The organism is Streptomyces sp. GESEQ-35, from assembly GCF_017948485.1.
Taxonomy (GTDB): domain Bacteria; phylum Actinomycetota; class Actinomycetes; order Streptomycetales; family Streptomycetaceae; genus Streptomyces.
Window position 1 is genome coordinate 286,492 of the sequence record NZ_JAFFSX010000006.1, and the last position, 56,948, is coordinate 343,439.

The 56,948-nt window shown below is 70.9% G+C and carries 51 protein-coding genes and 1 pseudogene (2 of these 52 only partly in view); 34 read left to right on the forward strand and 18 right to left on the reverse strand.

What is annotated here, in order from left to right; genetic code table 11:
- From atzF to KCH87_RS14960, 4 genes are all read right to left on the reverse strand, one after another.
- A protein-coding gene (atzF, locus tag KCH87_RS14945; protein WP_247196211.1) for an allophanate hydrolase crosses the window boundary here: on the reverse strand, window positions 1-1,131 show its 5' portion. Its footprint begins 627 nt before the window's first position; 1,131 of the gene's 1,758 nt are visible here — the first part of the coding sequence; its start codon is at window positions 1,129-1,131; the stop codon falls past the left edge of the window.
- A 101-nt stretch (window positions 1,132-1,232) separates the two neighbouring features.
- The gene (locus KCH87_RS14950; protein ID WP_210586552.1) at window positions 1,233-4,733 is read right to left on the reverse strand and encodes a 5-oxoprolinase/urea amidolyase family protein; all 3,501 of its coding nucleotides are present in this window, start codon (window positions 4,731-4,733) and stop codon (window positions 1,233-1,235) included.
- On the reverse strand, window positions 4,730-5,335 hold the full coding sequence (locus KCH87_RS14955; protein ID WP_210586553.1) for an urea amidolyase associated protein UAAP2: 606 nt from the start codon (window positions 5,333-5,335) through the stop codon (window positions 4,730-4,732). The genes KCH87_RS14950 and KCH87_RS14955 overlap by 4 nt, the downstream gene beginning before the upstream one ends.
- Window positions 5,332-6,168, reverse strand: coding sequence for an urea amidolyase associated protein UAAP1 (locus tag KCH87_RS14960; RefSeq protein WP_210586554.1), 837 nt, complete (start codon window positions 6,166-6,168; stop codon window positions 5,332-5,334). Before KCH87_RS14960 ends, KCH87_RS14955 begins: the two co-directional genes overlap by 4 nt.
- Before the next feature lie 164 nt (window positions 6,169-6,332).
- Between KCH87_RS14960 and KCH87_RS14965 the strand changes: the two genes are divergently transcribed.
- The 6 genes from KCH87_RS14965 to KCH87_RS14990 all read left to right on the forward strand — a co-directional run bounded on the left by KCH87_RS14965 (window position 6,333) and on the right by KCH87_RS14990 (window position 11,848).
- Window positions 6,333-6,968 (forward strand): TetR/AcrR family transcriptional regulator, encoded by a 636-nt coding sequence (locus tag KCH87_RS14965; protein WP_210586555.1) that lies wholly within the window; start codon window positions 6,333-6,335, stop codon window positions 6,966-6,968.
- Window positions 6,969-7,282: 314 nt separating this feature from the next.
- Window positions 7,283-8,905: an ATP-binding protein gene (locus KCH87_RS14970; protein WP_210586556.1), complete on the forward strand. Its 1,623-nt coding sequence runs from the start codon at window positions 7,283-7,285 to the stop codon at window positions 8,903-8,905.
- Window positions 8,902-9,309, forward strand: a complete 408-nt coding sequence (locus KCH87_RS14975) for a roadblock/LC7 domain-containing protein (protein WP_210586557.1) — start codon at window positions 8,902-8,904, stop codon at window positions 9,307-9,309. Before KCH87_RS14970 ends, KCH87_RS14975 begins: the two co-directional genes overlap by 4 nt.
- Window positions 9,306-9,716, forward strand: a complete 411-nt coding sequence (locus tag KCH87_RS14980) for a DUF742 domain-containing protein (RefSeq protein WP_210586558.1) — start codon at window positions 9,306-9,308, stop codon at window positions 9,714-9,716. Before KCH87_RS14975 ends, KCH87_RS14980 begins: the two co-directional genes overlap by 4 nt.
- Window positions 9,697-10,317, forward strand: coding sequence for an ATP/GTP-binding protein (locus tag KCH87_RS14985; protein ID WP_210586559.1), 621 nt, complete (start codon window positions 9,697-9,699; stop codon window positions 10,315-10,317). Before KCH87_RS14980 ends, KCH87_RS14985 begins: the two co-directional genes overlap by 20 nt.
- Window positions 10,318-10,369: 52 nt before the next feature.
- Window positions 10,370-11,848, forward strand: a complete 1,479-nt coding sequence (locus KCH87_RS14990) for a cytochrome P450 (RefSeq protein WP_210586560.1) — start codon at window positions 10,370-10,372, stop codon at window positions 11,846-11,848.
- Between the two features lie 63 nt (window positions 11,849-11,911).
- On the opposite strand, the gene KCH87_RS14995 is transcribed toward KCH87_RS14990, so the two are convergent.
- Both KCH87_RS14995 and KCH87_RS15000 read right to left on the reverse strand, forming a co-directional pair.
- Entirely contained in the window at window positions 11,912-12,862 is a 951-nt protein-coding gene (locus tag KCH87_RS14995; RefSeq protein WP_210586561.1) for an RluA family pseudouridine synthase, read from the reverse strand.
- Window positions 12,863-12,872: 10 nt separating this feature from the next.
- Window positions 12,873-14,396 (reverse strand): APC family permease, encoded by a 1,524-nt coding sequence (locus tag KCH87_RS15000; protein WP_210586562.1) that lies wholly within the window; start codon window positions 14,394-14,396, stop codon window positions 12,873-12,875.
- A 222-nt stretch (window positions 14,397-14,618) separates the two neighbouring features.
- Between KCH87_RS15000 and KCH87_RS15005 the strand changes: the two genes are divergently transcribed.
- The 3 genes from KCH87_RS15005 (at window position 14,619) to KCH87_RS15015 (ending at window position 17,208) form a co-directional block, all read left to right on the forward strand.
- The gene (locus KCH87_RS15005) at window positions 14,619-15,239 is read left to right on the forward strand and encodes a PadR family transcriptional regulator (protein WP_210586563.1); all 621 of its coding nucleotides are present in this window, start codon (window positions 14,619-14,621) and stop codon (window positions 15,237-15,239) included.
- A gap of 173 nt (window positions 15,240-15,412) precedes the next feature.
- Window positions 15,413-16,435: an ATP-binding cassette domain-containing protein gene (locus KCH87_RS15010; RefSeq protein ID WP_308298833.1), complete on the forward strand. Its 1,023-nt coding sequence runs from the start codon at window positions 15,413-15,415 to the stop codon at window positions 16,433-16,435.
- The gene (locus KCH87_RS15015) at window positions 16,432-17,208 is read left to right on the forward strand and encodes an ABC transporter permease (RefSeq protein WP_210586564.1); all 777 of its coding nucleotides are present in this window, start codon (window positions 16,432-16,434) and stop codon (window positions 17,206-17,208) included. Before KCH87_RS15010 ends, KCH87_RS15015 begins: the two co-directional genes overlap by 4 nt.
- 84 nt (window positions 17,209-17,292) lie before the next feature.
- On the opposite strand, the gene KCH87_RS15020 is transcribed toward KCH87_RS15015, so the two are convergent.
- Complete coding sequence (locus tag KCH87_RS15020) at window positions 17,293-18,138, reverse strand: siderophore-interacting protein (protein WP_210586565.1); 846 nt, start codon at window positions 18,136-18,138, stop codon at window positions 17,293-17,295.
- 102 nt (window positions 18,139-18,240) lie between these two features.
- The gene (locus KCH87_RS15025) at window positions 18,241-19,146 is read right to left on the reverse strand and encodes a 5'-3' exonuclease (RefSeq protein ID WP_210586666.1); all 906 of its coding nucleotides are present in this window, start codon (window positions 19,144-19,146) and stop codon (window positions 18,241-18,243) included.
- 242 nt (window positions 19,147-19,388) lie between these two features.
- Between KCH87_RS15025 and KCH87_RS15030 the strand changes: the two genes are divergently transcribed.
- From KCH87_RS15030 to KCH87_RS15045, 4 genes are all read left to right on the forward strand, one after another.
- A complete protein-coding gene (locus KCH87_RS15030; RefSeq protein ID WP_210586566.1) occupies window positions 19,389-20,477 on the forward strand; it encodes a glycine betaine/L-proline ABC transporter ATP-binding protein in 1,089 nt (362 codons plus the stop codon).
- Entirely contained in the window at window positions 20,470-23,079 is a 2,610-nt protein-coding gene (locus tag KCH87_RS15035) for an ABC transporter permease/substrate binding protein (protein ID WP_210586567.1), read from the forward strand. The genes KCH87_RS15030 and KCH87_RS15035 overlap by 8 nt, the downstream gene beginning before the upstream one ends.
- A gap of 452 nt (window positions 23,080-23,531) precedes the next feature.
- Window positions 23,532-24,098: a helix-turn-helix domain-containing protein gene (locus tag KCH87_RS15040; protein WP_210586568.1), complete on the forward strand. Its 567-nt coding sequence runs from the start codon at window positions 23,532-23,534 to the stop codon at window positions 24,096-24,098.
- A complete protein-coding gene (locus KCH87_RS15045) occupies window positions 24,095-24,814 on the forward strand; it encodes a helical backbone metal receptor (protein WP_210586569.1) in 720 nt (239 codons plus the stop codon). Before KCH87_RS15040 ends, KCH87_RS15045 begins: the two co-directional genes overlap by 4 nt.
- On the opposite strand, the gene KCH87_RS15050 is transcribed toward KCH87_RS15045, so the two are convergent.
- The gene (locus KCH87_RS15050; protein WP_210586570.1) at window positions 24,741-25,907 is read right to left on the reverse strand and encodes a TDT family transporter; all 1,167 of its coding nucleotides are present in this window, start codon (window positions 25,905-25,907) and stop codon (window positions 24,741-24,743) included. The two genes, KCH87_RS15045 and KCH87_RS15050, sit on opposite strands and share 74 nt — an antisense overlap.
- A 70-nt stretch (window positions 25,908-25,977) precedes the next feature.
- On the opposite strand from KCH87_RS15050, the gene KCH87_RS15055 reads away from it, so the two are divergent.
- On the forward strand, window positions 25,978-26,904 hold the full coding sequence (locus tag KCH87_RS15055; RefSeq protein WP_210586571.1) for a LysR family transcriptional regulator: 927 nt from the start codon (window positions 25,978-25,980) through the stop codon (window positions 26,902-26,904).
- Window positions 26,905-27,035: 131 nt separating this feature from the next.
- On the opposite strand, the gene KCH87_RS15060 is transcribed toward KCH87_RS15055, so the two are convergent.
- Together KCH87_RS15060 and KCH87_RS15065 are read right to left on the reverse strand one after the other, a co-directional pair.
- Window positions 27,036-27,719: a gamma-glutamyl-gamma-aminobutyrate hydrolase family protein gene (locus tag KCH87_RS15060; protein WP_210586572.1), complete on the reverse strand. Its 684-nt coding sequence runs from the start codon at window positions 27,717-27,719 to the stop codon at window positions 27,036-27,038.
- Window positions 27,720-27,794: 75 nt separating this feature from the next.
- Complete coding sequence (locus KCH87_RS15065) at window positions 27,795-28,556, reverse strand: FadR/GntR family transcriptional regulator (protein WP_210586573.1); 762 nt, start codon at window positions 28,554-28,556, stop codon at window positions 27,795-27,797.
- A 114-nt stretch (window positions 28,557-28,670) separates the two neighbouring features.
- On the opposite strand from KCH87_RS15065, the gene KCH87_RS15070 reads away from it, so the two are divergent.
- The 3 genes from KCH87_RS15070 to KCH87_RS15080 are packed head-to-tail and all read left to right on the forward strand — an operon-like array spanning window position 28,671 to window position 32,190.
- Window positions 28,671-30,035, forward strand: coding sequence for a glutamine synthetase family protein (locus KCH87_RS15070; protein WP_210586574.1), 1,365 nt, complete (start codon window positions 28,671-28,673; stop codon window positions 30,033-30,035).
- A gap of 8 nt (window positions 30,036-30,043) precedes the next feature.
- On the forward strand, window positions 30,044-31,411 hold the full coding sequence (locus KCH87_RS15075; protein ID WP_210586575.1) for an aldehyde dehydrogenase: 1,368 nt from the start codon (window positions 30,044-30,046) through the stop codon (window positions 31,409-31,411).
- Window positions 31,408-32,190: a 3-oxoacyl-ACP reductase gene (locus KCH87_RS15080; protein WP_210586576.1), complete on the forward strand. Its 783-nt coding sequence runs from the start codon at window positions 31,408-31,410 to the stop codon at window positions 32,188-32,190. Before KCH87_RS15075 ends, KCH87_RS15080 begins: the two co-directional genes overlap by 4 nt.
- 9 nt (window positions 32,191-32,199) lie before the next feature.
- On the opposite strand, the gene KCH87_RS15085 is transcribed toward KCH87_RS15080, so the two are convergent.
- Window positions 32,200-33,402 carry an amino acid deaminase/aldolase gene (locus KCH87_RS15085; RefSeq protein WP_210586577.1) on the reverse strand — a complete coding sequence of 401 codons (1,203 nt, stop codon included), beginning with the start codon at window positions 33,400-33,402 and terminating at the stop codon, window positions 32,200-32,202.
- A 1,222-nt stretch (window positions 33,403-34,624) separates the two neighbouring features.
- Between KCH87_RS15085 and KCH87_RS15090 the strand changes: the two genes are divergently transcribed.
- Both KCH87_RS15090 and mycP read left to right on the forward strand, forming a co-directional pair.
- Window positions 34,625-35,563, forward strand: coding sequence for a hypothetical protein (locus KCH87_RS15090; RefSeq protein ID WP_247196212.1), 939 nt, complete (start codon window positions 34,625-34,627; stop codon window positions 35,561-35,563).
- On the forward strand, window positions 35,560-36,729 hold the full coding sequence (gene mycP, locus KCH87_RS15095; RefSeq protein WP_210586578.1) for a type VII secretion-associated serine protease mycosin: 1,170 nt from the start codon (window positions 35,560-35,562) through the stop codon (window positions 36,727-36,729). The genes KCH87_RS15090 and mycP overlap by 4 nt, the downstream gene beginning before the upstream one ends.
- On the opposite strand, the gene KCH87_RS15100 is transcribed toward mycP, so the two are convergent.
- On the reverse strand, window positions 36,726-37,724 hold the full coding sequence (locus KCH87_RS15100) for a serine hydrolase (protein WP_210586579.1): 999 nt from the start codon (window positions 37,722-37,724) through the stop codon (window positions 36,726-36,728). The genes mycP and KCH87_RS15100 overlap by 4 nt on opposite strands.
- Window positions 37,725-37,872: 148 nt before the next feature.
- Between KCH87_RS15100 and KCH87_RS15105 the strand changes: the two genes are divergently transcribed.
- Window positions 37,873-38,604, forward strand: a complete 732-nt coding sequence (locus tag KCH87_RS15105; RefSeq protein ID WP_210586580.1) for an SseB family protein — start codon at window positions 37,873-37,875, stop codon at window positions 38,602-38,604.
- A 1-nt stretch (window position 38,605) separates the two neighbouring features.
- Here the strand turns inward: KCH87_RS15105 and KCH87_RS15110 are convergent, their stop codons facing one another.
- Complete coding sequence (locus tag KCH87_RS15110; RefSeq protein WP_210586581.1) at window positions 38,606-38,962, reverse strand: DUF1844 domain-containing protein; 357 nt, start codon at window positions 38,960-38,962, stop codon at window positions 38,606-38,608.
- A 337-nt stretch (window positions 38,963-39,299) separates the two neighbouring features.
- Between KCH87_RS15110 and infC the strand changes: the two are divergent.
- The 10 genes and pseudogenes from infC to KCH87_RS15160 all read left to right on the forward strand — a co-directional run bounded on the left by infC (window position 39,300) and on the right by KCH87_RS15160 (window position 50,180).
- Window positions 39,300-39,990 (forward strand): annotated as a pseudogene (infC, locus tag KCH87_RS15115) (translation initiation factor IF-3).
- Between the two features lie 112 nt (window positions 39,991-40,102).
- A complete protein-coding gene (rpmI, locus tag KCH87_RS15120; RefSeq protein WP_003947156.1) occupies window positions 40,103-40,297 on the forward strand; it encodes a 50S ribosomal protein L35 in 195 nt (64 codons plus the stop codon).
- A 97-nt stretch (window positions 40,298-40,394) separates the two neighbouring features.
- Window positions 40,395-40,778, forward strand: coding sequence for a 50S ribosomal protein L20 (rplT, locus tag KCH87_RS15125; protein ID WP_067429306.1), 384 nt, complete (start codon window positions 40,395-40,397; stop codon window positions 40,776-40,778).
- A gap of 103 nt (window positions 40,779-40,881) precedes the next feature.
- On the forward strand, window positions 40,882-41,730 hold the full coding sequence (locus KCH87_RS15130; RefSeq protein ID WP_210586582.1) for an RNA methyltransferase: 849 nt from the start codon (window positions 40,882-40,884) through the stop codon (window positions 41,728-41,730).
- Window positions 41,731-41,780: 50 nt separating this feature from the next.
- A complete protein-coding gene (locus KCH87_RS15135; protein ID WP_210586583.1) occupies window positions 41,781-42,920 on the forward strand; it encodes an ATP-binding protein in 1,140 nt (379 codons plus the stop codon).
- Between the two features lie 163 nt (window positions 42,921-43,083).
- Entirely contained in the window at window positions 43,084-44,205 is a 1,122-nt protein-coding gene (gene pheS, locus KCH87_RS15140; RefSeq protein WP_210586584.1) for a phenylalanine--tRNA ligase subunit alpha, read from the forward strand.
- Entirely contained in the window at window positions 44,205-46,715 is a 2,511-nt protein-coding gene (pheT, locus tag KCH87_RS15145) for a phenylalanine--tRNA ligase subunit beta (RefSeq protein ID WP_210586585.1), read from the forward strand. Before pheS ends, pheT begins: the two co-directional genes overlap by 1 nt.
- Before the next feature lie 215 nt (window positions 46,716-46,930).
- On the forward strand, window positions 46,931-48,001 hold the full coding sequence (locus KCH87_RS15150) for a PP2C family protein-serine/threonine phosphatase (protein ID WP_210586586.1): 1,071 nt from the start codon (window positions 46,931-46,933) through the stop codon (window positions 47,999-48,001).
- Window positions 48,002-48,218: 217 nt separating this feature from the next.
- Window positions 48,219-49,559 (forward strand): transcriptional regulator, encoded by a 1,341-nt coding sequence (locus KCH87_RS15155; protein WP_210586587.1) that lies wholly within the window; start codon window positions 48,219-48,221, stop codon window positions 49,557-49,559.
- A gap of 75 nt (window positions 49,560-49,634) precedes the next feature.
- Window positions 49,635-50,180, forward strand: a complete 546-nt coding sequence (locus tag KCH87_RS15160) for an NUDIX hydrolase (protein ID WP_210586588.1) — start codon at window positions 49,635-49,637, stop codon at window positions 50,178-50,180.
- A gap of 29 nt (window positions 50,181-50,209) precedes the next feature.
- On the opposite strand, the gene KCH87_RS15165 is transcribed toward KCH87_RS15160, so the two are convergent.
- Together KCH87_RS15165 and KCH87_RS15170 are read right to left on the reverse strand one after the other, a co-directional pair.
- The gene (locus KCH87_RS15165) at window positions 50,210-50,467 is read right to left on the reverse strand and encodes a hypothetical protein (RefSeq protein WP_210586589.1); all 258 of its coding nucleotides are present in this window, start codon (window positions 50,465-50,467) and stop codon (window positions 50,210-50,212) included.
- Window positions 50,468-50,677: 210 nt separating this feature from the next.
- Window positions 50,678-51,538 (reverse strand): 3-hydroxybutyryl-CoA dehydrogenase, encoded by an 861-nt coding sequence (locus KCH87_RS15170; RefSeq protein WP_210586590.1) that lies wholly within the window; start codon window positions 51,536-51,538, stop codon window positions 50,678-50,680.
- A gap of 167 nt (window positions 51,539-51,705) precedes the next feature.
- Here KCH87_RS15170 and KCH87_RS15175 point away from each other — a divergent pair, with 167 nt between their 5' ends.
- Window positions 51,706-52,947 (forward strand): glycoside hydrolase family 10 protein, encoded by a 1,242-nt coding sequence (locus KCH87_RS15175; RefSeq protein ID WP_210586591.1) that lies wholly within the window; start codon window positions 51,706-51,708, stop codon window positions 52,945-52,947.
- A 1-nt stretch (window position 52,948) separates the two neighbouring features.
- Here the strand turns inward: KCH87_RS15175 and KCH87_RS15180 are convergent, their stop codons facing one another.
- Together KCH87_RS15180 and KCH87_RS15185 are read right to left on the reverse strand one after the other, a co-directional pair.
- Window positions 52,949-53,149 (reverse strand): DUF1918 domain-containing protein, encoded by a 201-nt coding sequence (locus tag KCH87_RS15180; RefSeq protein ID WP_210586592.1) that lies wholly within the window; start codon window positions 53,147-53,149, stop codon window positions 52,949-52,951.
- Window positions 53,150-53,242: 93 nt separating this feature from the next.
- The gene (locus tag KCH87_RS15185) at window positions 53,243-54,157 is read right to left on the reverse strand and encodes a DMT family transporter (RefSeq protein WP_210586593.1); all 915 of its coding nucleotides are present in this window, start codon (window positions 54,155-54,157) and stop codon (window positions 53,243-53,245) included.
- On the opposite strand from KCH87_RS15185, the gene KCH87_RS15190 reads away from it, so the two are divergent.
- The 3 genes from KCH87_RS15190 to KCH87_RS15200 form a co-directional block, all read left to right on the forward strand.
- Window positions 54,156-55,598, forward strand: coding sequence for a PLP-dependent aminotransferase family protein (locus KCH87_RS15190; RefSeq protein WP_210586594.1), 1,443 nt, complete (start codon window positions 54,156-54,158; stop codon window positions 55,596-55,598). The two genes, KCH87_RS15185 and KCH87_RS15190, sit on opposite strands and share 2 nt — an antisense overlap.
- Window positions 55,599-56,082: 484 nt before the next feature.
- Window positions 56,083-56,520: a GNAT family N-acetyltransferase gene (locus KCH87_RS15195; protein WP_210586595.1), complete on the forward strand. Its 438-nt coding sequence runs from the start codon at window positions 56,083-56,085 to the stop codon at window positions 56,518-56,520.
- 104 nt (window positions 56,521-56,624) lie between these two features.
- A protein-coding gene (locus tag KCH87_RS15200) for a histidine phosphatase family protein (RefSeq protein ID WP_210586596.1) crosses the window boundary here: on the forward strand, window positions 56,625-56,948 show its 5' portion. Its footprint extends 270 nt past the window's final position; the window shows 324 of its 594 coding nt (coding positions 1-324); the start codon lies at window positions 56,625-56,627; its stop codon lies off the right edge, out of view.

Consider the following 56,948-nt stretch of genomic DNA (forward strand, 5'->3'; position numbering starts at 1 on the left):
GGAGTTGGTGAAGCGGCCCAGGCGGGCGTTGGCGCCCAGCGGATCGGCGGCGACCTCGGCGAGGGTGGGGTGGCCGGGTGTGGTGGGCAGCAACAGGGCGTCCGCGTCGGCGAGTTCGGTTTCGGCGTGTGCGCGCAGGGTGGCGAGCCGCTCCTGGTCCGCGTAGAGCTGGTGGGCCGGAATGTCGCGGGCGCGGGTGATGATGCCGGCGACGGTGGGATCGAGGCCGGCACCGCCTTCGGAGAGCAACTTGTCGACAAAGCTCCCCACGGCTGTGTAGCGCTCGGCGACGAAGGCACCCTCGTAGAGCATCGCGGCGGCCTCGGTGAAGGGGGTGAGGTCGAGCGTGCGCACCTCCGCGCCCGCCTCGGTGACCTGCCGTACGGCCGCCTCGTACGCGTCCGCCCAGCCCGGATCCAACTCGCCGAGCTGTTCCGGTGACGCGACCGCGATCCGCCAGGGGCCCGGTGCGCGCTGGGGGAGTTGCTGGTCCAGCGCGGTCAGGTACGACATGGCCTGCTCGGCTTCCGGGAGCGTCCGCGCGAACACCGTCACGCAGTCGAGCGAGGCGCAGGCCGGGACGACGCCCTCGGTCGGGACCAGGCCGCGGGTGGGCTTGAGGCCGACGATGCCGTTGAAGGCGGCCGGGACCCGGCCCGAGCCGGCGGTGTCCGTACCGAGCGCGAAGTCGACGATGCCGAGCGCCACCGCTGTGGCCGAACCGGAACTGGAACCGCCGCTGATCCTTGAGGGGTCGTGGGCATTGCGTACGGCACCGTAAGGGGAGCGCGTGCCGACGAGGCCGGTCGCGAACTGGTCGAGGTTTGTGGTGCCGAGGACGAGCGCGCCCGCGGCACGGAGACGGGCGACCACGGGTGCGTCGGCCTCGGGCCGGTAGGCGTACGACGGACAGCCCGCCGTGGTCGGCAACCCGGCCACGTCGATGTTGCCCTTGGCGGCGAACAGGCGGCCCGCGAGCGGAAGCCGCTCGCCGCGAGCCAGACGTTCATCGAGCGCGGCGGCCTCCGCCTCGACCTCCTCCCGACGCCGCAGTTCGATCCAGACCTCGGGTCGGTCCACGGCCTCGATACGGGCGTATGCGGCGCGGACACGGGACAGGATCGTCATCATTTCTTGTTCTCCTCAGGATGCAACGCCCCAAGGGGCGCGGGGAACTGCGCGACCAGCCACGACGGACCCGCAGGCGAGACACCGGCCCTCCAGCGAAGCGCTCATGCGGGCGCGAGGACGATCAGGGCCGTCCCCGCTTCCACGGTGTCCCCGGGCCGGACCAGGATCTCGGTCACCACGCCGCCGGCCGGCGCGTGCACCCTGGATTCCATCTTCATCGCCTCCAGGGAGAGCAGCGGCTGCCCGGCGGTCACCGTGTCTCCCGGCGAGACGGTCACCTGCCAGACCGACGCGGCGAACTCGGCCTCCACCAGCCGGCCACCCTCCGGCACGAGCACTTCGGCAGGCGGCGTCGCCATCGGTGCCTCCGCCCGAGTGAACTCGCCCGCCGCCTCCCACGCGTCCCGCTCCGCCGCGAAGGCGGCACCCTGCCGGGCCCGGAACGCGGCGATGGACCCGGCGTTCGCGGCGAGGAAGGCCTGGTACTCGGCGAGCGAGAACGTGCCCTCCTCGATGCGCGGCACGAAGCGCCCGGACTTGATGTCGGCGCGCAGCTCCAGCAGCTCCTCGGCATCCACCGGGTACCACTTGATCCGGTCGAAGAAGCGCAGCAGCCAGGGCGACCCCGGCTCGAACGCGCCGCGCTGCTGCCACCCCGACCACACCTGGGTCGTACGGCCCACGAACTGATAGCCGCCCGGGCCCTCCATGCCGTAGACGCACAGATACGCCCCGCCGATGCCGACCGAGTTCTCGGCCGTCCAGGTGCGTGCCGGGTTGTACTTGGTGGTGACCAACCGGTGCCGCGGGTCGAGCGGGGTCGCCACGGGCGCGCCCAAGTAGACGTCTCCCAGGCCGAGTACGAGGTACTCCGCGTCGAAGACCGTGCGGTACACGTCCGTCACCGAGTCGAGTCCGTTGACCCGGCGGATGAACTCGATGTTCCACGGACACCACGGCGCGTCGTCGCGCACGCCCGCCATGTAGCGGGCGATGGCCTCACGGGTCGCGGGGTCGTCCCAGGAGAGGGGCAGGTGGACGGTGCGGGAGGGGACGACGAGTTCGTCGGAGGGAGGGAGCGAGGAGACCGTCTCCCTTACGGCAGCGAGGAGTTCGTGCTGCGGCAGCCGTCGCGGGTCCGCCTGTATCTGAAGGGAGCGGATGCCCGGCGTGAGGTCCGTGACCCCGTCGAGGGACTCTGCGGCCACCGCCTCCATCAGCGCGTGGACACGCATACGCAGCGCCAGGTCCAGCTGCATCGGCCCGAACTCGACGAGCAGGTTGTCGTCGCCGCTGCGCCGGTACGTCACATCGCCGTCCCGCGCCAGCACCCCGCCGTCCACGATCGCGGCCCGGGACGCGCCGTCGACACCGACCGGCATGAACCGCACGGTGTCACCCGGCCGCAGCTGGCCCAGCTTCCACCGCTCCGCGCTCAGCACGGTCGCCGGGCACACGAACCCGCCGAGCGAGGGACCGTCCGGACCCAGCAGCACCGGCATGTCGCCGGTGTAGTCGACGGCGCCGACGGAGTACGGGGTGTCGTGGATGTTGGACGGGTGCAGGCCCGCCTCACCGCCGTCGGTGCGGGCCCAGCGGGGCTTCGGGCCGACCAGCCGGACGCCGGTCCGCGCCGAGTTGAAGTGGACCTTCCAGCCGGCCGCGTAGAAGTCCCGGATGTCGTCCTCGGTGAAGAACTCCGGTGCGGCGTGCGGGCCTTCGACGGCGCCGATGTGCCACTCGGCGTCGAAGACGGGGCGGTCTGCGCGGGGTGTGGGGATGCCTTCCGCGACCGTCCCCCCGTGCAGTACATCCCCCGTTCGCAGCGCCCGCCCCCCGTGACCGCCGAACCGGCCCAGCGTGAAGGTGCTCGCGCTGCCCAGGAACGCGGGCACGTCCAGACCGCCCGCGAACAGCACATACGTCCGCAGCCCGTGCTCCGTGGGCGCCCCGGTCTCCAGTACGGCCCCCGCGGGCACCGTCACCGGCTCCCACTGTGCGACCGGCGCACCGTCGACGGTCACCGGCGCGGGGGCGCCCGTCACGCACACGGTCGTCGGCTGTGTGAACCTCAACGCCGGGCCCTGGAGGGTGCATTCGAGCCCGGGCGCGCCCTCGGAGTTGCCCAGCGCCCGGTTGCCCAGCCGGAAGGACAGGTCGTCCATCGGGCCGCACGGCGGCACGCCGACCTGCCAGTAGCCGGTGCGGCCCGGCCAGTCCTGCACGGTGGTGAGCGTCCCGCCGGAGACGACCTCGATGCGCGGCATCGGGTCACTCACCCGCGCGAGGGTGGCCGTCGAGTGCGTGGCCGCAGCGAACTCCCGGTCCGTGAGCGCCGCCCGCACCAGCCCCAGGTTCGTCTCGATGCCGTCGACCCGCGTGCGGGCCAGCGCCGCGTCGAGCCGCCGCAGGGCGTGCTCCCGGTCCGGTCCGTACGCGATGACCTTCGCGAGCAGCGGATCGTACGACGTGGTCACCTCGGTGCCCGTCTCCACCCAGCCGTCGACCCGCACGCCCGGCGGGAACTCGACCCGGGTCAACAGGCCCGCGCTGGGCCGGTGTTCCCGACTCGGATCCTCCGCGTACAGGCGTGCCTCGACGGCGTGCCCGCGCGGCGCGCCGGGGTCGCGCACGACGTCCGTCTCGCCGCGGGCCAGCCGTAGCATCCAGGCGACCAGATCGACGCCGTAGATCTCCTCGGTGACCGGGTGCTCGACCTGGAGGCGCGTGTTGACCTCCAGGAAGTAGGCCTCTTCGCGGGCGGCGTCGTAGACGAACTCGACGGTTCCGGCGGAGCGGTAGTCGACCGAAGCGCACAAGTCGCGTGCGGATGAGGCGAGTTGACCCCGCACGTGGTCCGGCAGCCCGGGTGCGGGCGCCTCCTCCAGCACCTTCTGGTTGCGCCGCTGGAGGGAGCAGTCCCGGTCGCCGAAGGTGACGACCTTTCCCGTCCCGTCGCCGAAGACCTGTACCTCGACATGGCGGGCCTGCTCGACGAGCCGTTCGAGGAAGACACCTGCGGAGGAGAAGGATGCGGCGGCGACGCGCTGCACCCGTTCCCAGGCCTCGGTCAGTTCATCGGCTGAGCGACATGCCGACATGCCGATACCGCCGCCCCCGCCGGTCGCCTTGAGCATGACGGGAAAGCCGATCGCCCGGGCCGCTTCCAGGGCCTCCGCGACCGAGCCCAGCAGTCCTGTTCCCGGCGCCAGCGGCACCCCGGCCGCCTCGGCGGCCGCCCGTGCCGTGTGCTTCGCGCCGAACAGCTCCAGTTGCTCCGGCGTCGGGCCCACGAACACGATCCCGGCCTCCTCGCAGCGCCGCGCGAACGCCGCGTCCTCGGACAGGAAGCCGTACCCGGGGTGGATCGCGTCCGCGCCGGTGTCCTTGGCGGCCTTCAGCACCAGGTCCGCGTCGAGGTACGACTCCTTCGCGGGCGCCGGGCCCAGCCGTACCGCCGCGTCCGCCAGCCGGACGTGGGGTGCGGAGCGGTCGGCGTCGGAGTACACGGCGACCGTGCGCAGGCCGAGTTCACGAGCGGTACGGATGATCCGTACGGCGATCTCGCCGCGGTTGGCGACGAGCAGCGTGTCGAAGGTCATGCGGGCGTCCCGATCGTCATCTCCACCGCCGTCGGCTCGAAGCCGTTGCAAGGGTTGTTGATCTGCGGGCAGTTGGAGACGAGGACCAGCACGTCGCGTTCGGCGCGGAGGGTGAGGGAGAGGCCGGGTGCCGAGATGCCGTCGACGATGCCGAGCGTGCCGTCCTTCTCGACCGGCACGTTCATGTACCAGTTGATGTTGGAGACCAGGTCCCGCTTGCCCAGCCCGTACTTCGAGCCCTCCGCGAGGAAGTTGTCCACGCACGCGTGCTGCGACCACGTGTGGTGGCCGTACCGGAGGGTGTTGGACTCCTTGGAGCAGGCGCCGCCGACCGTGTCGTGGCGGCCGACGTCGTCGGCGACCACGGTCATCAGCGGGGTGTGCTCGTTGGACATGAGCACACTGCCGGCGGTGAGGAAGAGGTTCCCCTGCGCGTGGATCGTGTCGGGCGCGCTGTAGCGGACCGATGTGTCGTGGGCGTCGTACACCAGGAAGTCGACGGCCTGATTGCCGTGCAGGTCGGTGATGGTCAGGGTCTCGCCGGTGCGGACGACGGACGACCAGGCCGCGCGGGCCGGAACGACGGTCGTGCTCGTGCTCATACGAGCCCCCTCGCGGCAAGGAGTTCGGCGGTGTTCAGGAAGGCCCGGCGGCCCTCGGGGGAGGCGTCCCACAGCGGGTTGTCGGGCCTGGTCGGCTCGGCTCGCCAGGCGAGGACCTCCAGCGGGGTGCTGACGTAGTCGTCCCGCGGATCGACCGGGTGGGGCACATTGGCGATCAGCACCGTGACGTCCTGCTCGGCGCGCAGCGTCACACTGCCGCCCGGTCCTGCCGAACCGGTGAACTCGAGGGCGCCGTCCTCGCGTACCTCGACGCCCTGGAAGAAGGAGAGCGACGGCGGCAGGTCGCGCGGTTCGAGGCCGTTCTTGGCGGCGGCCAGCTTGAGGAGTTCACGTCCGGCCGGTGAGCCGGACTGCGGGGCGCCGTCGCCGTACCGCTCGGTGTTCCGTACGAGGGTGGAGGTGCCGCACAGCGCATCGTGCCGCCCTGAGGTGTCGGCGACGAGGGAGGCGAGGACCCGGCCCTGGTCGGAGAGGAGCAGCAGGCCCTCGCCGAGGTAGGCGTTCCACTGGACCTTGACCGTGTCGGCGACGTTCAGCCGCTCCCAGGGCCGGTCGGCGGCGTACAGCAGCAGATGCGCGCAGGCGTCGCCGCGCAGGTCGGTCAGTCGCAGCTCGGTGCCGCGGGCCAGTACCCGGTGGGTGTAGTTGCCGCCCGCCACCGTCTCCGCCCACACCAGGTGGCCCGCCTCGCAGGGCGGCTCCGGCCAGGTGCCGGCCGGGACGACGGGCATGGTCTCGGTCTGCGCGCCCTCCTGGGCGCGCGCATGCGCACGGGCTCCGTAAGTGGTCGCTGTCGCCTTCCCCGCTGTCATCGCGGACCTCCGGCTCGGGTGTCTGTGTTCCTGTCGCCTGACATTTCTGTCGCTTGACAGAAATTAGGCACCGGGCGCGTCACTGGCATTGCCCGGCTGTTGCCGCCTGGTTACCCATTCCTCACGGAGATCACGACCTGCGGCGATGTGCGAGGATCGATCGCATGGGCACGAGCAGGGGTCGACGCGTCGGCAGACCGCGGGCCGCGCAGCGGCCCGACAGCGGGCTCGAACCGCGGGACGAACTGCTCGCCGCCGCCGCCGAGTTGTTCACCACGCGCGGCTATGCGGCCACCACCACGCGGGCCGTCGCCGAGCGCGCGGGCATGCGGCAGGCGTCCATGTACCACTACGTCTCCGGCAAGGAGGAACTGCTCGCCGCGCTCCTGGAGTCCACGGTCACCCCGTCGCTGGCCTACGCGCGTGAACTGCTGGCCGGTTCCGCCGAGGACCCGACCCGGGCCGAGGACCGGCTCTGGGAGCTGTGCCGCGCCGACGTGGAACTGCTGTGCAGTGGCCCGCACAATCTCGGTGGCCTGTATCTGCTGCCCGAGGTGCGCGCCGAGCGGTTCGCCGGCTTTCACGCCGTGCGCGCCGAACTCAAGGACGCCTACCGGCAGTTGCTTGCCGCCACGGCCGCCGGTGGCGCGCTCGCCAAGAGCGAGCTGGAGCTGCGGACGGATCTGCTGTTCGGGCTGATCGAGGGCGTCATCCTGGTCCACCGCTCCGAGCCCGAGCGTCCCGTCTCGGTGTTCGCCGAGGCCACGGCGGATGCGGCGCTGCGGATCGCCGGAGTCTGAGCGCCGCCGGCGGAGGACGATCTTCACCCGTCACGGTGAGTGTTCCTCGCACGCCCGTACGCCGTCACGCGCCGTGTTCGAATGCTCTCCGAGCGTGCAAATGGGGCCGAGAATACTCGCGTCCTGTGCCCGGTTTCAGGTGCTTGCTGAATATGACACGGCGATGATCCGGTCGGACTAAGCTCGCCCGCAGCGCACCGAGTTGGCACATATTCGTGCGCTTGTTCCCAAACATGCAAAAAATCCCGACAGTTCCATGACGTACCCACTGCAAGCTCCCCCGATACCCCGCCGATTCATTTCAGAGGGCCTACATGGTGAGTGTCCAAGCTCCTCCCGCCTCTCCGCCCCGCCGACGTGAACTCCCGTACGCGCGCGTGCTGTTGCTGCCCGCCATACTGATGGCCGCGGCGACCGGAGCCGCCGTCGCCCTGGTGACGGGGCCGGCCCGGCTCGCCGTCGGCCTGTGCGGTGCCGTCGCCACGCTGCTGGTGATCGCGACGGCAGCCGAAGCGGTGCGCCGCGGCCGTACCCTGCGGGACCTGCGGGCGGAGTACGCCCGTCACAGCGCGTATCTGGAACGGCGGCTCGCCGCCCGCGACGAGGAGATGTACCGCCTCGCGCAGGAGATCGTGCCCGCCGCCATCTACCGGCTGCGCGTCGGCAATTCCCCCTACGAGGTGATTCGCGACCTCGGTCTCATCGACCCGTCCTACCGCGAACTCCACGAATCCCAGGTGCTGTTGGTCAGGTCGATGCTCGAACTGGTCGACTTCGAGGAGACCCTGCGCGACTCCGCACAGCGTTCCTTCGTCAGCATCGCCCGTCGCGTCCAGGCCATCGTCCACCAGCAGAACAACGAACTGCGGGAGATGGAGGAGGACCACGGGCGCAACCCCGAGGTCTTCGACGACCTGCTCCGCATCGACCACGGCACCGCGCTGATCGGCCGGCTCGCCGACTCCATCTCCGTCCTCGGCGGCGGCCGGCCCGGACGTCAGTGGCCCGAGCCCGTACCGCTGTACAGCGTGCTGCGCGGCGCCATGTCCCGGATCCTGGAGTACCGGCGCATCTCGCTGGACGTCATCGCCAAGGTCAACATCCGCGGCATCTCCATCGAGCCGGTCATCCACGCCGCCGCCGAACTCCTCGACAACGCCACCCGCTACTCGCCGCCCAACACCAAGGTGCACGTCAACGCCGTCGAGGTGCAGACCGGCGTCGCCATCGAGATCGAGGACGCCGGCGTCAGCCTCAGCGAGGAGGCCCGCGCCCGGGTCGAGGGCATGCTGGAACGCGCCAAGGCCAGCGCCGACCTCCAGGACCTCGGCGAGAGCCCGCGCCTCGGCCTCGCCGTCGTCGGCCGGCTCTGCGCGCGGTACGACATGCAGGTCTCGCTGCGTACCTCGGCGTACGGCGGTGTGCGCGCCATCCTGGTCGTGCCGCGCGTGATGATCACCGAGGAGCCCGCCTCCGCCTACGCACACGGCATCGGCGCGGCCGCGGTACCCAAGCCCGAACTCGGCGCGCTCGAAGGACCCAAGCGCAAGGAGAAGCGGCGCCGTCCCACCAGCCCCAAGATCCCCGCGTCGGTCTCCATGGAGGAGGACGTCCCGGAGGTCACCGAGTGGACCGCCCAGGGCCTGCCCCAGCGCCGCAGCCGGGTCAAGATCCCGCTCAGCCAGCGCCTCGCCGAGCAGGCCGCCTTCGAGCGCGCCGAGCAGGCCGCGCGGGAGGCCGGAGGGGCTCGGCAGTCCCCCTGGACGGCGGCGCCCGAGCCGGAGCCCGAGCCGGAAGAGAAGGACGAGCCCGTACCCGGCCAGTGGGTCGAGGCGTTCTGGAACGGACTCAAGCGCGACCCGGACCCCACCGCACCCAGCCAGCCGACCAACGAGCCGGCCCACGCCCCGGCCGACGACGAGGGAGACCTCAAGTGATCCAAGCGCGAGCCAACTTCGACTGGATGCTCAAGGATCTCGCCGACGGCGTACCGGGCATCGAGATGATCGTGGTGCTCTCCGCCGACGGCCTGCGCATCGCCCGCCACGGCGGCGACCCGGACGCGGCCGACCGCGTCGCCGCGGCCTGCGCGGGCCTACAGAGCCTGGCGGGCGCGGTCGCCCACGAGATCCCCGGCAGCGACGGCAATATGAAGATGGTCCTCATCGAGATCAACGGCGGCTACTTCTATCTGATGGCCGCAGGGCCCAACGCCTATCTCGCGGTGCTCTCCGACATCATCGCCGAGCCCGGCCTGATGAGTAACCGCATGGCCGATCTCGTCGTCCGCATCGGCGCCCATCTCACCAGTCCGCCCAGGCGCAACGGGCAGACCGTATGACTCCTCCGCAACGCCGGCGGCGATTCCCCAAGGCCGAACCACCACCTCCGCCGCCGCGCCCCGAGGGCGGCGGCCAGAAGGTCGTGAAGAAGGTCGAGCGGCTGTACGTGATCTCCGGCGAGGACGGTGCCCGCGCCCCCCTCGACCTGGTCACGTTAATCGTGGCGTGCGCCGATCCGCCGGCCTCCGCGACACCCGAGCAGACGGCGCTGCTCCGGCTGTGTGCCGCCCCCCTGTCCGTGGCCGAGCTCTCGGCCTATCTCAACCTGCCGTTCAGCGTGATGACGGTGCTGCTCACCGAGTTGCTGGCGGCCGACCTGGCACAGGCGCGCGCCCCGATCGTGCGGCAGTCGATCGCCGACCGTTCCCTCCTCGAAGCGGTGATGCATGGACTTCAAAAGCTCTGACACGATCCCGGGCCCACGCACCGAGGACCACCTGCCGCACACGGCCCAGGCCGCGGTGAAGATCGTGATCGTCGGCGGGTTCGGTGTCGGCAAGACGACCATGGTCGGTTCGGTCAGCGAGATCAGGCCGCTGACCACCGAGGAGACCATGACGCAGGCCGGCATCGGCGTCGACGACAACTACGGCTCCGAGACCAAGACCGCCACCACCGTGGCGATGGACTTCGGCCGTATCAGCATCACGGACCAGCTCGTGCTGTACCTCTTCGGCACCCCCGGCCAGGAACGCTTCTGGTTTCTGTGGAACGGCCTGTTCGAAGGAGCGCTGGGCGCCGTCGTGCTCATCGACACCCGCCGGCTCGAAACCAGCTTCGACGTCATAGGGCGTCTGGAGGAGCGCGGCGTGCCCTTCATCGTCGCCGTCAACTCCTTCCCGGACGCGCCCCGTTACCCCCTGGCGGACCTGCGCGCCGCGCTCGACCTGCCTGCGGAGATCCCCATCGTGGAGTGCGACGCACGCCGCCGGGCCTCCAGCCGGGACACCCTCATGACCCTGATGCGCTTCCTGCACTCGCTCGCGATGACGGGCGCGCTCACCTGACCGCCGTATCCGCCGTTCCCCAGACATCGGAACCCTTTTCGGAGCGACCCCTGTGACGCCTGAATCCCACTCCCTGGCCGGCCCGCACGACCCGATGACCGGCCCGCCCCCGGGCTGCCCCGCACACGGCGCCGGCCCCGGGGGAATGCACCGGCTCTACGGTCCCGAGGCGACGGACCTGGGTGCCCTGTACGAGCAACTCCGCGACGAACACGGCACGGTGGCCCCCGTGCTGCTCCACGACGACGTGCCGATGTGGGTGGTCCTCGGTCACACCGAGAACCTGCACATGGTGCGCACCCCCTCGCAGTTCTGCCGGGACAGCCGTACCTGGACCCCGCTCGTGGAGGGCATGGTCAAGCCCGACCACCCGCTCATGCCGCACATCGCCTGGCAGCCCATCTGCTCCCACGCCGAGGGCGACGAGCACCAGCGGTTGCGCAGCGCGGTCACCGGCGCCATCTCGACCATCGACCACCGCGGCATCCGCCGGCAGATCAACCGCTACACCCAGCGCCTGGTCAACGAGTTCTGCCAGAAGGGCAAGGCCGACCTGGTCAGCCAGTTCTCCGAGCACCTGCCGATGGCCGTGATGTGCGAGGTCTTCGGCATGGCCGAGGAGTACGACGACCGCATGGTGCAGGCCGCCCGCGACGCGCTCAAGGGCACCGAGACCGCGATCGCCAGCCACGGCTACGTCATGGACGCCCTGAGCCGGCTCACCACCGCCCGCCGTGCCCGGCCGCTGGACGACTTCGCCAGCCACCTCATCACCCACCCGGCGCGGCTGACGGACGACGAGGTCAGGGAGCATCTGCGCCTGGTGCTCTTCGCCGCCTACGAGGCCACGGTCAACCTCCTGTCCAACGCGCTGCGGATGGTGATCACCGACCCGCGCTTCCTCGCCCAGCTCAACGGCGGCCAGATGACCGTGCCCGAGGCGGTCGAGCAGTCCCTGTGGGACGAACCGCCCTTCAGCACGGTCTTCGCCTACTTCGCCAAGCACGACACGGAGTTGGGCGGCAAGCGCATCCGCAAGGGCGACGGGCTGCTCTTCGCCCCGGCACCGGGCAACGTCGACCCGCGCGTACGCCCCGACCTGTCCGCCCACATGCAGGGCAACCGCTCGCACCTCGCGTTCGGCGGCGGCCCGCACGAGTGCCCCGGCCAGGACCTCGGCCGCGCCATCGCCGACGTCGGCGTCGACGCGCTGCTGATGCGGCTGCCGGACGTCCAACTCGCCTGCGAGGAGGACGAGTTGCGCTGGGCGGAGTCGATCGCCTCCCGCCACCTGGTCGAACTGCCGGTCCGCTTCGCACCGAAGCCACAGCAGGACGTGATGCAGAAGCCGAGCCACGCCCCGGCCCCACAACAGCGCGCCGACAGCTGGCAGATCGGCACGGCCCAGCCCCAAGCCCAGCCGACACCGCCCCCCGCCGTCCCCATCGTCCCCACCGAACCGCCGACCCCCGAACCGCCTCGTCGCCCGAGCGCGTGGCGCCGCTTCTTGCAGTGGTGGCGCGGCTACTAGCGCCCCGAAGGGGCGCGGGGAACTGCGCGACCAGCCCCCACCGGCCCGCAGCGAGCGAACCGCTCAGCACCCCACCCACGCGTCGTACGAGTCCCACGCCTCCAGCGCCCGCCCGCTACGGAAGACATGCTCGACCCCCGTGACCGGATCGGTGAACTCCAATGCCCGTGCCAGCAGTTGGAGCGGGCGCCGGAAGTCGCCGGCCGGCACGGGGGCGGTCACCTCCGGGTAGAGCGGATCGCCGAGGATCGGCACCCCGAGCGTGCTCATGTGGACGCGCAGCTGATGGGTCTGCCCGGTACTCGGTGTGAGCCGGTACCGGCCCAGCCCGTCCGCACGCCGCTCGACCAGCTCGACGCGGCTGACGGCGTTCACCTCGCCGTCGACCTCCCGGGCGGCCGGCACCCCGCGCTCCTTCAGGATCCGGCTGCGCACGGTCCGGGGCAGGGCGAGCCCGGCATCGTACGGGGCCACGGCCTCGTACTCCTTGCGCACCCGCTTGTCGCGGAACAGCCCTTGGTAGGCGCCGCGCTCCTCCGGCCGCACCAGGAACAGGACGATCCCCGCGGTGAGCCGGTCGAGCCGGTGTGCGGCGCCCAGCGACTCGACGCCCAGCTCCCGCCGCAGCCGCGCGAGCGCGGTCTCGGTGATATGGCTGCCGCGCGGTGTGGTGGCCAGGAAGTGCGGCTTGTCGACGACCACGATGTGCTCGTCCCGGTACACGACGTCCAACGGGAACGGCACCCGCACCTCGGCCGGCAGCTCCCGGTGGAACCACACGAACATCCCCGGTACATAGGGCGCGTCCGGCGCCACGGCCCGCCCGTCGGCCCCCACGATCAGCCCGTCGCCGAACATCCCGTCGACGACCCCGGACCCCGCCCCCGAAAGCCGCTCCACGAGATGCTCGCGCACCGTGGCCCACGGTCCCCCGACGGGCAGCCGCACCCGCGCCGCATCCACCCCGTCACGCTGCGGCAGGGGGGAGGACGGGATCCGGGTCTTGCGTCTCACCCGGTCAAGCCTACGAGACCGCCGCTGCCGTACGGCTCTTGTAGACCCGGTACGCGGCACCCACCACCACGGTCACCGCGAGGAACAGCACCGTGAACCACTGGAAGTACCAGTGCCCGCCCGCCGGGTCGTACACCGCGGCCCGCGGCCACGCCAGGTTGACCGTCATGAACAGGCCGTACGCCAGCGCGAGGGCGTTGACCGGGACGCCCCAGCGGCCGAGGGAGAACAGGGGGGTGCCCTTCTCGTCGGTGCCGCCGGCGGTGAAGTCGCCGCGGAGCCGGCGGACCAGCAGCGGGCCGGTGACCATCGCGTAGGCGAGGTACAGCATCACGATGCAGGTGGTGCCGATGGCCAGGAACGCCTCGGGGGAGCCGAAGTTGAGCAGCAGCAGGGCGGCCGCGAGGACGCCGACCACCAGGGCGGGCGCGACGGGCATGCCGGTGCGCGGGTTGACCTTCGCGAGGCGTGCGGCGAAGGGCAGCTGGCCGTCGCGGGCCATCGAGAACAGCATGCGGCAGGCGGCCGTCTGGATGGCCAGGGTCGCCACGGTGATCGCCACCACCACGTCGACGAGCAGGGCTCGCCCGACGCCGTCGCCCAGGCTGCTGGTGAGGACGTAACTCAGGCCCTCGACGCCGAGCCGGCCGTCGGTGAGGCTGGGCGCGGCCAGCAGTCCGCCGAGGATGATCAGGCCGCCGAGCAGGCCCGCCGAACCGAGCGCGGTGAGGATCGTACGGGGCGCGGTGCGCCGAGGATTACGCGTCTCCTCGCTCATCTCGCCCGCGCTGTCGAAACCGATCATCACGTACGCCGCCGCGAACGAGCCCACCAGCAGCGCCCCCACCAGACCCGACTCGGCGGCGGTCCCGGTCTCGAAGGTGATGCTCGGGGAGCGCTCGGAGTGGGTGAGCAGCAGGACGATGATGAGGACGGCGCCGATGATCTCGGCGGTGACGCCGACGCGGTTGACCAGGGACAGCACACGGTTGTCGAGGACGTTCACGAAGGTCGTCAGGACCAGCAGGATCACGCCGAGAAGCGCCGCGTTGGCCGCGCCGCTCGCCGAGGTGGGCGCCGGGTCGTCGCCGATCAGCTGGAAGCCGGACCAGATCGCGGGCAGGACCACCTGGAGGGCGAGCGCCGCCGCGGCGACGACCACGATCTGCCCGATCACCATGATCCAGCCGGCGAACCAGCCGAAGGTGAGGTTCGACAGACGCGACGACCACTGGAAGATCGCGCCCGAGATGGGATACCGCGCGGCCAGCTCCGCGAAGCAGGCGGCCACCAGCAGTTGCCCGAGCAGCACCGCCGGCCAGGCCCAGAAGAAGACGGGGCCGCCGAACGCGTACCCGAAGGCGAAGAACTGGAAGACGGTCGTCAGTACGGAGATGAAGGAGAACCCGGCCGCGAACGAGGCGTACTCGCCGAGGCTGCGGTGCAGTTCCTGGCGGTAGCCGAACTCGGTGAGAGAGCGGTCGTCGGATGACTCCGGCGGGTCCGGGCGTACGTCGGAGGGGGCGGTGGTCACGGGGCGGCACCTGCCTTGGGCGCGGAAGCGGCGGGGATTCCTGTCGGATGACAGAAATTAGGGAGGGCCTGTTTCGGGTGCGTCACTTAGGCATGTCCACGGCGAACCCAAATACTCACGCCCTTGCCGTGCGCGCCAAATCGCGATACATCGTGTGTGTTGACGCCGTGTGCCCTCTCGCGATATGTTCGGCCACGGATATTCGGAAGCGAGGTGGTGGCCATGGCGAGGACGCGCCGCAAGCTCAGCAACCCGTTGGCGCTCGCCGTCATGACGACCCTCTGGCAGAAGCCGATGCATCCGTACGAGATCGCCCAGACCCTGCGCAGTCAGGGCAAGGACGCCAGTACGAAAACCAACTACGGCTCGCTCTACACGGTCGTACAGAACCTCGAGAAGCACGGCTTCGTCGAGGTGACCGGTGTGGAACGCCAGGGCAACCGCCCCGAGCGCACGGTGTACGGGCTCACCGAGGCCGGGCGTGAGGAGATGGCGGAGTGGCTGTCCGACCTGCTGGCCATCCCGGCCAAGGAGTTTCCGATCTTCGAGACGGCGCTCTCGCTGATGTCGGCGCTGCCTCCCGACGAGGTGGTGCGGCTGCTGGAGATGCGACTGAGCTCGCTGGAGGTGCAGGTGGCGAGTGGCCGGGGCGCGCTCGAGAAGCTCTACGAGACGTTGCCGAGGCTCTTTCTCGTCGAGGTCGAGTACCAACTGCACATCGTCGAGGCGCAGGCCCAATGGGTCCGTGGCTTCCTCGACGAGGTCAGAAAGGGCTCGCTGCCCGGCGTCGAAGGGTGGCGGCGGTACCACGAAACGGGGGAGCTGCCACCGGAGTTCACGTAAGGACGTAACGAAAAGGACCCCGGCCGGGCTGTTGCAGCAGCCCCGCCAGGGTCACGAACCCCGAACCGACTCCGCCGTGCAGCGCAGCCAGGCCATCGAGGTGCGGCACACCCAGGATAGCCCGGCGCTCTTCACGCGGATCAGTTGTCATCCGCTCATTCAGGAGAGCTGTCGTGAGTAGTAGTAGTAGTAGTACGCGTGCGCCCGCAGTGCGGGTGCACGAGCTGATCAAGACCTACCCCGGTGATGTCACCGCCCTGCGCGGCATGGACCTCACCGTCGAGCCCGGCACCGTCTTCGGCCTCCTCGGGCCCAACGGCGCCGGCAAGTCCACCACCGTCAAGATCCTCACCACCCTTGCCCGCCCCGACTCGGGCACGGCCATCGTCGCCGGCCACGACGTGCTGCGCCACCCCGACCGGGTGCGCCGCGCGATCGGTGTGGTCGCCCAGAGCTCCGGCACCGACCCGGTCGCCACCGGCCGTGAGAACCTCCAACTCCAGGGCAGGCTCTACGGCTTGAAAGGCGCCGCCCTGAACCGTCGCGTGGACGAGCTGCTGGACCGCTTCAAGCTCGCCGACGCCGCCCGCCGCCCGGTCAAGGGCTACTCCGGAGGTATGCAACGCCGCCTCGATGTCGCCCTCGGCCTGGTGCACCGACCCGAGGTGCTCTTCCTCGACGAGCCCACCACCGGGCTCGACCCGGAGGCCCGCACCGCGATGTGGGACGAGATCGCCCGCCTCGCCGGCGACGAGGGCCTGACCATCCTGCTCACCACCCACTACCTCGAAGAGGCCGACCGGCTCGCCGAGCGCATCGCGATCGTCGACCGCGGCCGGGTCGTCGTGGAGGGCACCCCGCACTCCCTCAAGGGCGAACTCCGCGGCGACGCCGTCCACTTGGAACTGCGCACACCGGTCGGCGAAGCCGGTCGTACGCTGCTGGAGACCGGCCTCGGCGGGCTGCCGGGCGTGCACGAGGTGCTGGTCGACGGCCACCGGATCAGCGTCCGCGCCGACGACGGGGCGGCGGCGATGCCCGCACTGCTGGGAGCACTTGAACGAGCCGGGGTCGGTGTCGCCGCCGCGACGGTCGCGCGTCCCTCCCTCGACGACGTCTATCTGCGGTACGCGGGCCGCCGCTACTCCGAGGCCGACGGCACCGGTGACCTTCTCGTGGCCGGAGGTGTGCGATGAGCACGGCGGTATCCCAGACCTGGTACATGACCCAGCGTCAGCTGATGGTGTTCGCCCGCCAGCCCGCGTACGCGATCATCACTCTCATCCAGCCGGTGATCTGGCTGTTCCTGTTCGGCAGCCTCTTCAAGAAGGTCGTCGAACTGGGCGGCTTCGGCACCACCTCGTACCTCGACTACCTGGTGCCGGGCGTGGTCGTGATGAGCGCGCTCAGCTCCAACCTGTGGGCGGGCATGGGCACGCTGGAGGAGATCCAGCGCGGCACCCTCGACCGCTTCCTGACCACGCCGATCAGCCGGGCCGCGCTGATGAACGGGAACGTCGTCAACAACGGCCTGGTCACCGCCCTTCAGTCGGTCATCATCGTGCTCCTCGGCCTGCTGGGCGGCGCCGACTACCCGGGCGGCATCGGCGGCATCGCGGTGCTGATCCTCGCCTCCGTGCTGCTGGGCACGGTCTTCGGGGCGCTGTCCAACGCACTCGGCATGCTGGTGCGGCAGCGAGAGTCGATCATCGGCATCAACACCTTCCTGCTGCTGCCGTTGACCTTCCTGTCCAGCGCGTTCATGGCGCCCGCCCAGATGCCCGGCTGGATGCGGCACATCGCCGACTTCAACCCGGTCAACTGGGCGATGGTCGCGGGCCGTTCGGCGATGTCCGACTCACCCGACTGGGGTGACGTACTCAGCCGCGGCGGGGCGCTGCTGGCGCTCGCGGTCGCGGCGGTGTGGCTGTCGATCCGGACGTTCCGGTCCTACCAGCGGTCGGTGTGACGGCCTTCTGGTTCGACGAGCGGTCGGTCTGAGACCAGAAAAGGCGGCCCGCGCTCTCAACGCGCGGGCCGCCTCTCTACGTTGTCACGCCGCGGGCGACGCGCCCTCCTGCTCCGCCTCGATGCGTGCGTTCCACTCCCGCTTGGACGCCTGCCACCCGTCCTCGTTGTGACCGAGCCGCCAGTAGCCGGAGATCGAGAGGTCCTCGCGCGCGATCTCCCGCTCGACCCGCAGAAGGGCCCGCAGCTCTTTCACGAAGGCCGCCTCGCCGTGGACGAAGGCGTGCACCCGGCCCTCCGGGAACTCCAGTGCGCGGACCGCCTCCACCAGTGCCTCGCCGACGGGCCGGGCGCCGCGGTGCACCCAGACGACCTCGACGTCCGAGTCGATCTTCTGCTCCTCCTCGGGGCCGGAAACCTCCACGAAGGCATGGGCGCGGGCGCCGGCCGGCAGCGCCTCCAGGGAGCGGGCGATCGCGGGCAGTGCGCTCTCGTCGCCCACGAGCAGATGCCAGTCGGCCGTGGTGTCGGGGGCGTAGGCGCCGCCCGGGCCCATGAACCGCACGGTCTCGCCGGGCTGCACGCGCACGGCCCAGGGGCCCGCGAGGCCCTCGTCGCCATGGATCACGAAGTCCAGCGACATCTCGCGGTGTTCGGCGTCCCAGTGGCGCACGGTGTAGGTCCGGGTCACCGGCCACTGCTCGCGCGGGAACTCCTCGCGGATGCGCTGCATGTCGAAGGGCTCGGGGTAGGTCACACCCTCGGCCGGGAACAGGATCTTGACGTAGTGGTCGGTGCAGGTGTCCGCCGCGAACTCGGCCAGTCCGTCGCCGCCGAGCACCACGCGCTGCATGTGTGGGGTGAGCCGTTCGGTGCGGACGACCTGCGCGGCATGGGGCTTACGCGGCTTGCGGTCCGGACGCTCTGCCATGACGACCTCCGTGCTCCATTGCTTAGGCTTACCTAAGTTAGCATCTTCCCCCAGTTAACACCCCGCTCATGATGTTTTGATGAGCGCACGCCCCCGGAATCGTCACGTCCCCAGCGTCGTGAGCAGCCGCTGGAGTGAACCGCCCAGCCCCCAGCGCACCGCCAGCGCGTCCAGCGCCGCCGCGTCGCGCGGTGTGCGCGGCACGGCCGTGTCGACATCCGGCAGCGGGACGTCGTCCGCGACCTTCACCACCGTCGGCGCGACGGCGACGTACGGCCGCGACTCGTCGAGCCGTTTGCGCTGGGACGGGGTGAGCCTGGCCTTCGGGTCGTCGACCGCGGCCATGATCCCGGCCAGGTCCCCGAACTCGGCGAGCAGCTTGGCGGCCGTCTTCTCGCCGATGCCGGGCACACCGGGCAGACCGTCGCTCGGGTCCCCGCGCAGCGTCGCCAGATCCGCGTACCCCCTGCCGTCGACGCCGTACTTCTCGCGCAGCCACGCCTCGTCGGTGAGCTGGAGCGTGCCGACGCCCTTGAGCGGATACAGCACGCGCACCCCGCGCGCGTCGTCCACCAGCTGGTACAGGTCGCGGTCGCCGGTGACGATGTCGACCGGGCCGGTGGCACGGGCGGTGAACGTGCCGATCACGTCGTCCGCCTCGTACCCCTCGACGCCCACGCGCGCGATGCCGAGCGCGTCCAGGACGTCCTCGATGACCGGCACCTGCGGCGACAGCGTGTCGGGCACCTCCTCCTCGTCCGGGCCGGCCTCGCGCTCCTCGGCCACCCGGTGCGCTTTGTAGGAGGGGATCAGATCGACCCGCCACTGCGGCCGCCAGTCGGCGTCCATGCAGGCCACCAGGGCGTCCGGGTGGTGGTCCCTGACCAGGCGGTCGATGAACTCCAGCAGTCCGCGCACGGCGTTCACCGGCGTGCCGTCCGGCGCCTTCACGGAGTCCGGGACGCCGAAATAGGCGCGAAAGTAGAGCGAGGCGGTGTCGAGGAGCATCAGTCGTCCCATCACGCCTCGCAATCATGCCGTACGGCTGTGACAGTCACCCGGATGCGTCACCCGGATGCCGTGCTCATTGCGTTCACGGCGCGTAAGTAAAGGCCGTGTGAACTGAACCACTCGGGCGTTTGTCCTGCTGAAGCGGGGGCAGGCGCCGCCACTGAGCGACGCCGGTTGCGCATTTCAACGATTGCGTCCGTGCCGCGCCCATTTCCTGGCCGCCGAGCATAGAGGTACGAGTGTCATCAAGGCTTGAGGCAGAGCAGTTGTACAAGGTGTTCGGCAGACGACCGGACGACGCAGTCGAGCGGCTCCGGAAGGGGGCCGACCGGGACGAACTGCGGGCCGACGGCACCACCGCCGCCGTGATCGACGCGTCCTTCACCGTGGAACCCGGTCAGATATTCGTCGTGATGGGCCTGTCCGGGTCCGGCAAGTCCACGTTGCTGCGCATGCTCAACGGGCTCCTGGAGCCGACTGCGGGACAGGTCCGGTTCGACGGACAGGACCTGACCGCTCTCGGCGCCCGGGAACTGCGTGAGGTCCGCGCGAACAAGATCAGCATGGTGTTCCAGCACTTCGCGCTCTTCCCGCACCGCAGCGTCCTCGAGAACGCCGCCTACGGACTCGCCGTCCAGGGCGTCCCGCGCGCCGAGCGGGAGAAGCGCGCCACCGAGGCGCTGGAGATGTGCGGCCTGGCCGGCTGGGAGAAGTCCTGGCCCGACGAGCTGTCCGGCGGTATGCAGCAGCGCGTGGGCCTGGCCCGCGCCCTGGCCACCGACGCCGATCTGCTCCTGATGGACGAGTCGTTCAGCGCGCTCGACCCGCTGATCCGCCGTGACATGCAGGACCAGCTCCTGACGCTCCAGCAGCGCCTGAAGAAGACCATCGTGTTCATCACCCACGACCTCAACGAGGCCATGCGACTGGGCGACCGCATCGCCGTCATGCGTGACGGCAGCATCGTCCAGATCGGCACCGCCGAGGACATCCTCGTGCGCCCCGCCGACGACTACGTCGCCTCGTTCACCAAGGACGTCGACCGCTCCCGCGTGCTGACCGCGTCCTCCGTCATGGACACGGACCTGCGCGGCGACGAGGCCGACTGCGACTGCGCGACCGCGACGCCCGCCACCCCGTTCAACGAACTGTGCGCGCTCAGCGCCCGCCTCTCCCACCCCGTGGCCGTGCTCGACGGCAAGCGGAAGCTGGTCGGTGTCGTCCCACGACAGCGGCTCGTCGGCTTCCTCGGTGACGAGACGGGGGCCCCGGCGCCGTGCGACTCCCCGCGGGACAAGGGCGGAGAGAAGGTGACGGCCGGTGCCTAGGATCGAGTTCGGCTCCTGGGTCAACGACGCGGTCGACTGGCTCACCACCCACCTGGGATGGCTCTTCGACTTCCTGGAGGAGGTGTTCCGCGGCGCCTACGACGGCGTCGACGCCGTCCTTCAGGCGCCCGAACCGCTGCTCCTCGCAGGCATCTTCGCGGTGATCGCCTTCTGGCTGCGCGGCACGGTCGCGGGTGTCCTCACCTTCGCGGGATTCGCCTTCATCATCTCCCTCGAACTGTGGGAGAACGCGATGATGACGCTGTCGCTCGTCTTCGTCGCCACGGTCATCGCGCTCGTCCTCTCGGTCCCGGTGGGCATCTGGGCGGCGCGCTCGAACCGGGTCAGCGCGGTCGTACGGCCCGCCCTGGACCTCATGCAGACGCTGCCGGCGATGGTCTATCTCATCCCGGCGATCCTCTTCTTCGGCAGCGGCGCCGCCGCGGGCATCGTCGCGACGCTGATCTTCGCGCTTGCTCCCGGCGTGCGCATGACCGAGCTGGGCATCCGTCAGGTCGACAAGGAACTGGTCGAGGCGGCCGAGGCGTTCGGCACCACCCCGCGCGACACCCTGCTGCGCGTCCAGTTCCCGCTGGCGCTGCCCACGGTCATGGCCGGCGTCAACCAGGTCATCATGCTCGGCCTGTCCATGGCAGCCATCGCCGGCATGGTCGGCGCCGACGGTCTCGGCGGCGACGTGAACGAGGCCATCGGCCAGCTCAATGTAGGCCTGGGCGCCGAGGCCGGCATCGCCATCGTGATCCTCGCGATCTACCTCGACCGTATGACCAGCGCGCTCGGCACCCAGGTGTCGCCGCTCGGCCGCCGCGCCGCCGCCCGGCTGCGTGCCGCGCAGGGCCTGAAGATCTGGTCGTACCGTCCCCGCCCGGCCGTCGCCATGGTCGGCGTCGTCGTCCTCGCGCTCGTCGCGGGCGGCATGGGCGTCTTCGGCGGAGACAAGAGCGAACCGGTCGCCGCCGACACGAACATCGGTCAGGGCAAGAAGATCAGCATCGGCTACATCCCCTGGGACGAGGGCGTCGCCTCCACGTATCTCTGGAAGGAGATCCTGGAGCAGCGCGGCTACGAGGTGGAGACCAAGCAGTTCGAGGCCGGACCGCTCTACACCTCGCTCGCCCAGGGCGACGTCGACTTCGAGACGGACTCCTGGCTGCCGGTCACGCACGAGCAGTACTGGAAGAAGTACGGCAAGCAGCTCGAAGACCTCGGCTCCTGGTACGGGCCGACCTCCCTGGAGCTGAGCGTGCCCGCCTACATGAAGGACATCAACACCCTCGACGACCTCAAGGGCAAGGCGTCCGAGTTCGGCGGCAAGATCACCGGCATCGAGTCCAGCGCCGGCATGATGAGCCTGCTCAAGAGCAAGGTCCTGGGGGAGTACGGCCTCGACAAGGAGTACAAGGTCGTCGACAGCTCCACGCCGGCGATGCTGGCCCAGCTCAAGCGGGCCTACGCCAAGCAGGAGCCGATCGTCGTCACGCTCTGGTCGCCGCACTGGGCGTACAGCGACTACAAGCTGAAGAAGCTGAAGGACCCGAAGGAAGCTTGGGGCTCGGGCGACGGCGTGCACACCCTCGCGCGCAAGGGCTTCTCCAAGGACAACCCCGTCGTCGGTGAGTGGCTGAAGAACTTCAAGCTGACCGAGGACCAGCTCACCAGCCTGGAATCGGAGATCAACAAGGCCGGCCAGGGCAAGCAGCAGGAAGCCGTACGCACCTGGCTGAAGGCCAACCCGGGTGTCGTCGACAAGCTGGCCCCGGTGCAGAGCACCACGACCCCGGCCGAGGCCGAGCGCCCCGTGGACGTGGCCTGGTTCCCCTGGGACGAGGACGTGGCCGTCACCTACCTCTGGAAGAACGTCCTGGAGCGGCGCGGCTACAAGCTGAACCTCAAGCAGATGGACGTCGGCCCGGTCTACACCGGCCTTGCCTCGGGCGACCTCGATCTCAACTTCGACGCGTGGCTGCCGTACGCCCAGTCCCAGTACTGGGAGAAGAGCAAGGACAAACTCCGCGACCTGGGCACCTGGTACGAGCCAACCTCACTGGAGGTCGCCGTGCCCAGTTATGTGAAGGGCATCGACTCCCTGGAGGACCTCAAGGGCAAGGCCGACACCTTCGACGGGAAGATCATCGGCATCGAGCCGGGCACCGGCGAGATGAACCTCCTCAAGACCAAGGTGCTGCCCGGGTACGGCCTCGACAAGGAGTACGACGTCGTCGACGGCTCCACGCCGGCGATGCTGGCCGAGCTCAAGCGGGCCTATGCCAAGCAGGAACCGATCGCCGTCGTCCTGTGGTCGCCGCACTGGGCCTACAGCGAGTACAAGCTGACCAAGCTCGCCGACCCGGACAAGTACTTCGGCGAGGGCAACACGATCCGCACCATCTCCAACAAGGAGTTCCCCGAGCAGTACCCGCAGCTCACGAAGTGGATCAAGAACTTCAAGATGAGCGAGGCCGAGCTCGGCTCCCTGGAGCAGGAGATCAAGGACCGCGGCCAGGGCCACGAGGAGGAGGCCGTCGCCGCTTGGCTCAAGGAGCACCCGGACATGGTGAACCGGATGACCCCGGCCGCGTAGCCACCGACCCGGCGGGCGTACGGGCCACCTGACAGGCCCGTACGCCCGCCGCCGCATGTCCTCCCTACGGTAAGGATTCGGACAACCACATAGCGCTACGCCACCACCCGAGCCAGGGAACACACGGCACTGCGCGCGCATTGAACTGAACAGCACCCCCTTCGTGCTGATCGAGGGTCAGGGCGCCGTCCCCGATCCGGACGGTCACCCGGCCCTTCTGGTCAGCCCCTTCGTCCCTAAGGAGGAATCCGCGCCCGGAGAAGCCGGAGAGCTGATCTACTGGCGAGAACTGTGGGGTCGTCCGGCACGCTGTGTGTCGGGGATGTGACAGGCGCATAAAACGGTTTGGCGAACATGCGTAGGGTGCAGAGAACTCATCAGAAGGAGTGCGCCCGGACGGCGGTGCACGGGCCGCGGACCGACGAGCCAGCGCGAAGGAGGGAGTCGGAGCGATGGGCGACCACAAAGAACAACCGCTTCGCGTGGGTGCTGCCGTACGGCGGCGGCGCCGGGCGCTGGAACTCACCCTCGCCGTCGTGGCCGAACGCAGCGGTCTGTCGGTCCCGTTCCTGAGCCAGGTCGAGAACGACCGCGCGCGCCCCAGCACAAGCTCCCTGGAGAAGGTGGCCGACGCCCTGCGCACCACCGCCGTCGAACTCCTCGCCGCCGCCGACCCGGCATGCAGCGTCGACGTGGTTCGCGCCGACGGCGATCCGGGGCCGGAACCCCATGTGCGTTCCCTGGTGCGGGGTCACCACCAGATGCACGCCTCGGAGTTCACCGGCGACCATGACGCACGCCGTGAATTCCAGTACCGCAACGACCAGTTGATGTACGTGGCCGACGGAGTGGTGGAGATCGAGGCGGAGGGCCGCGCCTACCGCCTGGGCCGCGGCGACACCCTGTACCTCACCGGCGGCGTGCGTCACCGCTGGCGTGCGACCGAGCCGGACACGCGGGTGGTCGTCGTCGCGGTGGCCGAGCACATCGAGGCGGTCCGGGACCGGCCGCACCGGTGAGGATCGTCTCCCTGGTGCCCTCGCTCACCGAGGCGGTGGCCGAGACACTGCCGGGCACCCTCGTCGGCGCCACCGACTGGTGCACGCATCCGGCGGACCTGGACGTGACCCGCGTCGGCGGCACCAAGAACCCGGCGATCGGCCGGATCACCGCCCTGCGTCCCGACCTGGTCCTCGCCAACGAGGAGGAGAACCAGGCACCGGACCTGCAAGCCCTGCGCTCGAAGGGGATCGCGGTCCTGGTCACCGAGGTGCGGAGCGTGCCGCAGGCCTTCCGGGAACTGGACCGGATGCTGACCGCTTGCGGAGCGAAGAGCCGGCCCCGCTGGCTGGACGAGGCGGAGACGGTCTGGTCGACGCTCCCGGTCCCGCAAGCCCGCACGACGGCGGTCGTCCCCATCTGGCGCCGCCCCTGGATGGTCCTGGGCCGGGACACCTTCGCGGGCGACGTCCTGTCCCGCCTGGGCGTGGAGAACCTGTACGCGGCCCACTCCGAGCGCTACCCCCGCATCCCGGTGGCCGAACTGTGCGCGGCGGCGCCCGACTTGGTGGTGCTCCCGGACGAGCCGTACCGCTTCACGGCCGACGACGGTCCGGAGGCCTTCCCGGACCTGCCCTGCGCGCTGGTCGGCGGCCGCCACCTCACCTGGTACGGGCCGTCGCTGACCGAGGCGCCACGAGCGCTGGCCGAGGCCCTGCGAGCAGCTCACCGCTGACGAGGCCGCGCACTGTATGCAGGGCGGCGGTGCCCCAGGCGACGACCAGGACGACGTACAAGCCGATCGCGAGCCACTCGAAGGCGACCAGCCCGGTGTGCCGCGCCAGCGACTCGCTACCGGTGACGCAGGTACCGACCGGAAAGGTGAACGCCCACCAGGTCATGGAGAACCTCATCCCGTCCCGCCGGGCGCGCACCACATGGGCGGTGGCGAACACGAACCACAGCAGCGCGAAGCCCATGACCGGCACGCCGTACAGAACGGCGAGGATCCCGAACCCGTCGCTGTACGCGGCGGGCACGACGCCGGGCGCGACATCCGCGAAGTTGCCCACGGCGGTGGTGGACTGTCCGAGCGGTCCCAGGACGAGGAAGAGCGTGGGTGTGAGGGCGAGCGGCAGCGGCCCTCCGGTGATCAGCCGGCCGAAGATCATCGGAAGCATGAGCAGCGTCGCGAGGAGACTGAGCCCGAACATCGCGAAGCAGCCGAGCAGCAGCGTCTCCTGAGCCTGTCCCGGCGGCAGATGCGGCACGAGGAGCGGCCCGAGCGCGGCGGACACCATGGGGGCGACGACAGGCAGCAGCCACACGGGCGTCGCCTGGTGCGGCTCCACCCGATGCCGTACGGCCATGAGGTACGGAACGGCGACGGCGGCCGCGAGCCCGACGACCGTACCGGCGGTGAACAGCACGGCGTCGAGGGCGACGGCCGCGTCCGTCCCGATCCAGTCCCGTCCCACGGTGAGGGCACCGCCGCCGACGGCCAGCAGGGCCATGGCGAGGCAGCCGTAGAAGGGGGCGATGGCCGGGTCGAGGAGATGGGCGCGGGCCTGGTCGCGGTGATGGGCCCAGTGGAGCGCCCGGGCGCAGAGCAGCACCAGGAGAAGCCCGAGGGAGAGCGCCCACACCGTGACGCAGAGGGTGCGCAGGCCGGGGATGCCGGACAGGGGAGCGGGCAGGGCGGCGCCGGCGGTGGCGACGATGGCGGTGCCCATGACGGAGGCGTACCAATTCGGTCCGAGGTGACGGACGGCCGTGGCGCGCGGAAGCCGTGCGGTGGCACGGGGGAGGGGCTGGGCTGCGGTGACCATGTCTCCACGGTGCCGTCGCGGAACACCGCCGACCAGGGGGTACGTTTCTATCAGGGCATAAGCTGTATTTATGAGCAGCGCCACGGAAGACACGCACCGTCCACCGGCCCTCCTCGCCCACCGGGTGCCGGACCTGGGAGCCCTGGAGCTGCTGCTGGCGGTGGCACGGCTCGGCAGCCTGGGTGGGGCGGCCCGTGAACTGGGCATCACCCAGCCCGCGGCGAGCAGCCGGATCCGCTCGATGGAACGCCAGCTGGGCGTGGCCCTGGTGGACCGCTCGCCACGCGGCTCCCGGCTGACGGACGCGGGCGCGCTGGTGACGGACTGGGCGCGCAGGATCGTGGAGGCGGCGGAGGCCTTCGACGCGGGCGCGCAGGCCCTGCGGGACCGAAGGGACTCCCGCCTCAGGGTGGCGGCCAGCATGACGATCGCCGAATACCTGCTGCCGGGCTGGCTGCTGGCCCTGCGCGCCGGGCGCCCGGACACAGCGGTGTCTCTCCAGGCGGGCAACTCCGCGGCGGTCGCGGAACGGCTGCTCTCGGACGAGGCGGACCTGGGCTTCGTGGAGGGCCTGACCGTACCGACAGGCCTCGACTCGGTCGTCATCGCCCACGACCACCTGATAGTCGTCACGGCTCCCGACCACCCCTGGGCCCGCCGCCGACGCCCCCTCGCAGCGGACGAACTCGCCGCCACCCCGCTGATCCTCCGCGAGGAGGGCTCAGGAACCCGCCAGGTCCTGGACGCGGCCCTGGGCGGCCTGGCCCGCCCCCTGATCGAACTCTCCTCGACCACGGCGGTAAAGGCGGCGGCGGTAAGCGGCGCGGGCCCGGCGGTGCTCAGCGAGCTGGCCGTGGGCGAGGAACTGTCGATGCGGAGATTGGTGAGCGTCCCGGTGGCGGAGGTCTCCCTGGCGAGGGATCTCCGGGCGGTCTGGCCGACGGGCCACAGACCGACGGGCCCGGCGAGGGAGCTGCTGTCACTGACGCGGGGATGATCCAGCCCGGTCGCGGAAAGTCAGCCCCTGCCGCACAATTTCAGCCCCTCCGGCGTTTGAGGAGCGGGGGTCCGGGGGCGGAGCCCCTGGGATGGGACGGGTAAGGGCGGCGGGGGCGAAAACCCCACCGTTCACCCAGCCGCCCGCACCAACGCCTCCACCACCCGCAGATCCTCCCCCATCTCCGGATGCCACTGCACCCCCAACACCCAGTCCGCGGAAGGAAGTTCCACCGCCTCCACGGTCCCGTCCACCGCGTACGCCGACACCACAAGCCCCGCCCCGAGCCGATCCACGGCCTGATGGTGATACGTCGGTACGACCGTCTCCTCCGGGGCGACACCGGCATACAGCGTCCCCGGCACGGGCTTGACGGCATGCTGCCCGAAGACCCCCACCACCTCGGCATGCCCGCCGACGTGCTGCACGAGCGTGCCCCCGAGGGCGACGTTCAGCAGCTGCATGCCCCGACAGATGCCCAGCAAGGGAACGTGCGCGGCCAGCGCGGCGTCGATCAGCGCGAGCTCCCAGGCGTCCCGCTCCCGCGCCGGCGGCCCGGTCCGGGCGTCGCGCTCGGCGCCGTACCGGACCGGCTCCACATCGGGCCCGCCCGCGATCACCAGACCGTCGAGCCGCGCCATGGCCGCGGCAGCGCGCGAAGGCTCGTCCGGCGGGAGCATCGCGGCCAGCCCGCCCGCCGCCTGCACGAGCCGCGGATACCCGGCCGGCAGCAGCGCGGCCGCCAGCTCCCAGACGCCCCAGCGCGCCCCGGCCTCCAGATACGTACTGATGCCGATCAACGGCCTGCCGGTCATACGTCCTCCCGCTCCCGCCAATGGATCGCGCTCACACCATTGCCGTAACCACCCGGGAACGGCAAGCCCGCACCCTCAGGTCAGGAACCCCCGCAACAAGGCCGCCGTGCCCCCGCAGTGCTCCCGCATCATTTCCCGCGCCCCGTCCGCGTCCCCGTCCAGCACCGCCTCGACGATCGCGATGTGCTGCCGCTGTGAGTGCTCCAGGTTGCGGACGAGGAGCGGGATGCAGTCCAGCAGGTCGTTCACGGTCGCCCGGACCGCCGCGTACTGCGCGGTCAGCGACGGTGACCCGCACAGTTCGGCGAGGGTGAGGTGGAGCAGCGTGTCCAGCCGGCGGTAGTCGGACAGCGGCGCGTCCTGCGTGTGGGCGAGCGCCTCGCGGAGCCGGGCGGCCTGCTCGTCGGTCAGACCGTGCGCGGCGCACAGGCCGGCCGCGCCCACCTCCAGCACCTCCCGGAAGCGCAGCATGTCCTCGATGTCGACCTCGGCGACCCGCCGCCGCAGCTCGTCCTCGCCGCCACCGTCCTTGCGGGGCAGCACGAAGGTCCCGCCGTACCGTCCCCGGCGCGACTCGACGAGCCCCTGGTCCTGGAGCACCTTGAGCACCTCGCGCAGCGTGACCCGGCTGATGCCGAGCCGCTCCGCCAGCTCCCGCTCGGCGGGCAGCCGCTCCCCGCCGGGCACCAGGCCGAGGCGGACGACCTGGAGGATCTGCTCCAGCGCCTCCTCGAAGCCGTTGCCCGCACGCACCGGCCGCAGCACCGGGGTCAGCCGGTCCGCCGCTGTGCTGTCAGTGCTGCTGGTGCTGTTGGTGCTGTCAGGATCGACCGACATCTGGACGTGCCCCCTTCCCAAGCAATGGTTCTCGGCAATACCTTATGGCTCTCGACCTTATGGCTCTCGGCCTGGGCGAAACCAGCGCGCAGCAGCCCGAAGGAGGCCCTTCCCGTGGCAGACCGCACACCCCCGCTCGGCGTCGAGGAGCTGCACGCCCTCGTCGCGGGCGGTGAGATCGACACTGTCGTCCTGGCCTTCCCCGATATGCAAGGGCGGCTCCAGGGCAAGCGGTTCGCCGCCCGGTTCTTCCTCGACGAGGTTCTCCACCACGGCACCGAGGGCTGCAACTACCTCCTGGCCGTCGACACCGAGATGAACACCGTCGACGGCTATGCGATGTCGTCCTGGGACCGCGGCTACGGCGACTTCGCCATGCACCCCGACCTGAGCACGCTGCGCAGGGTCCCCTGGAACGAGGGCACGGCCATGCTCGTCGCCGACCTCGCTTGGACCGACGGCTCACCGGTCGTCGCCGCCCCGCGCCAGATCCTGCGCCGCCAGCTGGAGCGGCTCGGCGAACTCGGCCTCACCGCCCAGGTGGGCACGGAGCTGGAGTTCATCGTCTTCAAGGACACCTACGAGCAGGCCTGGGACGCGGGCTACCAGGGGCTGACGCCGGCGAACCAGTACAACATCGACTACTCCGTCCTCGGCACCGGCCGCATCGAGCCCCTGCTGCGCCGCATCCGGAACGAGATGGCGGCCGCCGGCCTGACCGTCGAGTCCGCCAAGGGCGAGTGCAACCCCGGCCAGCACGAGATCGTGTTCCGCTACGACGAGGCACTCGTCACCTGCGACCAGCACGCCATCTACAAGACCGGCGCCAAGGAGATCGCCTCCCAGGAGGGCGTCTCCCTGACCTTCATGGCCAAGTACAACGAGCGCGAGGGCAACTCCTGCCACATCCACCTCTCGCTCACCGACACCGCCGGCAACAACGTCATGCCCGGGGACGGGCCGGGCGGCATGTCCGAGATGATGCGCCACTTCCTCGCCGGACAGCTGGCCGCGCTGCGGGACTTCTCGCTCCTGTACGCCCCCAACATCAACTCCTACAAGCGGTTCCAGCCGGGCTCCTTCGCCCCGACCGCCGTCGCCTGGGGCCACGACAACCGCACCTGCGCACTCCGGATCGTCGGCCACGGCCGCTCCCTGCGCTTCGAGAACCGGCTGCCCGGCGGCGACGTCAACCCGCACCTCGCGGTGGCCGGGCTGGTGGCGGCCGGGCTGTACGGCGTCGAGCACAAGCTGGAGCTCCCCGATCCCTGCCCCGGCAACGCCTACACCGCCGAGTACGAGCACGTCCCGACCACCCTGCGCGAGGCCGCCGAGCTCTGGGAGAACAGCGCCATCGCCAAGGCCGCCTTCGGCGACGAGGTCGTCGCGCACTACCGCAACATGGCGCGCGTCGAACTGGACACCTTCGACGCCGCAGTCACCGACTGGGAGCTGCGCCGCTCCTTCGAACGCATGTGAGGCCCTTCGTGTCCGACCAGCTCCAAGTGCTCAATCCGGCCACCGAAGAGGTCGTGGCCACCGTCCCCGCCGCCGACGCGGCCGAGGTGGACCGCGCCGTCGGCCGTGCGATCGCCGCCCAGCGGTCCTGGGCGGCCGTCGCCCCCGCCGACCGGGCCCGGCTGCTGCGCCGCTTCGCCGACGTCGTCGACACCCACGTCGAGGAGTTGGCCCAGCTGGAGGTCCGCGAGGCGGGCCACGTCCTCGGCAACGCCCGCTGGGAGGCCGGCAACGCCCGCGATCTGCTGCTGTACGCGGCCGGCGGCGTCGAACGCCTCCTCGGCAAGCAGATCCCCGTACCGGGCGGCTGGGACGTCACCTTCCAGGAACCCCTCGGCGTGGTCGGTGTCATCGCACCCTGGAACTTCCCGATGCCCATCGCCGCCTGGGGCTCTTTCCCCGCCCTCGCCGCCGGCAACGCGGTCGTGCTCAAGCCGGCCGAGACCACCCCGCTCACCGCGCTCCGCCTGGCCGAACTCGCCCTGGAGGCAGGCCTGCCGGAGCACCTGTTCCAGGTCGTCCCCGGCTACGGCCACATCGCGGGCCGCGCCCTGGTCGACCACCCCGACGTGGCGAAGATCGTGTTCACCGGCTCCACCCGCACCGGCCGCGAGGTCATGGAGCGCTGCGCCCGCCTGGTCAAGCCGGTCACCCTCGAACTCGGCGGCAAGAGCCCCAACATCGTCTTCGCCGACGCCGACCTGTCGGCCGCCGTCGACCCCTTCTCGTTCCTGGACAACTCCGGCCAGGACTGCTGTGCCCGCACCCGGATCCTGGTCCAGGAGCCGGTGTACGACGAGGTCCGCGAACTGCTCGCCGACGCACTGGCCGCCGTGGTGGTGGGCGACCCCGCCGACGAGAAGACCCAGATGGGCCCGCTGATCAGCCGTCAACAACTGGACCGCGTACGGTCGTTCGTCCCCGAGGACGCCCCGGCCCTGCGCGGCGACGCACCCGACGGGCCCGGCTTCTGGTTCCCGCCGACCGTCCTCACCGGCGAGCGGCACGACTCCGCCGCGGCCCGCGAGGAGATCTTCGGCCCGGTCGCAGTCCTGCTGCCCTTCACCGACGAGGCGGACGCGATCCGGCTCGCCAACGACACCCCGTACGGCCTCGCGGGCTCCCTCTGGACCCGCGACCTGGGTCGCGCCCTGCGCGTCTCGGGGGCCGTCCGCATCGGCAACCTGTCCGTCAACTCCCACTCGGCCGTCCGCTATTGGACCCCCTTCGGCGGCTTCAAGCAGTCCGGCGTCGGCCGCGAGCTGGGCCCGGACGCCCTGGCCGCCTTCACCGAAACCAAGAACGTCTTCATCAGCACGGAGGGCCCCGCACAGTGACCGAACAGATTGTCTGCCGTCGCCTCGTCGGCCGCACGGCCGTCATCACCGGCGCCGGCAGCGGCATCGGCCTCGCCACCGCCCGCCGGCTCGCCTCCGAGGGCGCGCACGTCGTCTGCGGCGACGTCGACGAGCAGGGCGGCAAGGCGGCCGCCGAAGAGGTCGGCGGGATCTTCGTGAAGGTCGACGTCACCGACCCGGAGCAGGTCGAGACGCTGTTCAGGACGGCGTACGACACCTACGGCAGCGTCGACATCGCCTTCAACAACGCGGGCATCTCGCCGCCCGACGACGACTCCATCCTGGAGACCGGCCTGGAGGCCTGGAAGCGCGTCCAGGAGGTCAACCTCACCTCGGTCTACCTGTGCTGCAAGGCCGCCATCCCGTACATGCGGCGCCAGGGCAAGGGGTCGATCATCAACACGGCGTCCTTCGTGGCGAGGATGGGCGCGGCGACGTCCCAGATCTCGTACACGGCCTCCAAGGGTGGCGTCCTGGCCATGTCCCGCGAGTTGGGCGTGCAGTTCGCACGGGAGGGCATCCGCGTGAACGCGCTCTGCCCCGGGCCGGTCAACACCCCGCTCCTCCAAGAGCTGTTCGCCAAGGACCCGGAGCGGGCGGCACGCCGGCTCGTCCACATCCCCGTCGGCCGTTTCGCTCAGGCCGAGGAGATCGCCGCCGCCGTCGCCTTCCTGGCCAGCGACGACTCCTCCTTCGTGAACGCCACCGACTTCCTCGTCGACGGCGGGATCTCAGGGGCGTACGTCACGCCCCTGTAGCCCACGCGCCTACAGGAACGTCTGACCTTCACCCCGGTACGTCGGGACGGTCGCCGTCACCGTGTCGCCCTCGATCAGGTGCAGCACGTCGAACCGCTCGCACAGCTCACCGGCCTTGGCGTGCCGGAACCACACCTTGTCGCCGATCAGCAGATCGTCGGCGGGCGGCCCCAGCAGCGGCGTCTGCACCTCACCGGCCCCTTCCTGCGGGTCGTAGCGCAGCCCCTGCGGCAGATACGGCACGGGCGAGCGGTCGGCCCCGGCGGCACCGGACGCCGGGTAGCCGCCGCCGAGGACGGTCACCACGCCCACGCCCGGCCGGCGCACCACCGGCTGGGCGAACAGCGCGGCCGGACGCCCCCTGAAGGAGGTGTAGTTGTCGAACAGCCGCGGCACATACAGTCCCGACCCGGCCGCGATCTCCGTGACGGCGTCCTCGGCGGCGGTGTGCTGCACACTGCCGGTGCCGCCGCCGTTGACGTACTCCAGATCGGGTACGACGGCCCGGACCGCCCGCACCACCTCGGCCCGCCGCTCGGCGAGTTCCCGGCGGGCGGTGGTCTGCATCAGCCGGACGGCACGGGAGCGCAGCGGCCGCCCCGCGAGCGCGTCGCCGACTCCGGCGATGTGCCCCTCGTAGGCCATGATCCCCACGAGCTTGAAGCCGGGCCGACGGGCCACCGTGCGGGCCATGTCGGCGACTTGGGCGGGGGAGTGCAGGGGGGAGCGCCGCGCCCCGATCCGTACGCGCCCGCCGAGCAGCTTCAGGGACGTGTCCAACTCCAGGCAGACGCGCACGACTTCGCTCCCACCGCCCCGGGACGCGTCGATGAGTTCGAGCTGTGCCGGGTCGTCGACCATCACGGTCACGGCCGCGGCAAGCTTGGGATCACCGGCCAGTTCGGCGAATCCGGAACGGTCGGCCGACGGATAGGCGAGCAGAATGTCGTCGAACCCCGATCGCGCCAGCCACAGGGACTCGGCGAGGGTGAAGGACATGATGCCCGCGAAGCCGTCCCGGGCGAGGACACGTTCGAGCAGGGCCCGGCAGCGCACGGACTTGCTGGCGACGCGGATCGGCTTCCCGGCGGCCCGGCGGACCAGATCGTCCGCGTTTGTGTCGAAGGCGTCCAGGTCCACGATCGCGAGAGGAGCGTCGAGATGAGCGGTGGCCCGGTCGTAACGGGCCCGGTCGGCGGCGCGCGCAGTCATGAACGAAGCCTGCCAGACTGGATTACCGCAGGGTAGGGGGACGTTCCGGGCAGATGCCCCGGCGTCGTGGACTGGTTCCCGTTCGACCGGGGGCAACCCGTAGAGTTACGCGCACGCACGCAGGAACGACTCCGGCCGGCGCAAGGCCCGGGCACAACGAAACGGGGGGTGCATGAGCACGGAAGCCAGGCGCGCGCCCGTCCCCCCACGCCCGACGACGCCGCCGACGGTTCCGGAGGAGTACGACGAGACGGGGACCGTTGGACAGGCGCCCACTGAGCAGCCGGTGAACGGTACGTCGGATTCCGGTGCGGGATCGGATACGTCATCCAACGGATCCCCGACGCCGGACGTGCCGTCACAGGGCAAGGGCACTCGGCGGACCGCGCCCGGCGCACAGGATGAGCGCGGTGCATCCGCCTCCCCCGACACCCGGCCCGGCTTCCCTGGCCGACGCGGCCCGTCCTCCCTGGACACCGCCGACACCGCTCCGCCCCCGCCGATCGCCTCGGCGCGCTTCCCGGACACCCCGCCGCCGGCCGCTCACGCGACAGGGGCCGACACCGCCGCACCGCCACGGCCAGGACGGCAGCCGTCGACACCGCCGCGCCGCCCGGACGCCCCCGAGCCCTCACACCGCCCGGACGCCGCGACGCCCTCCGAGCCCGCACACCGTCCGGGCGTACCGCCCACGCCCGCCGAGGAGTTGAGGCGCCCCGCCGTCCCCCCGGCACCCGCCGAAACCCCGCGGCACCCCCTCGCACAACCGCTGCCGCCCGAGGCCCCGCGCCGCCCCACCGCACAACCGTTGCCGACCGAGACCCCGCGGCGCTCCGTCCGACGCTCGGCGCCTGCCGAGGCCGCGCAGGGTCCGGGCGTACCTCCGGCTCCTGCCGAGTCGTTGAGGCGTCCTGTCTCACCCCCGGCGCCTGCCGAGGGCCCGCAGCGTCCGGTCGGTCCGTCGGCGTCCGGTGAGACCCTGTGGCGGCCCGCCTCACCTTCGGTGCCTGCCGAGACCGCGCAGGGTCCGGGCGTACCTCCGGCTCCCGCCGAGTCGTTGAGGCGCCCTGTCTCACCCCCGGCGCCTGCCGAGGGCCCGCGGCGTTCGGGCGTCCCACCCGTACCTGCCGGGACCCCGCGGCGTCCGGTCTCGCCTCCGGCGCCTGCCGAGAGCCCGCGGCGTCCCGTCGTACCGCCCGCAGTCGGCGAGACCGTCTCCGAGATGACCACCAGGCTGCGTCCGATTCCGGCGGACCCGGTGTCTCCGCAGGCTGAGGTGCGGACGGGGCCTGATCCCACGTACTCCTGGGGTGCCCCCGTGGCGCCGGGCGGGGCGGGGCGGCCGTTCGTGTCGTTGGGGGAGCCCGAGGGGTACGACGACCGGGCGCGGCCGCGTCCGCTGGGGAACCGGGTGCGGAACCGGACCGTCATGGCGGCAGCCTGTCTCGTACTCGGGCTCGGGCTCATCGGCGGTGCGGTGACCGGGAGTTGGCTCATCCCCGAGGCGGGAGCGGGCAGCGAGAGCAGCGTCTTCGCCACGGCCGGGAGCCTCTGGCACAGCGTGCCGGTCGACCAGCTGTTCCCGCCCGCTGTCGAAGGCCAGGGGGCGGGACCCGGCGGCGCCGACCGCACCTGGACCCGCATCGCCGTCGCCCCGGACAGCGGCTGCGATGATGCCTTCGACCCGCTGCTGCGCAAGGCCCTTGCCCCCGTCGGCTGCCAGCGCCTGCTGCGCGCCACCTACACGGACTCCACGCAGAGCTACGTCACCACCGTCGGCCTGCTCTTCGCCAAGGGGGACTCCGCCGCCATGGCCTCCCTGCGCACCCGCTTCAAGAACGAGGGCCTGGCCGGCCGTACCGACCTGATGCCCCGCCCGTACGCCGCGAAGGACACCGTCGCCGCCGGCTTCGGCAGCGAGCAGCGTGCCTCGTGGACCGTCTCCGTCCTCACCGACGCCCCTGTCGTCGTCTACGCCGTCTCCGGCTGGGCCGACGGCCGCACCGTCGACGAACCGCAACCCGCCGCCGAGGCCATGAAGTCCGGCGCCACCACGGCCCTCGCCCAGGCAGGCCTGGGCCACGAGGCGAAGGGCCTCGCCGACCGCATCGAACGGGCGTTGCGCAAGACCGTCGACTCGGCCACGGAGCAGCCGTCATGACCGCCACCCGCCGGATCGGCCTGCTCAGCGTCATGCTGGCCGCCTCCGTCGCCCTCGTCCCGCCCACCGTCGCGCACGCCGACGGCATACGCGCCAAGCAGTGGGCTCTCGAGGCCATGCACACCGAAGAGGCCTGGCAGACCACCAAGGGCCGGGGCATCACCGTCGCCGTCCTGGACACCGGCGTCGAGTCCGACCACCCCGACCTCGCCGGCAACGTCCTCGACGGCAAGGACATGGTGGGTTTCGGCGCCGGACAGGGCGACCGCGCCTGGGCCCGTCACGGCACCGCCATGGCGGGCATCATCGCCGGTCACGGCCACGGCGTGGGCAATGCCGACGGCGTCATGGGCATCGCCCCCGAAGCCAAGATCCTCCCCGTCCGCGTGATCCTCGAAGAGGGCGACTCCGCCCGCGGCAAGGCCCGCAACACCCGCGGCAACGCCCTCGCCGAAGGCATCCGCTGGGCCGCCGACCACGGCGCCGACGTCATCAACATGTCCCTCGGCGACGACTCCAAGTCCGCCCACCCCGAACCCGCCGAGGACGAGGCCGTCCAGTACGCCCTGAAGAAGGGCTCCGTCGTCGTCGCCTCGGCCGGCAACGGCGGCGAGAAGGGCGACCACATCTCCTACCCGGCCGCCTACCCGGGCGTGATCGCCGCGACCGCCGTCGACCGCTTCGGCACCCGCGCCTCCTTCTCCACCCGCCGCTGGTACGCCACGGTCAGCGCCCCCGGCGTCGACGTCGTCATCGCCGACCCCGACCACAAGTACTACGAAGGATGGGGTACGAGTGCCGCCGCGGCCTTCGTCTCCGGAGCCGTCGCCCTCGTCAAGGCAGCCCACCCGGGCCTGACCCCGGCCCAGATCAAGAAGCTCCTGGAGGACACCGCCCGGAACGCCCCGGCGGGCGGCCGTGACGACTCCCGCGGCTACGGCCTCATCGACCCCGCCGCAGCCATCAAAGCCGCCGGCCGCCTCGAACCGGAGGCCCTGCGCGCGGCGGCCTACGGCGACAAGTACTTCGGCTCCGGCCCCGACGCCGCCGGGGACGACGACTCCACATCGAGCTGGGCCGCCCCGCTGGCGGGCAGCATCGGCGGCGTCCTGCTGGTCGTCGCGGTCGTCGTCTGGCGCGGACGCCGCGGGGAGTACGAGAACTAGGAGGCGGACGCGGAGGCCGGTACGGACGCCGTCGAGCCCTCCCCGGCGAACACCGAGACCGCCGCCCGCGCCGCCGCCTCGACCAGTGAAATCCCCTTCGCCTGCGTCGAGTTGCCGTCGGACAGCACCGCCACCAGACAGTCGTGACCGTCGACGGTGACCCGCCCGATGCTGTTGATGTCCCACAGCCCGGTGGCGCTGCGCGGCAGCCAGCCGTTCTTCAGCGCCCACGCCGAGCCGTCGGCCGCGGCCGACACACCCCACTGCTGCCCGGCGGCTATCTGCCCCATCAACCCCTTCAGATACGACCGCGAGGCCTCACTCAGCTCCGAGTCCTCCCCGAACACCTGCTGGAGCAGGACGAGTTGATCGGCCGCCGTGGTCTGGGTCAGCCCCCACAGCATGCCGTCACCGCCCTCGGTACCGGTGAGCCCGAGGCGCCGGTTCGCGGCGTCGAGCCCGTCCGCCTGCCCGATCGTCCGCCACAGCGCCGATGCGGAGGTGTTGTCGCTGTTCTCGATCATCGCGGTGGCGTACGACTTCTCCGTCACGGTGAGCGCACGTCCCGCGTCCTGCGCCTGGAGCAGCAGCGCCGCCAGGATGTCGACCTTCACGATGCTCGCCGTGTCGAACGTGCCGTCCCCGTAGGCGGCGCTCTCACCGGACTCCAGGTCCAGCACCGCCACCGACACCTCGGCACCGTCCTCGACGGTCACCGACCCCATCCCCGCCGCCAGCAGCTCGTCGTGGTCCACCACCGGCCGCGCCACCGTTTCCACCGATGCCTCCCCGCTCGCCGAAGCCGACGGCGATGCGGAGACCGACGGCGATGCGGAGACCGACGATACGGCCCCCGCGGTGGAGTGCGCCTGCGCCTTCACATACACGGTCCCCGCCGCCGTAGCGCCCAGAGCGACGACGGCAGCGAGCGCGGTGTACACCGGGATCCGGCGGCGAAGCCGATCACTGCGTCGAGCGGCCTTGGGAGACTCCATATCGGAATCGTCGGACCTGTGACTGTGCTGTCCGTTAGACGGAGGTTAGATCTGTGTCAGGGATGCCTGAGAAAGTACTGAAAGCGTGACGCCCAGGTTTCCGGGGCCGCACAACCGCAGCAGCATCCCCCCGATAGGGTCGGTGACCGTGGCGAACAAGAACATTCCCGACTCCGGCTTCTCCGACGACGACGGCTCCGCCGACCCCCGGCTGAGCGCGGCGCTCGCCGCCTGGGCGGAGGACCGCACCGCCGTGGGTCCGGTGCTTCAGGCTCTGAAGGGCGCCCGGCTTCTCGTGCCTGTCGTGGCCGTGCTCGGCGAGGTCGAGGAAGACGAGAACGGGTTGCGCCACGAGAAGACGAGCGACATGGCCGTACCGACCCTGAAGGCCGGCGACCGCACCGCCCTGCCCGCCTTCACCTCCACCGACTCGCTGGCCCGCTGGGACCCCGAGGCCCGCCCCGTCGCCGTACCCCTGCACCAGGCACTCCAGGCGGCGGCGCACGAGAAGGCGGACACGATCGTGCTGGACCTGGCCGGACCGGTGCCGTACGAGCTGACCGGCGCCGCGCTGCTGGCGCTGGCCGAGGGCCGCGCGACGGACGATCCGCTCGCCGACCCCGCCGTGACCGGCGCCGTACGCGCCGCCGTGGCCGCCGAGCCCGCCGTCCTGCGCGCCTACCTCGGCCCCGGACAGGCGGACGGCACCCTCGCCCTCGTCCTCGACCCCGACGCGACCCCGGGCCCCGCCGCCCGCACGCTCGCCGAGCGACTGGCCGCCGACGAAACACTGAGGGCCCGCCTGGTGCACGGCCTCGACCTGGCACTGCTGCCGACCGGGACGACGCCACCGGGCGAGCCCTTGTACGTACGGGGATGAACTAACCGTAGATCGGGCCGGTGTACTTCTCGCCCGGGCCCTGGCCCGGCTCGTCCGGGACGAGGGACGCCTCGCGGAAGGCGAGCTGGAGGGACTTGAGGCCGTCGCGCAGGGGGGCCGCGTGGAAGGAGCTGATCTCGGTGGTGCTCGCGTCGAGCAGACCGGCGAGGGCGGCGACCAGCTTGCGGGCCTCGTCCAGGTCCTTGTGCTTGTCACCCTCCTCCGTCAGACCGAGCTTCACCGCGGCGGCGCTCATCAGGTTCACGGCGACCGTCACGATCACCTCGACCGCGGGGACCTCGGCGATGTCACGGGTCATGGCGTCGAAGTCGGGCGTCTCAGGAGGGGTGTCACTCATGCCGGACACGATAGGCCCCGATGCACGCCGGTTCGCACCACCCCCGGGTTGCTGCTAACCTTGTGTAACGACCGGCCGGACACAGCTATGTGCTCGGCCCACAAGTGGAGGCTCCGATCTCCCACCTGACCGTCCTCCGGGACGGCGGGTCACCCGGGTCAGGCGGCCACCATCGTTCCGTACGGACGATGGAGTCGCCCGAAATTGCGCCCCGCGTCATCGCGGCGGTGCTCCGGCAGTGTTTGGAGCCCCGCATGTGATCGTCCGGGGCATTTTTGATGCTTCGGCGCGGTTAGGTCTAACGAAAGAGACATACGCGGCTGTCCGCCAGACCGCCGTGTGGTGCTAACCGAGGAGGATCCATCAGCGCCGAGCCCCGCATCAACGACCGGATTCGCGTTCCCGAGGTGCGACTTGTCGGTCCCAGTGGCGAGCAGGTGGGCATTGTCCCGCTGGCCAAGGCCCTGGAGCTTGCGCAGGAGTACGACCTGGACCTGGTCGAGGTCGCGGCGAACGCCCGTCCGCCCGTGTGCAAGCTCATGGACTACGGGAAGTTCAAGTACGAGTCGGCCATGAAGGCCCGTGAGGCGCGCAAGAACCAGGCGCACACGGTCATCAAGGAGATGAAGCTCCGGCCGAAGATCGACCCGCACGACTATGACACCAAGAAGGGTCACGTCGTTCGGTTCCTCAAGCAGGGCGACAAGGTCAAGATCACGATCATGTTCCGTGGCCGTGAGCAGTCCCGCCCCGAGCTGGGCTACCGACTGCTTCAGCGTCTCGCGGAGGACGTCCAGGACCTCGGCTTCGTGGAGTCGAACCCGAAGCAGGACGGCCGAAACATGATCATGGTTCTCGGTCCGCACAAGAAGAAGACCGAGGCGATGGCCGAGGCTCGCCAGGCGCAGGAGGCCCGCAAGGCCGAAGCGAAGGCCAACCCCGGCAAGTCGCAGAACGCCGCGGAGACCGACCACGACGACCACGACGTGGACGCCGAGGCTCCGGCCGAGGCTTCTGCCGACGCGTGATCCCGGGGGACACACCAGTCCCCAGGATGTAACCGATACAAGAGCGACGCTCCACCGTGCCCGGTTTCACGACCGGGCACCGGAGCGCCACCGACGAGGAGATAACGGCGCTATGCCGAAGAACAAGTCGCACAGCGGTGCCAGCAAGCGCTTCAAGATCACCGGCTCCGGCAAGGTGCTCCGTGAGCGCGCCGGCAAGCGCCACCTGCTCGAGCACAAGTCGTCCCGACTGACGCGTCGCCTCACCGGCAACGCCGAGATGGCCCCGGGCGACGCCAAGAAGATCAAGAAGCTTCTCGGCAAGTGACGTCCGGGCGCCACTGAGCGTCGTACGTCTGGACCGGGACCCAATCGATTCCGGGCCGTGTGAGTCCCACCACGGCCCCGCTACAAGGAGTTAACAAGTGGCACGCGTCAAGCGGGCAGTCAACGCCCACAAGAAGCGCCGGGCGATCCTCGAGCAGGCCTCCGGCTACCGCGGTCAGCGTTCGCGCCTGTACCGCAAGGCCAAGGAGCAGGTCACCCACTCGCTGGTCTACAACTACAACGACCGCAAGAAGCGCAAGGGTGACTTCCGTCGGCTGTGGATCCAGCGCATCAACGCCGCTGCCCGCGCCAACGGCATCACGTACAACCGCTTCATCCAGGGTCTGAACGCCGCGAACATCGAGGTCGACCGCAAGATCCTCGCCGAGCTCGCCGTCAACGACGCCACTGCGTTCGCCGCGCTCGTCGAGGTCGCCCAGAAGGCGCTGCCGGCGGACGTCAACGCGCCGAAGGCCGCGTGACGCTGGCGCCGGCTCTGAGCCGACGTAACTGAACGGACCCGTGGGCCTGTGCCTGCGGGTCCGTTGCTGTGTGAGCACCGGTCTCTTTGTGAAGGTGAGTTGCATGTCCCCCGTCGCCCCCGAGCTGATCTCCTCCCGCTCGCCCCGGGTCTCCGCCGCGCGGCGCCTCGCCAAGCGGAACTTCCGGGGCAAGGAGCAGCTGTTTCTGGCGGAGGGGCCGCAGGCCGTACGGGAAGCGGGGGTACGGCCGGACACCCTCGTCGAGTTGTTCGCCACCGTCGAGGCCGCCGAGCGGTACGCCGACATCATCGGGCGGGCCCGGGACACCGGCGCGCGGGTGCACCTCGCCGCCGAGCAGGTCATCGCCGACATCTCGACCACCGTCACGCCCCAGGGGCTCGTCGGTGTCTGCCGGTTCCTGGACACGCCGTTCGAGGAGATCCTCGCCGCCCGGCCCAAGCTGGTCGCCGTGCTCGCCCATGTCCGCGACCCCGGCAACGCCGGCACGGTGCTGCGGTGCGCCGACGCCGCCGGTGCCGACGCCGTCGTACTGACCGATGCGTCCGTCGATCTGTACAACCCCAAGGCCGTGCGCGCCTCCGTGGGCTCGCTGTTCCATCTGCCCGTCGCCGTCGGCGTCCCCGTGGAGCGGGCCGTGGCGGGGCTCAAGGACGCCGGCGTGCGGATTCTCGCCGCCGACGGGGCCGGGACCGACGATCTGGACGACGAGCTGGACAAGGGCACCATGGGCGGGCCGACCGCCTGGGTGTTCGGCAACGAGGCCTGGGGGCTCCCGGAAGAGACCCGCGCACTCGCGGACGCCGTGGTGCGCGTTCCGATCCATGGGAAGGCCGAGAGCCTGAACCTCGCGACCGCGGCCGCCGTATGTCTCTATGCAACCGCCCGTGCACAGCGCGCCTCCGGAGGGTGCCGCTCCGTCACTGCGAGCTAGTAGGGTGACCGGCTCGGGGCCCTGCGCCGTCTGAGAGGTGGGGTACGGGGATGAGCATCGGCACCAGCAGCGCACCGGAAGCACGGGATGTGGGGCGACCGCCCGCGTCCCGGCCGTCCGGTGATCTCGCCGGGCTCGGCATCGACCCCGATCAGCTGCCCGACGGCCTCGTCGTCGCCGATGAGCACGGCCGGGTCATCTGCTTCAACGCCGCCGCCGAGCGCATCACCGCCGTCCCCGCCGCCGACGCCCTCGGCCGACTGCTGGAGAAGGCCCTGCCGTTGGAGGACCTGGAAGGCAGGCGCTGGTGGCAGCTGACCGATCCGTACGGCGGGCTCGCCATCAGGGTCGGGCAGCCCGAGCGGAACCTGCTGCTGCCCGGCGGACGTGAAGTCCTCGTCTCCGCCCGGTACGTCCGTACCGAACCCACCGGGCCCGTCCACCGCGTCGTCGTCTCCCTCCGCGACACCGAGGCCCGCCGCCGCACCGAGCGCAGCCACGCCGAACTGATCGCCACCGTCGCCCACGAGCTGCGCTCCCCCCTCACCTCCGTCAAAGGCTTCACCGCCACCCTCCTCGCCAAGTGGGAACGGTTCACCGACGACCAGAAGCGGCTGATGCTGGAGACCGTCGACGCCGACGCCGACCGCGTCACCCGCCTCATCGCCGAACTCCTCGACATCTCCCGCATCGACTCCGGGCGGCTGGAACTGCGCCGCCAGCCCGTCGACATCGGCGCCGCCGTCGGCCGGCACATCCAGGCGTACGTCGCCGCAGGGCTGCCGGCCGACCGGTTCCTGCTGCGCATCGAGCAGCCGCTGCCCGACCTGTGGGCCGACCCCGACAAGGTCGACCAGGTGCTGAGCAACCTGCTGGAAAATGCGGTGCGGCACGGCGAGGGAACCGTCACGATTGACGTCACGCCCTCGGTGTCCCCGCGTGAGAGGGAGGATGCCGACACGTCGGTCACCGTGAGCGACGAGGGGCAAGGCATCCCGGAGGAGTCCATGAACCGCGTCTTCACCCGCTTCTGGCGGGGCAGCAAGCGCGGTGGCACCGGCCTCGGGCTCTACATCGTCAAGGGCATCGTCGAGGCCCACGGCGGCACCATCACGGTCGGCCGCGCGCCCGGCGGCGGCGCCGAGTTCCGATTTACGTTGCCCGTGAGCACTCCGGCCTACCTGACCTGAGCGGCCCGCGGGCGCATTCGCGTACCTCAACCCCGTTAGACTCGGCCTTTGGCACCTTTGTGTCCCAAAAACCGTGACGAACTGTCCACGAGTCGGTACGGGACCTTCAGCCTGGGGGCACCTCCCAGCGGTAGCTGGGGGACAATCGGAAGCACGGGAAGAGATGTCGGCACCGAATAAGTCGTACGACCCTGTCGAGGTCGAGGCGTTGAAACCGGAAGAGATCGAGCGCATGCGGGACGAGGCGCTCGCCGCCTTCGCCGCCGCGGACTCCCTCGACGCACTCCAGGAGGCCAAGGTCGCCCACGCCGGCGGCAGCTCCGCGCTGGCCCTCGCCAACCGCGAGATCGGCGCCCTGCCCCCGCACGCCAAGGCCGAGGCCGGCAAGCGTGTGGGTCAGGCCCGCGGCGCGGTGAACAAGGCCCTGGCCACCCGCCAGGCCGAGCTGGAGGCCGAGCGTGACGCCCGGGTGCTGGTCGAGGAGGCGGTGGACGTCACACTGCCCTACGACCGTGTACCGGAAGGCGCCCGCCATCCCCTGACCACGCTTTCGGAGCGCATCGAGGACGTCTTCGTGGCCATGGGCTACGAGGTCGCCGAGGGCCCGCAGGTCGAGGCCGAGTGGTTCAACTTCGACGCGCTCAACATCGGCCCGGACCACCCGGCCCGCGGCGAGGCGGACACCTTCTTCATCGAGGGGCCGGACGGCTCCGCCGACTCCGGCGTCGTGCTGCGCACCCACACCTCGCCCGTGCAGATCCGCTCGCTGCTCGACCGTGAGCTGCCGGTCTATGTGATCTGCCCCGGTCGCGTGTACCGCACGGACGAGCTGGACGCCACCCACACCCCGGTCTTCCACCAGGTCGAGCTGCTCGCGGTCGACGAGGGCCTCACCATGGCGGACCTCAAGGGCACCCTGGACCACATGGTCCAGTCCCTGTTCGGCGCGGGCATGAAGACGCGGCTGCGGCCGAACTTCTTCCCGTTCACCGAGCCGTCCGCCGAGATGGACATGGTGTGCTACGTCTGCCGCGGCGAGTCCGTCGGCAACCCCGACCGCCCCTGCCGCACCTGCTCCTCCGAGGGCTGGATCGAGCTGGGCGGCTGCGGCATGGTCAACCCGCGGGTGCTCACCGCCTGCGGCGTCGACCCGGAGAAGTACAGCGGCTTCGCCTTCGGGTTCGGCATCGAGCGGATGCTGATGTTCCGCCACAACGTCGAGGACATGCGAGACATGGTCGAGGGTGACGTCCGGTTCACCCGGCCGTTCGGGATGGAGATCTGATGCGGGTCCCGCTTTCCTGGCTGCGGGAGTACGTCGACCTGCCGGAGACGCAGACCGGCCGTGACGTGCAGGCCAAGCTCATTTCGGCCGGTCTGGAGGTCGAGACCGTCGAGCCGCTCGGCGCCGACCTCAAGGGCCCCCTGGTCGTCGGCCGGGTGCTGACCATCGAGGAGCTGGAGGGCTTCAAGAAGCCGATCCGCTTCTGCACGGTCGACGTCGGGCAGGCCAACGGCACGGGCGAGCCGCAGGAGATCGTCTGCGGCGCCCGCAACTTCGCCGTCGGCGACAAGGTCGTCGTGGTGCTCCCCGGCGCCACCTTGCCGGGCGGCTTCTCGATCTCCGCGCGCAAGACGTACGGCAAGACGTCCCACGGCATGATCTGCTCCAGTGACGAGCTGGGCATGGGCGACGACGGCGCGCACGGCATCATCGTGCTGCCGCCGGAGGCCGAGATCGGCAAGGACGCCATCGAGCTCCTGGAGCTGGTCGACGAAGTCCTGGACATCGCCGTCACCGCCAACCGCGGCGACTGTCTGTCCATCCGTGGCGTCGCCCGCGAGACCGCCATCGCCTACGGCCTCCCGCTGAGCGACCCGGCCCTCCTCGACGTCCCGGGCCCGAACGCCTTCGGCTACCCGGTGCAGGTCTCCGACCCCGCCGGCTGCGACCGCTTCACCGCGCGCACCGTCACCGGTCTGAGCCCCGAGGCGCGCTCCCCGATCTGGCTCCAGCGCCGGCTCCAGAAGGTCGGCATGCGCCCGATCTCGCTCGCCGTCGACGTCACCAACTACGTGATGATGGAGCTCGGCCAGCCACTGCACGCCTACGACCGTTCCCTCGTCCAGGGCACGATCGGGGTCCGTCGGGCCGCCGAGGACGAGAAGATCGTCACCCTCGACGGCGTCGAGCGGAAGCTGCACGCCGAGGACCTGGTGATCACCGACGACCGTGGCCCGATCGGCCTCGCCGGTGTCATGGGCGGCGCGAACACGGAGATCGCCGACCACACCGAGTCCGAGGGCACGACCGACGTGGTCATCGAGGCCGCCCACTTCGACGCGGTCTCCATCGCGCGGACGGCCCGGCGCCACAAGCTGTCCTCCGAGGCGTCCCGTCGCTTCGAGCGCGGTGTCGACCCGCAGGCCGCGGCGGCCGCCGCCCAGCGCACGGTCGACCTGCTGGTGCTGCTCGCGGGCGGCACCGCCGAGGCCGGCGTCACCGAGGTCATCGCCCCGTCGGCGCCGCACACGATCACCGTCCCGGCCGACCACCCGGACAAGGTCGCGGGTGTCGACTACGGCCGGGAGACCGTCGTACGACGGCTGCAACAGGTCGGCTGTGATGTGTACGGGCAGGACGAGCTGCTCGTCACCGTGCCGTCCTGGCGGCCCGACCTGCTGGAGCAGAACGACCTGGCCGAAGAGGTCATCCGCCTGGAGGGCTACGAGAACCTGCCCTCCACGCTGCCCAGGCCGCTGTCCGGCCGCGGTCTGACCCACCGGCAGCGGCTGCACCGCCGCGTCGGCCGGGCGCTGGCCGGTGCCGGGTACGTCGAGGCGCCGAACCACCCCTTCATCGGCGAGCAGGTCTTCGATCAGCTCGGCCTGGACGCGGACGACCCCGCCCGCCGTGTGGTGAAGCTGGTCAACCCGCTCAACGACGAGGAGCCCGCGCTCCGTACGTCGCTGCTGCCGGGTCTGCTGGGTGCCCTGCGGCGCAATGACGGCCGGGGCTCGCACGATCTCGCCCTGTTCGAGACCGGGTTGGTCTTCCAGCCGCGCGAGGAGCAGCAGGCCGCCGTCCATCTGCCGGTCGACCGGCGTCCCACCGACGAGGAGATCGCCGCGCTGAACGCCGTGCTGCCCGTACAGCCGCGGCATGTCGCCGTCGTCCTCGCGGGCGCGCGCGAACAGGCCGGCTGGTGGGGCGCGGGCCGTCCGGCCGGGTGGGCCGACGCGGTGCAGGCGGGGCGCGTCGCCGCGCGGGAAGCCGGGGCCGAGCTGATCGTCCGCGGCGGCCAGTACGGGCCGTGGCACCCGGGCCGTTGCGCCGAGTTCGTGGTCGCAGTCGACGGCACGGAGACGGTCGTCGGCCATGCGGGCGAGTTGCACCCGCGTGTGCTCAAGGCTCTGGGCCTGCCGGCGCGTACCTGTGCGATGGAGCTGGATCTGGACGCCCTGGAGCAAGCCGGCGACGGCACGCCCCAGGCGCCGAGCATCTCCACGTTCCCGGTGGCCACGCAGGATGTCGCCCTGGTCGTCGACAAGTTCGTGCCGCACGCCGACGTGGAGGCCGCGTTGCGTGAGGGGGCGGGTGAACTCCTCGAAGCGATCCGGTTGTTCGACGTGTACGAGAACGACGAGCAGCTCGGGGACGGGAAGAAGTCGCTGGCGTACGCGTTGCGGTTCCGTGCGGTTGATCGGACGTTGACCGTTGATGAGGCGTCTGCCGCTCGGGATGCGGCGGTTGCCCTTGCGGGTGAGCGGACCGGGGCTGTGCTTCGGGGCTAGTCGCCGTGGGGGACTGGGCGGTCTGCCGGCTGCGGGCTGTCGGTGGTTGATCGCGCAGTTCCCCGCGCCCCTGACGGGGCGCTGCGGTCACCTCACTCGATGGGGTGACGTTTCTGGGTGATCTGGTCCTTCCGGGCCATGCGGTCGGCAGAATCGGACCGGCCTTTCGAGGCCGGTCCGTCTGTGCTGTCAGGGCCTATTGGGGGGCCATCGGCATGAACCGCATCAAGGCTGGGGTTCCCCGCAGGGCGGGGCGCCGGGTGCTCGCACTCGGGTTGCCGACGGTGTGGGGGGCGATAGCGATCACGTACAAGATGGTCTGTCCGCTCGCCCAGCAGAACGGGTGGGAAGCGCGCATCGTCACCAGCGCCGTCTTCTTCGCCGTCGGCACCGGGCTGATCTTCCATGTGCGGCAGGCGCTGCTGCGTGAGCTGCGGCAGGTCCGCCGGGTCGCGGGCGCCGCCCAGAGTGTGCTGCTGCGGCCTCTGCCGCCCCGTATCGACGGGCTGCACGTCGCCGCCGCCCAACTGTCCGCGGACCGCGGTGCGGTCATCGGCGGCGACCTGTACGAGGTCATCGCCACCGAGCACGGCGTACGGGCCGTGATGGGCGACGTACGCGGACACGGTCTCGCCGCCATCGGCACCGTCGCCGCCGTCCTCGGCAGTTTCCGCGAGGCCGTGCACGACGAGCCCGACCTCGGCGGTGTGCTGCGCAGGCTGGACCGGGCGCTGGCCCGGCATCTGCGCGAGCGGGCCGGGTCGGTCCCCGACAGCCCGATCGGCGAGGAGTTCATCACGGTCCTGCTGCTGGAGATCGACCCGGACGGCGAGGTGCACGCCCTCAACTGCGGCCACCCCTGGCCGTACCGAATCTCCGGCACCCACGTGGAACCGCTCGCCCGCGCCGACCCCCTGCCCCCACTGGGCCTGTTCCCGCTCCCGCCCGACCTGCCCGCCGTACGCTGCGGCCAACTGCTCCCGGAGGACGTGCTGTTCCTCTACACGGACGGCGCCGAGGACGCCCGAGACGCTCATGGCCGGTTCTTTCCGCTGGCGACGGTGCTCACAGAGGCGGTGTGCAACGGGGTGACCAACCCACAGTCCATCCTGGGCGCAGTCTTCACCCAACTCCTGCGCCACACAGGGGGCAGAACGGTAGACGATGTGGCCTTACTGGTCCTACGGAATGACCGCACTCACGTGCATTGCAGCTTGCCTTCAGGGGCGCGGGGAACTGCGCGACCAGCCCCCACCTACCGGCAGCCGACAAACAACCTCCAGTGAACGGCGCTTAGTCGCACTGCCAAACCCCCGGCCGGGCCGCCGCACTGTACGAGGGGGAGCCGGCGGCCCGGCCTGCCTCTTGCGAGGCATTTCAGTCAACCGGCCGGCAACTCTCCGCAACAGCGCACGTACGGTGCGGATTCGCGCACTCGCTTCACACCCCGTGTGAAGGCGGAACCACTAATCTGACGCCACCGAGCCATCCGGGGGGCCACCCATGCAGCCCAACACTCTGCTCGACGCGATCCTGGACGAGGCGGGGATCTCACACGCGGGACTGGCCGCACATGTGAACCAGGCGGGGCGGGCCCGCGGCCTTGCGCTCAGGTACGAACACACCGCGGTCGCCCGGTGGTTGAAGGGCCAGCGGCCCCGCGGCCAAGTCCCCGACCTGATCTGCGAGGTGCTCGCCGCCCGACTGCAACGCCACGTCACACTCGACGACATCGGCCTCGGTGTGCCCGGTGAGCCGTCCACCCCGCACGGCACCTCGCTGTCCGGCTTCGTCGAGCGGGCCACCGCCCTGTGGCGCTCCGACGAACAGCAGCGCCCGCACATCCTGGGCGCGCCCGCCGTCACCGGCACGCCCGCCGTGATGCCCGTATGGGAGTGGGAGAACCCGCCGGAGGACGTCGACGTCTCCCGCGGGGGCCGGCACCGGGTCACCCCGAGCGACCTGGAGATGCTGCGCGCCGCCCGCACGCACTACGAGCAGATGTACCGCAAGGCCGGCGGCATAGCGACCCGCACCCGGATCGTCGGTTTCCTCAACTCCGAGGCCGCGCCGCTGCTGCGCGGCAGCTACACCGACGCCACCGGACGCCAGGTGCACCGGGCCACCGGCGGGCTGGTGGCGATCGCCGGGATCTGCGCGTACGACTCCGACGCACACGGGCTCGCCCAGCGCTATTTCCACCAGGCGCTCAGGCTCGCGAAGGCCAGCGGGGACCGGGGACTTGGGGCCTACGTCATCGCGCTCCTCGTCAACCAGGCCCTGTTCATGCGGGAACACCGCCAGGCCGTGGCCTTCGCGGAGGCCGCACTGCGCGCCGCCGGCAAGCACATCACTCCGGCCCTCGCCTCCGACCTGTACGCGATGCAGGCGAAGGCGTACGCACACCTGGGCGACGGCACGAGCGCCCTGTCCTGCATCCGGCGGGCCGAGACGGCCGCCGAACGCATCCGGCGCGGATACGAGCCCGACGAGACGGGCTATGTCCAGCCGGGACTGGTCAACGTCCAGGTGGCTGAGGCACTTCTCAGCCTCGGTGAGCTGGCGGCGGCGGGGGAGCATGCCGCGGCGGCCGTCGGCAACCCGGCCCATGACCGGGGCCGGGTACACCGGCTCGCCATGCTCAGCACGATCGAGCTGCGGCAGGGCAATGCCGACAAGGCGGTGGCCACGGCGGTGCAGATGGCCGAACAGGCCCGGGGGATGGAGTCCCAGCGGCTGCGCGACAGACTCCGGGCGGTACGCGAGCACTTGGTGCGCAGCGGCTGTGCGGGCACGTCCGAGGCCGCCGAACTCATCGACGGGGCACTGCGCGTACCGCTGTAGACCGTCGCTCGAACACCACACCTTCATAGTCCCTGCTGCGATATTGCCACTTACTCGACGGAAGGTGGCAGAACCGTGCAGTGGACGAAACAGAACGAACAAACTGTGTATGAAAACCGCTGGTTCACCGTCAACCTGGCAGATGTGGAGCTGCCGGACGGCCGGCACCTGGACCACTTCCTGATACGGCTGCGGCCGGTCGCCGTGGCGACGGTGGTGAACGAGGCCAATGAAGTCCTCCTCCTGTGGCGCCACCGCTTCATCACCGACAGCTGGGGGTGGGAACTCGCGGCAGGAGTGGTCGAGGACGGCGAGGACATCGCCTACGCGGCCGCCAGGGAACTCGAGGAGGAGACCGGCTGGCGACCGGGACCTCTGCGCCACTTGATGAGCGTGGAGCCGTCCAACGGGCTCACCGACGCCCGGCACCACATCTACTGGGCCGACGAGGGGGAGTACGTCGGACACCCTGTGGACGACTTCGAGTCGGACCGCCGGGAATGGGTTCCACTGAAGCTCGTTCCCGACATGGTCGCCCGTGGGGAGGTCCCGGCCGCCAATATGGCGGCCGCGTTACTGCTGCTGCACCACCTCAGGCTCGGGCAGGACGCCTTGCCCTGATCCCCCCACCGCGCCCCTGCCCAAGGGCCCTAGTGGCCGACGGCCTGCCAGACCGCCACGATGAGCGCGCCCACGGCGGTCACGGCCGCTACGGCGGGCAGGGGCCAGCGGGCGTGTTCCAGCGTGACGATCCGCGCGCTCAGGTCGTCGACTTCCTTGTCCGTCTCCTCAGTGCGATGGCTGAGCAGGGCAAGCCCTCCCTCGACGCGCGCGTACGCGACATCGAGGCGGCGGCGTAACTCTGCGAGTTCTCCTTGGACCACGGGATGCTCGGGGTCGGCGGCCACGGGTCCACTCCTTTCCGTAGTCGGACGTATCTCTTGCATGCGCATGTTGAGTCAACTCGCCTGGTGGGCGGGAGGGGAGAGTGTGCGAGGGGCATATGCGTGCCCGGCGTGCACACGGTGTGTGAATGCGACGGGCCCGGCACTCCGAAGAGTGCCGGGCCCGAGGGCGTCGCACTGTGTAATCAGCACCCTGGAACGGGCACTGTGCACTCAGTCGTAGGTGTAGAAGCCCGACCCGGACTTCCGGCCAAGACGGCCGGCGTCCACCATGCGCTGGAGCAGCGGGGGAGCGGCGTACAGCGGTTCCTTGTACTCCTCGTACATCGAGTACGCCACCGAGGCGACCGTGTCCAGACCGATCAGGTCGGACAGCTTCAGCGGACCCATCGGGTGGGCGCAGCCGAGCTCCATGCCGTTGTCGATGTCCTCGCGGCTGGCGATGCCCGACTCGAACATGCGGATCGCGGAGAGCAGGTAGGGGATCAGCAGCGCGTTGACCACGAAGCCGGAGCGGTCCTGGGCGCGGATGGCGTGCTTGCCGAGCAGCTTCTCGGCGAAGGCCTGGGCCCGGCTGAGCGTGCCCTCGGACGTGGTGAGCGCCGGAATCAGCTCGACCAGCTGCTGCACCGGGGCCGGATTGAAGAAGTGGATGCCGATGACATGGTCGGGCCGCGAGGTGGCGACCGCGAGCTTCACCAGCGGGATGGAGGAGGTGTTGGAGGCGAGGATCGCGTCCGGGCGGGTCACGACCTGGTCCAGCACCTGGAAGATCTCGGTCTTCACCCCCTCGTTCTCGACGACGGCCTCGATCACCAGGTCGCGGTCGGTGAACTCGCCGAGGTCGGTGGTGAAGCTGAGCCGGGCCTGCGTCGCCTCGAGCTCTTCCGCGGTGATCTTGCCGCGCCCGGCCGCCTTGGAAAGGGAGGTGTACAGCCGGGTCCGGCCGATCTCCAGGGCCTCGCCGGTGGTCTCGGCGACCTTCACATCCAGTCCGGCACGGGCGCACACCTCGGCGATGCCCGCTCCCATCTGGCCGCAGCCCACGACTCCGACGCGTTCGATGTCGGTCACATCGTCCCCTTACTGATCGAGCCTGCGGCAGGCCGCCATTTGTGTGGTGCCTGCTCCGATCGTGCACGTTACCGGTAAGTATCGATGATCGATCGCCGGGGTACGGGCATCCTGGGCGCGGAGACGATCCGTGACCGAGCGGATCCACAGCGTATGGGGGTGTGCAGATGGGACGGATGTCACGTCGGGCGTTCGCGGTGGCAGCGTTGGCGGCCCTCACGCCGGCGTCGAGTGCGGCGGCGGTCCCCCGGCATCCGCAGTATCCCCGGGATCCGCGGCTGACGACCGAGATGCGCGGTATGTGGGTGGCCACCGTGGCCAACCGGGACTGGCCCTCCCGAGCGGGCCTGAGCGCGTCCCAGCAGCGCGCCGAACTGATCGCCCACCTCGACACCGCGGTCCGCAACCGCCTCAACACCGTGATCTTCCAGGTGCGCCCCACGGCCGACGCGATGTGGCCCTCGCCGTACGAGCCCTGGGCGCAGTACCTCACCGGCACCCAGGGCAAGGACCCGGGCTGGGACCCGCTGGGCACGGCCGTCGCGGAGGCGCACGCCCGGGGCCTGGAACTGCACGCCTGGTTCAACCCGTACCGCATCGCCAACCACACCGACCCGCAGCGGCTCGCCGCCTCCCACCCGGCCCGCCGCCACCCGGACTGGGTGCTGACGTACGGCGGCAAGCTCTACTACAACCCGGGGCTGCCCCAGGTCCGCGGCTTCGTCCAGGACGCCATGCTCGACGCGGTGCGCAAGTACCCCGTCGACGGCGTCCACTTCGACGACTACTTCTACCCGTATCCGGTGTCGGGGCAGACGCTCGACGACGATGCCGCCTTCTACTGGTACGGCGGCGGCTTCGCGAGCCGGGCCGACTGGCGGCGGGACAACATCAACCGGCTGGTGAGCGAGATGCTGTCCCGCGTCAAGACGATCAGGCCGAGCACGCAGTTCGGGATCAGCCCCTTCGGGGTGTGGCGCAACGCCGCCACCGACTCCCGCGGCTCCGACACCCGGGCGGGCGTGCAGACGTACGACGACCTGTACGCCGACACCCGCATGTGGGTCCGCGAGCACTGGATCGACTACATCTGCCCGCAGCTGTACTGGCACGTCGGCAACGCCGCGGCCGATTACGCCAAGCTGCTGCCCTGGTGGGCTTCGGTCGCGCGGGGGAGCGGGACGCGGCTGTACGTCGGCGAGGCGCTGTACAAGGCCGGTGACGCGGCGCAGCCCGCCGCCTGGCAGGACGCCGGCGAGCTGTCCCGGCATCTGACGCTCGCCAGGAAGCATCCAGAGGCACGCGGACATGTCTTCTTCGCCGCGAAGGACGTGACGCGGAACCGGATCGGCGGGATGGCGCGGGTGGTCGCCGACCACTATGCGCAGTCGGCGAGGTCCCCGCGCTGACCTAGGGCCTGTGTTGGGTTTCCTTGTGGCGGATCTCGGTGTCGGGGCCGGGTGAACACACGCCCTCGTGCCCGTCCTGGAACCTGACGCGGTACGGGGGGTTGCCCTCCCGCCCCATCACTTCGACGATCTCGCCGACCTTGTCCTGCTGTCCGACCACCCTGCCGTGCTGGACAAGCTGGTCGCCCACGATTGCACGCATTCTGTTGGGCCTCCTCACCATGTGCGGGAGCAGCGGTCCGTGGCCTCGAGTCTACGGCGCCAGGCGCCGGTTGGGACCGGCCGCGCAGGCCGCTCAGCCTCGCGCCCGCTGAGTGACGGCAATGCAGACGAGCACCGCCGCGGCCGTGAGCGGGGCGGCCACTGTCAGGTGCTCGCCCAGCAGCAGCACCGACCACACCAGTGTGAGCAGGGGCTGGGCCAACTGCAACTGGCTGGCCTTCGGGATGCCGATCGCCGCCATGCCCCGGTACCAGACGACCAGGCCGAGAAACTGCGAGCCTGCGGCGACCCACAGCACTCCGGTCACGCTGTGCGCGGTCAACCGCACGGGCTCGTACGACAGGGCGAGCGCGGCGGCCGGCACGGTGAACGGCAGACACAGCACCAGCGCCCAGCCGACGACCTGCCAGCCCGGCATGACCCGGGCCAGCCGGCCGCCCTCGGTGTAGCCGGCCGCGCACACCAGGAGCGCCCCGAAGAGATACAGATCGGCGGTGGTCAGCGCGCCGCCGCTCTGCTGCACGGTGAAGGCGACCACCGCGGCGGCGCCCGCGAGCGCGGCCACCCAGAAGGTGCGGGACGGGCGGGTGCCGATGCGGAGGGCGGAGCAGAGCGCGGTGGTCAGCGGGAGGAGGCCGACCACGACGGCGGCATGCGCGGTGGTCGAGGTCCGCAGGGCGAGGGTCGTCAGCAGCGGGAAGCCGACCACGACTCCGAGGGCGACGACTGTCAGCCCAGGCCAGTGCGCTCTTCCGGGCAGCGGCACGCGCAGCGCGAGCAGACAGCCGCCGGCGAGCAGCGCCGCGAGCACGCTGCGCACGGCGACCAGGGCCCATGGCCCGAAGCCCTCCAGCCCCCATGCGGTCGCGGGGAAGGTGAGGGAGAAGGCGATGACCCCCAGGGCGGCCTGGGCAGTGCCGATCGCGGTACTGGGCCGACCGCTGACCGCTATCCCGGTCTGGGCGATAGCGCTACTCTGTGTTCTCATGCAAGAGCGTAGCAGCGTCGGTGAACTGGTGAATCGTCTGCGGCGGGAAATCAACCGCTACTCACCAGGTGGAAAGCTCCCGTCGAGCCGGGCCCTCGTCGAGCAGTACCGGGTCAGCCCGGTGACCGTCTCCCGCGCCCTCGCGCAGCTCGCCGCCGAGGGACTGGTGGTGACCCGTCCCGGCGCCGGGGCCTTCCGTGCCCGGCCCCGTACGACGGCCGCGCCCGCCGGGGACACCTCCTGGCAGGAGGTCGCGCTCAGTGCGGACGGTGCCGCCGACGTCGTACCGCGCTCGGTGGACGCCTCCGGGGTCGTGGTCTCGCTCGCCGCTCCGCCGCCCGGAGTGATCGAGTTCAGTGGCGGCTATCTGCATCACTCGCTCCAGCCCGAGCGGGCGCTGGCCGCCGCACTGGCCCGTGCCGGACGCCGGCCCGGAGCGTGGGGGCGGCCGCCCTTGGACGGACTGCCGGAGCTGCGCGAGTGGTTCGCGCGGGAGATCGGCGGTGCCGTCACCGCCGCGGAGGTGTTGGTGGGCGCGGGCGGCCAGGCGGGACTGACCACCGCGTTGCGCGCGCTCGCCCCGCCCGGCGCGCCGGTGCTGGTCGAATCGCCCACCTACCCGGGCATGCTGGCCATCGCCCGTGCGGCCGGACTGCGCCCGGTGCCGGTGCCGGGCGACCCGGACGGCGTCCGTCCGGCCCTCCTCGCCGACGCGTTCCGGGCGACGGGTGCCCGGGTGTTCGTCTGCCAGCCGCTGTTCCAGAACCCGACCGGGGCGGTGCTCGCCGTGGACCGCCGCGCCGCTGTGCCGGCCATTGCGCGCGAGGCGGGCGCGTTCGTGATCGAGGACGACTTCGTACGACGCCTGGCGCACGAGGACGCGGGACCGCTGCCGCGTCCGCTGGTCGCCGACGACCCCGACGGAGTCGTCATCCATGTCAGCTCGCTCACCAAGGCCACCTCGCCCAGCTTCCGGGTGAGCGCCCTTGCCGCGCGCGGACCGGCGCTGGAACGGCTGCGCGCCATCCAGATCGTCGACAGCTTCTTCGTGCCCCGGCCCCTCCAGGAGGCCGCGCTCGAACTCGCCGGCTCGCCCGCCTGGCCACGCCATCTGCGGTCGATCTCCACGGAGTTGAAGACCCGCCGCGACACTATGACGGCCGCCCTGCGTCTCGACCTCCCCGCACTCGCTCTGCCGCACATTCCGTCCGGCGGCTACCACCTGTGGCTGCGCCTGCCCGACGGCACCGACGAGGCACTCCTCACCGCGGCCGCCCTGCGCGCGGGCGTCGCGATCACCCCCGGCCGCCCCTACTTCAGCGCCGAACCCCCGGCCGCGCACGTGCGGCTGAGCTTCGCGGCCGTGGCGGGGTCGGGGGAGATCACCGAAGGGGTGCGGCGGCTGCGTACGGCCTTCGACGAGGTGTCCGGGCGAAAATGACACGCGTCGGCGCTGCGGTGGGCGATACGGTCGCGGGCGTGGACGACGGGGACGGATGCTGCCGGTACGGGGCCGTCGTCTGGTGCCTCCCGGCGGGGGTGCGGGTTTGTGGGGGTGCGCGTTGCGCCTTTCGGTTTGTGGGGGGTCGGGGACGTGGTGGGGGTGTCCGTCCTCGGAACGGCGCGGAATCGGTCTCTTACCAACTCGCCCGTGTTGACGCGCCAACCGCTGCGGGCGGACACCCCCACCACGTCCCCTTCTCGCCGCGGACGACTGCGGGTACGCGGTGGCCCGGCCTGCCGCCGCCCAGCTGCGGGCAGTCGTGCCGCTCCGTGTCGCCCGGCTGCGGGCAGTCGTGCCGCCTGGGGCGGCACGGGTGGGCGCAGGCGGCGACCCGTTAGCGCCGGGCTGCGCGAACCACGCCAGGGCCGCCCTGCTGGACGCCCACGATGTCACCATCGACTCGGTTTCGGGAGAACTCCATATGGCAGACGCACCGCCCTTCGCCGAGGGCTACGAGATTTCCATCGACCCCGGGCGAGTCGATGCCGAGCTCGTGCACCGCTGGCTGTCCGAAGACGCGTACTGGGCGCTCGGCCGTTCCCGGGAGAAGCAGGACCGGGCGATGGAGGGGTCGCTGAACTTCGGGGTGTACGAGGTGGTTTCGGGGGAGCAGGTGGCGTATGCCCGAGTCGTGACCGACCGGGCGACCTTCGCCTGGCTGTGTGATGTGTACGTCGACCCGTCCGTGCGCGGCAAGGGCATCGGTACGGCACTCGTCGCGGCCGTGCGCGAGCGGCTACGGCCGTACGGGCTGCGCCGCATCCTGCTGGCCACGCACGACGCGCACGGCGTCTACGCGCAGCTCGGCTTCGCGCCGCTCGAGAAGCCGGACCAGTGGATGGCGCTCGTTTTTGAGTGAATTACCCCATCGGTCCTGACCTCGACGTAAGTCTTCGCACACCCTGGGTAACTCCCAAGTAACGCCCCTTGACCTGCACACTTTCTTCGATTCACGATCGCATCATGCAACTTCGGGTCACGTTCGTCGCGGCCGCGCGCAGCTCCCCGCTGCTCGCGGAGCGCTTCGAGGACGACCGTCCGCTGGACCAGGCCGGCTGGGGCGAGGTGCAGCGTGCCGCCCAGGGGCTCATTCCGCTCGCGGCGGCCGAGCTGCGCTACTGCTCGCCGACGCCACGCAGCCGCGCCACCGGTGACGCCCTCGGCTATGCACCGCTGGTGCAACTCGCCCTGCGCGACTGCGACATGGGCCGCTGGCGGGGGTTCACGCTGGGCGAGGCGATGGCCCGTGAGCCGGAGGCGGTGGACGCCTGGCTCGCCGACCCGCGC

Bases quoted from the DNA above. Each gene is read 5' to 3' on its own strand.
- KCH87_RS15055 (WP_210586571.1), top strand. From the start codon at position 25,978: ATGAGCAGCGCCACGGAAGACACGCACCGTCCACCGGCCCTCCTCGCC.
- KCH87_RS15015 (WP_210586564.1), top strand. From the start codon at position 16,432: ATGAGCACGGCGGTATCCCAGACCTGGTACATGACCCAGCGTCAGCTG.
- KCH87_RS15190 (WP_210586594.1), top strand. From the start codon at position 54,156: ATGCAAGAGCGTAGCAGCGTCGGTGAACTGGTGAATCGTCTGCGGCGG.
- KCH87_RS15025 (WP_210586666.1), bottom strand. From the start codon at position 19,146: ATGCTCCTCGACACCGCCTCGCTCTACTTTCGCGCCTATTTCGGCGTC.
- KCH87_RS15155 (WP_210586587.1), top strand. From the start codon at position 48,219: ATGCAGCCCAACACTCTGCTCGACGCGATCCTGGACGAGGCGGGGATC.
- KCH87_RS14955 (WP_210586553.1), bottom strand. From the start codon at position 5,335: ATGAGCACGAGCACGACCGTCGTTCCGGCCCGCGCGGCCTGGTCGTCC.
- KCH87_RS15060 (WP_210586572.1), bottom strand. From the start codon at position 27,719: ATGACCGGCAGGCCGTTGATCGGCATCAGTACGTATCTGGAGGCCGGG.
- KCH87_RS14985 (WP_210586559.1), top strand. From the start codon at position 9,697: ATGGACTTCAAAAGCTCTGACACGATCCCGGGCCCACGCACCGAGGAC.
- KCH87_RS15180 (WP_210586592.1), bottom strand. From the start codon at position 53,149: ATGCGTGCAATCGTGGGCGACCAGCTTGTCCAGCACGGCAGGGTGGTC.
- KCH87_RS15150 (WP_210586586.1), top strand. From the start codon at position 46,931: ATGAACCGCATCAAGGCTGGGGTTCCCCGCAGGGCGGGGCGCCGGGTG.
- KCH87_RS15020 (WP_210586565.1), bottom strand. From the start codon at position 18,138: ATGGCAGAGCGTCCGGACCGCAAGCCGCGTAAGCCCCATGCCGCGCAG.
- rpmI (WP_003947156.1), top strand. From the start codon at position 40,103: ATGCCGAAGAACAAGTCGCACAGCGGTGCCAGCAAGCGCTTCAAGATC.
- mycP (WP_210586578.1), top strand. From the start codon at position 35,560: ATGACCGCCACCCGCCGGATCGGCCTGCTCAGCGTCATGCTGGCCGCC.
- KCH87_RS14970 (WP_210586556.1), top strand. From the start codon at position 7,283: ATGGTGAGTGTCCAAGCTCCTCCCGCCTCTCCGCCCCGCCGACGTGAA.
- KCH87_RS15005 (WP_210586563.1), top strand. From the start codon at position 14,619: ATGGCGAGGACGCGCCGCAAGCTCAGCAACCCGTTGGCGCTCGCCGTC.
- KCH87_RS15040 (WP_210586568.1), top strand. From the start codon at position 23,532: ATGGGCGACCACAAAGAACAACCGCTTCGCGTGGGTGCTGCCGTACGG.
- KCH87_RS14965 (WP_210586555.1), top strand. From the start codon at position 6,333: ATGGGCACGAGCAGGGGTCGACGCGTCGGCAGACCGCGGGCCGCGCAG.
- KCH87_RS15065 (WP_210586573.1), bottom strand. From the start codon at position 28,556: ATGTCGGTCGATCCTGACAGCACCAACAGCACCAGCAGCACTGACAGC.
- KCH87_RS15110 (WP_210586581.1), bottom strand. From the start codon at position 38,962: ATGAGTGACACCCCTCCTGAGACGCCCGACTTCGACGCCATGACCCGT.
- KCH87_RS15130 (WP_210586582.1), top strand. From the start codon at position 40,882: ATGTCCCCCGTCGCCCCCGAGCTGATCTCCTCCCGCTCGCCCCGGGTC.
- KCH87_RS15100 (WP_210586579.1), bottom strand. From the start codon at position 37,724: ATGGAGTCTCCCAAGGCCGCTCGACGCAGTGATCGGCTTCGCCGCCGG.
- KCH87_RS14960 (WP_210586554.1), bottom strand. From the start codon at position 6,168: ATGACAGCGGGGAAGGCGACAGCGACCACTTACGGAGCCCGTGCGCAT.
- pheT (WP_210586585.1), top strand. From the start codon at position 44,205: ATGCGGGTCCCGCTTTCCTGGCTGCGGGAGTACGTCGACCTGCCGGAG.
- KCH87_RS15050 (WP_210586570.1), bottom strand. From the start codon at position 25,907: ATGGTCACCGCAGCCCAGCCCCTCCCCCGTGCCACCGCACGGCTTCCG.
- KCH87_RS14950 (WP_210586552.1), bottom strand. From the start codon at position 4,733: ATGACCTTCGACACGCTGCTCGTCGCCAACCGCGGCGAGATCGCCGTA.
- pheS (WP_210586584.1), top strand. From the start codon at position 43,084: ATGTCGGCACCGAATAAGTCGTACGACCCTGTCGAGGTCGAGGCGTTG.
- KCH87_RS15195 (WP_210586595.1), top strand. From the start codon at position 56,083: ATGGCAGACGCACCGCCCTTCGCCGAGGGCTACGAGATTTCCATCGAC.
- KCH87_RS15135 (WP_210586583.1), top strand. From the start codon at position 41,781: ATGAGCATCGGCACCAGCAGCGCACCGGAAGCACGGGATGTGGGGCGA.
- KCH87_RS15185 (WP_210586593.1), bottom strand. From the start codon at position 54,157: ATGAGAACACAGAGTAGCGCTATCGCCCAGACCGGGATAGCGGTCAGC.
- KCH87_RS14980 (WP_210586558.1), top strand. From the start codon at position 9,306: ATGACTCCTCCGCAACGCCGGCGGCGATTCCCCAAGGCCGAACCACCA.
- KCH87_RS15090 (WP_247196212.1), top strand. From the start codon at position 34,625: ATGACCACCAGGCTGCGTCCGATTCCGGCGGACCCGGTGTCTCCGCAG.
- KCH87_RS15175 (WP_210586591.1), top strand. From the start codon at position 51,706: ATGGGACGGATGTCACGTCGGGCGTTCGCGGTGGCAGCGTTGGCGGCC.
- KCH87_RS15085 (WP_210586577.1), bottom strand. From the start codon at position 33,402: ATGACTGCGCGCGCCGCCGACCGGGCCCGTTACGACCGGGCCACCGCT.